This is a genomic window from Streptomyces sp. BB1-1-1 (genome assembly GCF_031597775.1).
Classification (GTDB): Bacteria; Actinomycetota; Actinomycetes; order Streptomycetales; family Streptomycetaceae; genus Streptomyces; species Streptomyces thinghirensis.
This window is the reverse complement of the sequence record NZ_CP134203.1, coordinates 114147-171608: the sequence shown is the minus strand read 5'-3', so window position 1 is coordinate 171608 and position 57462 is coordinate 114147. Positions and strand designations below refer to the sequence as shown.

50 protein-coding genes and 10 pseudogenes (1 of these 60 cut by a window edge) are annotated in these 57462 nt (G+C 68.7%); 35 read left to right on the top strand and 25 right to left on the bottom strand.

Going from position 1 to position 57462, the window contains the following annotated elements; genetic code table 11:
- Positions 1-491 precede the first annotated feature (491 nt).
- Complete coding sequence (locus tag RI578_RS00745) at positions 492-812, top strand: MerR family transcriptional regulator (RefSeq protein WP_310869185.1); 321 nt, start codon at positions 492-494, stop codon at positions 810-812.
- 542 nt (positions 813-1354) lie between these two features.
- Complete coding sequence (locus tag RI578_RS00740; RefSeq protein ID WP_310869184.1) at positions 1355-1798, top strand: nuclear transport factor 2 family protein; 444 nt, start codon at positions 1355-1357, stop codon at positions 1796-1798.
- Between the two features lie 912 nt (positions 1799-2710).
- Here RI578_RS00740 and RI578_RS00730 read toward each other — a convergent pair.
- Both RI578_RS00730 and RI578_RS00725 read right to left on the bottom strand, forming a co-directional pair.
- On the bottom strand, positions 2711-3466 hold the full coding sequence (locus RI578_RS00730; protein WP_310875627.1) for a class I SAM-dependent methyltransferase: 756 nt from the start codon (positions 3464-3466) through the stop codon (positions 2711-2713).
- 251 nt (positions 3467-3717) lie between these two features.
- Positions 3718-4677: an IS481 family transposase gene (locus tag RI578_RS00725; RefSeq protein WP_310869183.1), complete on the bottom strand. Its 960-nt coding sequence runs from the start codon at positions 4675-4677 to the stop codon at positions 3718-3720.
- A 180-nt stretch (positions 4678-4857) separates the two neighbouring features.
- Here RI578_RS00725 and RI578_RS00720 point away from each other — a divergent pair, with 180 nt between their 5' ends.
- Both RI578_RS00720 and RI578_RS00715 read left to right on the top strand, forming a co-directional pair.
- Entirely contained in the window at positions 4858-5442 is a 585-nt protein-coding gene (locus tag RI578_RS00720) for a hypothetical protein (protein ID WP_310869182.1), read from the top strand.
- Between the two features lie 74 nt (positions 5443-5516).
- Positions 5517-6167 carry a pentapeptide repeat-containing protein gene (locus tag RI578_RS00715; RefSeq protein WP_310869181.1) on the top strand — a complete coding sequence of 217 codons (651 nt, stop codon included), beginning with the start codon at positions 5517-5519 and terminating at the stop codon, positions 6165-6167.
- Positions 6168-6391: 224 nt separating this feature from the next.
- Here the strand turns inward: RI578_RS00715 and RI578_RS00710 are convergent, their stop codons facing one another.
- Positions 6392-7618 (bottom strand): hypothetical protein, encoded by a 1227-nt coding sequence (locus RI578_RS00710; RefSeq protein WP_310869180.1) that lies wholly within the window; start codon positions 7616-7618, stop codon positions 6392-6394.
- Between the two features lie 526 nt (positions 7619-8144).
- On the opposite strand from RI578_RS00710, the pseudogene RI578_RS00705 reads away from it, so the two are divergent.
- Positions 8145-8990, top strand: a pseudogene (locus tag RI578_RS00705) (IS5 family transposase).
- Between the two features lie 173 nt (positions 8991-9163).
- On the opposite strand, the gene RI578_RS00700 reads toward RI578_RS00705, so the two are convergent.
- On the bottom strand, positions 9164-9328 hold the full coding sequence (locus RI578_RS00700; RefSeq protein ID WP_310869179.1) for a hypothetical protein: 165 nt from the start codon (positions 9326-9328) through the stop codon (positions 9164-9166).
- A gap of 543 nt (positions 9329-9871) precedes the next feature.
- Between RI578_RS00700 and RI578_RS00695 the strand changes: the two genes are divergently transcribed.
- On the top strand, positions 9872-10075 hold the full coding sequence (locus RI578_RS00695) for a hypothetical protein (protein ID WP_310869178.1): 204 nt from the start codon (positions 9872-9874) through the stop codon (positions 10073-10075).
- Between the two features lie 10 nt (positions 10076-10085).
- On the opposite strand, the gene RI578_RS00690 is transcribed toward RI578_RS00695, so the two are convergent.
- Positions 10086-11177, bottom strand: a complete 1092-nt coding sequence (locus RI578_RS00690) for a hypothetical protein (RefSeq protein WP_310869177.1) — start codon at positions 11175-11177, stop codon at positions 10086-10088.
- A gap of 458 nt (positions 11178-11635) precedes the next feature.
- The gene (locus RI578_RS00685; RefSeq protein ID WP_310869176.1) at positions 11636-11905 is read right to left on the bottom strand and encodes a DUF6207 family protein; all 270 of its coding nucleotides are present in this window, start codon (positions 11903-11905) and stop codon (positions 11636-11638) included.
- 208 nt (positions 11906-12113) lie between these two features.
- On the opposite strand from RI578_RS00685, the gene RI578_RS00680 reads away from it, so the two are divergent.
- A complete protein-coding gene (locus RI578_RS00680) occupies positions 12114-12617 on the top strand; it encodes a lamin tail domain-containing protein (RefSeq protein ID WP_310869175.1) in 504 nt (167 codons plus the stop codon).
- A gap of 91 nt (positions 12618-12708) precedes the next feature.
- On the opposite strand, the gene RI578_RS00675 is transcribed toward RI578_RS00680, so the two are convergent.
- A complete protein-coding gene (locus RI578_RS00675) occupies positions 12709-13368 on the bottom strand; it encodes an HNH endonuclease family protein (RefSeq protein ID WP_310869174.1) in 660 nt (219 codons plus the stop codon).
- Positions 13369-14805: 1437 nt separating this feature from the next.
- On the opposite strand from RI578_RS00675, the gene RI578_RS00670 reads away from it, so the two are divergent.
- Positions 14806-15042: a DUF397 domain-containing protein gene (locus tag RI578_RS00670; protein WP_310869173.1), complete on the top strand. Its 237-nt coding sequence runs from the start codon at positions 14806-14808 to the stop codon at positions 15040-15042.
- Positions 15043-15126: 84 nt separating this feature from the next.
- Positions 15127-16065 (top strand): helix-turn-helix transcriptional regulator, encoded by a 939-nt coding sequence (locus RI578_RS00665; protein ID WP_310869172.1) that lies wholly within the window; start codon positions 15127-15129, stop codon positions 16063-16065.
- A 109-nt stretch (positions 16066-16174) separates the two neighbouring features.
- Here the strand turns inward: RI578_RS00665 and RI578_RS00660 are convergent, their stop codons facing one another.
- From RI578_RS00660 to RI578_RS00650, 3 genes are all read right to left on the bottom strand, one after another.
- Complete coding sequence (locus tag RI578_RS00660) at positions 16175-16978, bottom strand: SAM-dependent methyltransferase (protein WP_310869171.1); 804 nt, start codon at positions 16976-16978, stop codon at positions 16175-16177.
- Positions 16979-17211: 233 nt separating this feature from the next.
- On the bottom strand, positions 17212-18000 hold the full coding sequence (locus RI578_RS00655; RefSeq protein ID WP_310869170.1) for a hypothetical protein: 789 nt from the start codon (positions 17998-18000) through the stop codon (positions 17212-17214).
- A 313-nt stretch (positions 18001-18313) separates the two neighbouring features.
- Entirely contained in the window at positions 18314-18529 is a 216-nt protein-coding gene (locus RI578_RS00650; protein WP_310869169.1) for a hypothetical protein, read from the bottom strand.
- A 729-nt stretch (positions 18530-19258) separates the two neighbouring features.
- Here RI578_RS00650 and RI578_RS00645 point away from each other — a divergent pair.
- The 4 genes from RI578_RS00645 to RI578_RS00630 all read left to right on the top strand — a co-directional run bounded on the left by RI578_RS00645 (position 19259) and on the right by RI578_RS00630 (position 23994).
- A complete protein-coding gene (locus RI578_RS00645; RefSeq protein WP_310869168.1) occupies positions 19259-20368 on the top strand; it encodes a hypothetical protein in 1110 nt (369 codons plus the stop codon).
- A gap of 180 nt (positions 20369-20548) precedes the next feature.
- Positions 20549-21145 carry a helix-turn-helix domain-containing protein gene (locus tag RI578_RS00640; protein WP_310869167.1) on the top strand — a complete coding sequence of 199 codons (597 nt, stop codon included), beginning with the start codon at positions 20549-20551 and terminating at the stop codon, positions 21143-21145.
- 24 nt (positions 21146-21169) lie between these two features.
- Entirely contained in the window at positions 21170-23272 is a 2103-nt protein-coding gene (locus RI578_RS00635) for a hypothetical protein (RefSeq protein WP_310869166.1), read from the top strand.
- A complete protein-coding gene (locus tag RI578_RS00630; RefSeq protein WP_310869165.1) occupies positions 23272-23994 on the top strand; it encodes a helix-turn-helix domain containing protein in 723 nt (240 codons plus the stop codon). The genes RI578_RS00635 and RI578_RS00630 overlap by 1 nt, the downstream gene beginning before the upstream one ends.
- A 982-nt stretch (positions 23995-24976) precedes the next feature.
- Here the strand turns inward: RI578_RS00630 and RI578_RS00625 are convergent.
- Complete coding sequence (locus RI578_RS00625; protein ID WP_310869164.1) at positions 24977-25630, bottom strand: hypothetical protein; 654 nt, start codon at positions 25628-25630, stop codon at positions 24977-24979.
- Between the two features lie 170 nt (positions 25631-25800).
- Positions 25801-26604, bottom strand: a complete 804-nt coding sequence (locus RI578_RS00620) for a hypothetical protein (RefSeq protein ID WP_310869163.1) — start codon at positions 26602-26604, stop codon at positions 25801-25803.
- A 434-nt stretch (positions 26605-27038) separates the two neighbouring features.
- Between RI578_RS00620 and RI578_RS00615 the strand changes: the two genes are divergently transcribed.
- The gene (locus RI578_RS00615; protein ID WP_310869162.1) at positions 27039-27302 is read left to right on the top strand and encodes a helix-turn-helix transcriptional regulator; all 264 of its coding nucleotides are present in this window, start codon (positions 27039-27041) and stop codon (positions 27300-27302) included.
- Positions 27303-27472: 170 nt separating this feature from the next.
- Positions 27473-27805, top strand: a pseudogene (locus RI578_RS00610) (DUF6083 domain-containing protein); the annotation flags it as partial.
- Positions 27806-27970: 165 nt separating this feature from the next.
- Here the strand turns inward: RI578_RS00610 and RI578_RS00605 are convergent.
- Entirely contained in the window at positions 27971-28261 is a 291-nt protein-coding gene (locus RI578_RS00605; protein WP_310875991.1) for a hypothetical protein, read from the bottom strand.
- Between the two features lie 47 nt (positions 28262-28308).
- On the opposite strand from RI578_RS00605, the gene RI578_RS00600 reads away from it, so the two are divergent.
- The 3 genes and pseudogenes from RI578_RS00600 to RI578_RS00590 form a co-directional block, all read left to right on the top strand.
- A complete protein-coding gene (locus tag RI578_RS00600; RefSeq protein WP_310869161.1) occupies positions 28309-28785 on the top strand; it encodes a hypothetical protein in 477 nt (158 codons plus the stop codon).
- The gene (locus RI578_RS00595) at positions 28782-30266 is read left to right on the top strand and encodes a UvrD-helicase domain-containing protein (protein ID WP_310875626.1); all 1485 of its coding nucleotides are present in this window, start codon (positions 28782-28784) and stop codon (positions 30264-30266) included. The genes RI578_RS00600 and RI578_RS00595 overlap by 4 nt, the downstream gene beginning before the upstream one ends.
- Positions 30267-30327: 61 nt before the next feature.
- A pseudogene (locus RI578_RS00590) lies at positions 30328-30554 on the top strand (IS5/IS1182 family transposase); the annotation flags it as partial.
- On the opposite strand, the pseudogene RI578_RS00585 reads toward RI578_RS00590, so the two are convergent.
- Positions 30526-30860 (bottom strand): annotated as a pseudogene (locus RI578_RS00585) (ankyrin repeat domain-containing protein). The pseudogenes RI578_RS00590 and RI578_RS00585 sit on opposite strands and share 29 nt — an antisense overlap.
- A gap of 73 nt (positions 30861-30933) precedes the next feature.
- Here RI578_RS00585 and RI578_RS00580 point away from each other — a divergent pair.
- Positions 30934-31293, top strand: a pseudogene (locus RI578_RS00580) (IS5/IS1182 family transposase); the annotation flags it as partial.
- Positions 31294-31329: 36 nt separating this feature from the next.
- On the opposite strand, the gene RI578_RS00575 reads toward RI578_RS00580, so the two are convergent.
- Positions 31330-31782 carry a TspO/MBR family protein gene (locus tag RI578_RS00575; RefSeq protein ID WP_310869160.1) on the bottom strand — a complete coding sequence of 151 codons (453 nt, stop codon included), beginning with the start codon at positions 31780-31782 and terminating at the stop codon, positions 31330-31332.
- A 194-nt stretch (positions 31783-31976) separates the two neighbouring features.
- On the opposite strand from RI578_RS00575, the gene RI578_RS00570 reads away from it, so the two are divergent.
- Both RI578_RS00570 and RI578_RS00565 read left to right on the top strand, forming a co-directional pair.
- Positions 31977-32300: a hypothetical protein gene (locus tag RI578_RS00570; RefSeq protein WP_310869159.1), complete on the top strand. Its 324-nt coding sequence runs from the start codon at positions 31977-31979 to the stop codon at positions 32298-32300.
- Positions 32301-32443: 143 nt separating this feature from the next.
- A pseudogene (locus RI578_RS00565) lies at positions 32444-32669 on the top strand (transposase); the annotation flags it as partial.
- A 30-nt stretch (positions 32670-32699) separates the two neighbouring features.
- Here RI578_RS00565 and RI578_RS00560 read toward each other — a convergent pair.
- The 4 genes and pseudogenes from RI578_RS00560 to RI578_RS00545 form a co-directional block, all read right to left on the bottom strand.
- Positions 32700-33209 (bottom strand): SMI1/KNR4 family protein, encoded by a 510-nt coding sequence (locus RI578_RS00560; RefSeq protein ID WP_310869158.1) that lies wholly within the window; start codon positions 33207-33209, stop codon positions 32700-32702.
- 357 nt (positions 33210-33566) lie between these two features.
- Positions 33567-35466 (bottom strand): annotated as a pseudogene (locus tag RI578_RS00555) (SMI1/KNR4 family protein).
- Positions 35467-35596: 130 nt separating this feature from the next.
- On the bottom strand, positions 35597-36136 hold the full coding sequence (locus RI578_RS00550) for a GNAT family N-acetyltransferase (protein WP_310869157.1): 540 nt from the start codon (positions 36134-36136) through the stop codon (positions 35597-35599).
- Positions 36133-36702: pseudogene (locus RI578_RS00545) on the bottom strand (hypothetical protein); the annotation flags it as partial. The pseudogene RI578_RS00545 and the gene RI578_RS00550, both read right to left, overlap by 4 nt.
- Positions 36703-36744: 42 nt before the next feature.
- Between RI578_RS00545 and RI578_RS00540 the strand changes: the two are divergent.
- Together RI578_RS00540 and RI578_RS00535 are read left to right on the top strand one after the other, a co-directional pair.
- A complete protein-coding gene (locus RI578_RS00540; RefSeq protein WP_310869156.1) occupies positions 36745-37017 on the top strand; it encodes a hypothetical protein in 273 nt (90 codons plus the stop codon).
- Between the two features lie 54 nt (positions 37018-37071).
- Positions 37072-37372 (top strand): annotated as a pseudogene (locus RI578_RS00535) (transposase); the annotation flags it as partial.
- On the opposite strand, the pseudogene RI578_RS42635 reads toward RI578_RS00535, so the two are convergent.
- From RI578_RS42635 to RI578_RS00510, 6 genes and pseudogenes are all read right to left on the bottom strand, one after another.
- Positions 37344-37911: pseudogene (locus RI578_RS42635) on the bottom strand (formylglycine-generating enzyme family protein). The pseudogenes RI578_RS00535 and RI578_RS42635 overlap by 29 nt on opposite strands.
- Positions 37912-38001: 90 nt before the next feature.
- Complete coding sequence (locus tag RI578_RS00530; RefSeq protein ID WP_310869155.1) at positions 38002-38127, bottom strand: hypothetical protein; 126 nt, start codon at positions 38125-38127, stop codon at positions 38002-38004.
- 32 nt (positions 38128-38159) lie between these two features.
- Positions 38160-39848 carry a WD40 repeat domain-containing protein gene (locus RI578_RS00525; protein ID WP_310869154.1) on the bottom strand — a complete coding sequence of 563 codons (1689 nt, stop codon included), beginning with the start codon at positions 39846-39848 and terminating at the stop codon, positions 38160-38162.
- Positions 39845-40153: a hypothetical protein gene (locus RI578_RS00520; RefSeq protein WP_310869153.1), complete on the bottom strand. Its 309-nt coding sequence runs from the start codon at positions 40151-40153 to the stop codon at positions 39845-39847. The genes RI578_RS00525 and RI578_RS00520 overlap by 4 nt, the downstream gene beginning before the upstream one ends.
- 70 nt (positions 40154-40223) lie before the next feature.
- The gene (locus RI578_RS00515; protein ID WP_310869152.1) at positions 40224-40643 is read right to left on the bottom strand and encodes a peptidase inhibitor family I36 protein; all 420 of its coding nucleotides are present in this window, start codon (positions 40641-40643) and stop codon (positions 40224-40226) included.
- A 591-nt stretch (positions 40644-41234) separates the two neighbouring features.
- Complete coding sequence (locus RI578_RS00510) at positions 41235-42383, bottom strand: dihydrofolate reductase family protein (protein ID WP_310869151.1); 1149 nt, start codon at positions 42381-42383, stop codon at positions 41235-41237.
- Between the two features lie 226 nt (positions 42384-42609).
- Here RI578_RS00510 and RI578_RS00505 point away from each other — a divergent pair, with 226 nt between their 5' ends.
- The 12 genes from RI578_RS00505 to RI578_RS00450 all read left to right on the top strand — a co-directional run.
- Positions 42610-43293 carry a histidine phosphatase family protein gene (locus tag RI578_RS00505; protein ID WP_399059184.1) on the top strand — a complete coding sequence of 228 codons (684 nt, stop codon included), beginning with the start codon at positions 42610-42612 and terminating at the stop codon, positions 43291-43293.
- Between the two features lie 838 nt (positions 43294-44131).
- A complete protein-coding gene (gene ribA, locus RI578_RS00500; protein ID WP_310869150.1) occupies positions 44132-44728 on the top strand; it encodes a GTP cyclohydrolase II in 597 nt (198 codons plus the stop codon).
- Positions 44725-46104 carry an FAD-dependent oxidoreductase gene (locus RI578_RS00495; RefSeq protein WP_310869149.1) on the top strand — a complete coding sequence of 460 codons (1380 nt, stop codon included), beginning with the start codon at positions 44725-44727 and terminating at the stop codon, positions 46102-46104. Before ribA ends, RI578_RS00495 begins: the two co-directional genes overlap by 4 nt.
- Before the next feature lie 64 nt (positions 46105-46168).
- Positions 46169-47407 carry a glycosyltransferase gene (locus RI578_RS00490; protein ID WP_399059182.1) on the top strand — a complete coding sequence of 413 codons (1239 nt, stop codon included), beginning with the start codon at positions 46169-46171 and terminating at the stop codon, positions 47405-47407.
- 11 nt (positions 47408-47418) lie between these two features.
- Positions 47419-48684: an MFS transporter gene (locus RI578_RS00485; protein ID WP_310869147.1), complete on the top strand. Its 1266-nt coding sequence runs from the start codon at positions 47419-47421 to the stop codon at positions 48682-48684.
- Entirely contained in the window at positions 48681-49988 is a 1308-nt protein-coding gene (locus RI578_RS00480) for a glycosyltransferase (RefSeq protein ID WP_310869146.1), read from the top strand. The genes RI578_RS00485 and RI578_RS00480 overlap by 4 nt, the downstream gene beginning before the upstream one ends.
- 55 nt (positions 49989-50043) lie before the next feature.
- Positions 50044-50619, top strand: coding sequence for a disulfide bond formation protein DsbA (locus RI578_RS00475; RefSeq protein WP_310869145.1), 576 nt, complete (start codon positions 50044-50046; stop codon positions 50617-50619).
- A gap of 51 nt (positions 50620-50670) precedes the next feature.
- A complete protein-coding gene (locus tag RI578_RS00470) occupies positions 50671-51822 on the top strand; it encodes a Gfo/Idh/MocA family oxidoreductase (RefSeq protein WP_310869144.1) in 1152 nt (383 codons plus the stop codon).
- Positions 51728-53005, top strand: a complete 1278-nt coding sequence (locus RI578_RS00465) for a DegT/DnrJ/EryC1/StrS family aminotransferase (RefSeq protein WP_310869143.1) — start codon at positions 51728-51730, stop codon at positions 53003-53005. The genes RI578_RS00470 and RI578_RS00465 overlap by 95 nt, the downstream gene beginning before the upstream one ends.
- Positions 53002-54360: a thymidine phosphorylase gene (locus RI578_RS00460; protein WP_310869142.1), complete on the top strand. Its 1359-nt coding sequence runs from the start codon at positions 53002-53004 to the stop codon at positions 54358-54360. Before RI578_RS00465 ends, RI578_RS00460 begins: the two co-directional genes overlap by 4 nt.
- An 18-nt stretch (positions 54361-54378) precedes the next feature.
- Positions 54379-56280, top strand: coding sequence for an ATP-binding cassette domain-containing protein (locus RI578_RS00455; protein WP_310869141.1), 1902 nt, complete (start codon positions 54379-54381; stop codon positions 56278-56280).
- Positions 56280-57462 carry the 5' portion of an ABC transporter ATP-binding protein gene (locus RI578_RS00450; RefSeq protein ID WP_310869140.1) on the top strand. It continues 611 nt past the right edge of the window, so 1183 of the gene's 1794 nt are visible here — the first part of the coding sequence; its start codon is at positions 56280-56282; the stop codon falls past the right edge of the window. Before RI578_RS00455 ends, RI578_RS00450 begins: the two co-directional genes overlap by 1 nt.

Genomic DNA, 57462 nt, shown 5'->3' with positions numbered 1-57462 from the left:
TGGAGTAAACCTGTTGTGTCCGCTGTAGACATTGGCGTCGCCTCCGGCTAACGTTTTCGTCGTAGCCCAGAAGTCGACGGGCGCGGCAGAGACGAACTGCCGCGCGGCAGGTCAAAGGAGATGGCACGGCAGCGGAGTGGCGGAGCCGGAAGTGGCGGGTTCCTCCACTGGCTGCCGGGCCGAGCGGCCCCAGGGGCCGCACAGCAGTACCGCGCAACCCAGCAGTACAGACGGATCAACCGAAACAGGTAAGGAGCCGAACGCCATCAGGATCGCCCGGGCCAGGCAAGACCGCCCGGGTACCGCAGGCCCCGGATTGGAAGGTGGTCCCCGGTCACGCATCCGCGATCCCCGCAGCCCCGCCCTCCCAGGCGGACCGCAGCGGACAAAGAAAACCGGCTGACGTCAGCCGGCAGATGGTGTTGAAAGCTCGGGGCCCGGGCGCCAGTCGGCGCCCGGGCCCCCCGACGCGTCCACGGAAGAAGAGGTCTATGCCCCCTCGCAGTACCCGCCCCGCCACCCCTCTCGATGACGACGACTACCCCGCCTACACCATGGGCCGAGCCGCCGACATGCTCGGCACCACCCCCGCCTTCCTCCGCGCCCTCGGCGAACACCGCCTCATCACCCCACTGCGCTCCGAAGGCGGCCACCGCCGCTACTCCCGCTACCAACTACGCATCGCCGCCCGCGCCCGCGAACTCGTCGACGCCGGCACCGCCGTCGAAGCCGCCTGCCGGATCATCGTCCTCGAAGACCAACTCGAAGAAGCCCAGCGCATCAACGAGCAACTACGCACCCAAACAAACTGATCAGCTTGAGCGCGCCGGGCATACACGAACCTGCCGACCGGCCGTGTTCGGACGCACCGCCCACCACCATCCAACACCGGCTCATCCAGTCCGTTCGCTAGGACGCTCGCGGGGCTGCCGACCGGGGCAGGGAGATGGCGCGGAAGCTGTCCCAGATGGTGATTCCCGCCATGCGGCCGCGTTTCCAGAACCTCTACCTCCAGGAGTCTGGGGGCGGGAGCTGCCGTGCGGCGTTGATGAACAGTCCGCTGACCATGAACCGGACACCGTTGGCGATGGGTGTCGGCTACCGTTCGTGCTCCGGCGACCGCGGGCGGGGTGCCGCTCCAGGTGGTATGAGGTCCATGACTCTGTGCCGTCCACATGTGAACAGTGCAGGGTCCGAATATCTATTCTTCAAAGCGGGTGCAGGACTGTATCGAAAGTGGATCTTGCCGATCCGCTCGCCTTACTTCCGAGGTAATCGTCTAGGCGTGCCCACGCTGGCAGGGTTGGTGATCTCTCCGCGTCGGAGGATGCGGACCGGGACGGAGAGGTCGGCCATGTCCATAGCCCAGCCTACGAACACGCGCACTGTGGTTGAGGAGTTGTTGCGTAGAATTGGCGAGGGCGACCCCGAGCGCATCGCCGAGCTGTATGCCGAACAGGGCGATTGGAAGCTGGACTGGCCAGAGGCCGAGCATGGCCGTACTGCCACGCCGTGGATCCGTCACCGGTCCACCCGGGCCGACGCGGCCGCCCACTGTCGCGAGCTTGCCGAGTACCACGTGCCGGAGTATGTGGCGACTGAGGTCGAGCGTATCCTCATCGACGGAAGCGACGCGGTCGTGCTGGGCGAGATCCGTCAGACCGCCCGGCCCACTGGACGCGCCTACCAGGCGCGGTTCGCTCTGCACCTCACCGTCGAAGACGGCCTCGTCACCCGGCACCATGTCTACGAGGACAGCCTGGCCATCGCCCAGGCATTCGAAGCGGAGAAATGGTGAAGGCCACCGGGTCAATCGCGAAGACGGCGCTCACAGACGCTCGTTGATAGCCGCGACGAGGCCGGTCGCCACTTAGCGGACCGCCGGCTTGTCGAATCGGGTGGCGACAGCGCGGTGCTTCTTGAGGCGGTTGATCCCGCACTCGGCCGCGTGACGCTCACGGTAGTCGGCCGGGTCAAAACGACTGCCGTGTTCCCGGTGAGCGGCCGAGCCTGATACCTCGACGCGTACCTGTCCCGGCGACCAGGTCGGGTGCTGCCGCAAACGCCAGCGGCCGACCCACCGATACCAAGCCGGGGCCCGCAGCTCACTGTGCCAGTGGTGCGACGCTGACGCCGTGGCGAGGTGGTGAGCGAACCTTGGAGCCACTGGCCGACGCTGACCTGTACCGGCCCGACTGCCCTGCCTGGCCGAGCCGTGCCCGGCCGGAGTGGCCGACCTCTTCTCCCGGCCGGGCGCGCGACATCCTGGGGGCCGTCCTCGCAGACCTGGCATGATCGGATCGGTCGCGGGTATGCGCGGATCGTGGTGTACTTGCCTGTTGAACTCGTGCGACAGGTGACGTCTGCCCTCGTTCGCGCGGGTTTTCAGGTACTCGGGGACGGTGAGGCCGACCGGCCGGGTTTGCGGGTGGTCGAGATTCCGGCAGGCGCGGTGGTCACGCACGACAACCGCTTCGGCGCGGCCGTCGAAGCTGGATCCGTTCACGCTGCTGATCGACGAGATCCTGCTCATTGATCTGGACGCGACCAGGAAACAGCGCCACACCGTCACCCCGGATCTACCGCCGTCTGATCGACGAGCACTCCTCGTCCGAGGCGTTGCGTTGACCACTTGAACCCGAACCGAGGAGAGGGCGCAAGCGTCCTGCGAGCAACCGCGCGGTCCGGCCAGGGACTGAGAGTCCGGTGTTTATACCTTGCTCGCGACCACCATGTAGTTCTCGGCCTCAAGATCGAACGTGCTCAGTTCCGTTTGGAGTCCGACCCGGTGCAGCTCGGCTTCGAGTTCCTCGTTCCGGTAGGGCCAGCAGGACAGCAGTTCCGAGCGGACAAGAACCAACCCGGTCGCATCAACTTGCGCGATCGCAATCTCGATGTGGTGCTCCTCCTCCCAATGCGGCGCAATCTCCCAGCGGTAGACCACGACGGCATCGCGACCGTTCCGGCGGACGAGTCGGTCACTGATCTCCAGCCGGGAACCTCTGGCCCTCACGAGTTCCCAAGTGCGGGATGTGAGTACCAAGCGCCCGCCGGGGCGCAGAAGCCGTGACATCGACTCCAGAGCAGCACCCCTACCTGTCGCGCCCGCGGCATGGTGAAGCGAGTTGCCAACGCAGAACACCATGTCGAATGTGTTGTCCTGGAAATGGTCGGGCAACTCTTCCCAGTTCGCCCGTACGGCCCGGACGGATGCCCCGAACTCCTTGGACAACTCTGCAGTCCGACGAACCATCGCCTCGCTGGCGTCAGTTGCGACCACCTGCATGCCACGACCGGCGAGACCAACCGCCAACTGTCCGGTTCCGCACGAACAGTCGAGGACGTGAGCGTTCGACGGCAGGAGATCGAGGACGTCGTCGAACGACGCAGCGAACTCGGCTGGAGGCAACTTTGCATCCGAGATGAGCCATTCGTACACCTCGGCAAGCACGTCATAGCCTGTCACAATCACTACCTCCGTCACGCGGCAGACTCACGGTAGGACGTCAGCTCATCAGCGGAGCAAGCCGGGCACCAATGGTTTTCGCAAGGATGGCTCTGACGGTGTTTGTGGGTTGTCAGTTGTCCGTCTGAGTGGATGTCACCGGCTGGTTAGCTGGGAAGTTGTTCGTGAGAAGTAGTGTCACTCGCGGGGTTGCGGTGGCAAGGTGAATGTGCTCAGTGAAGGAGTGTCGGTGTGCCACTGACGATCACCGATTACGCCTGGGCCGTGGTTTTCTGCTTGAGGCGTTCGTAGGGCGTCTGGCCGCCCAGGCCGCCGTGGGGGCGATGGTAGTTGTAGTAGTCCTCCCACTCGCGCAGTTTGTCGCTGAAGACCTCGGCGTCGTCGATGACGACGCCGTCGAGGAGCCGGTAGAACTCCTCGGCGTCAATGCGGTGGGATCGTTCGACCTTGCCGTTCAGCCGCGGTGTGCGGGGCTTGATGTAGGTGTGGGCGATGCCCTTGTCGAGGACGTGCCAGTGGAAGGCGGACTGGAACTCGGCGCCGTTGTCGGTCTGGATGACCTCGACCTGGAACGGTAGGCGTTGGAGGACGTAGTCGAGGAACTGGATGGCTGTGTTCTGGTTCAGCGTCGGGAAGATGCGCAGGACGCGCAGGCGGGTGCAGTCGTCGATGGCGTTGAACTGGTAATACTTGTTGCGGCCGCCGCGGCGCCCCTGGGGCATCGAGGCGAGCGGCTCGATGAACTTCACGTCGATCTGCACGCGGTGGCCGGGCAGCTGCTTCTCGTACCGCTTCCATCTGCGGTCGTGGCGCTTGTAGCGGTGGGAGGTCGGCAGGCGGCCCATGTCGAGGCGGTTGAGGATGCGCCAGACGCCGGACTTGCTGATGGTGACGTCGTGGTACCGCTTGAGGTACATGGCGATCTTCTCGGGCCCGAAGTGGTAGTTCTGCCGCAGGTAGATGATCTTCCCGACCACCTCGACGTGGGTCGCGTTAGGAGAGGTCTTCGGAGCCTTGGAGCGCGTGCGCAGGCCGTCGACGCCCTCATCCTGGTAGCGGCGGTACCAGGTGTAGTACGCCTGCCGGCTGATTCCGAAGTAGCGGCAGGAGATCGCGACGTTCCCGGTGACTTCTTCGACGTCGCGTATGACGGCCAGGCGCCGCTTGGCCTCACGGTCAAGCGGCGGGGTGGTGGGGATGGGCTTCGGCATGTGGATCTCCGTAGTGATCGGAGACCCAGGTGTCAACGATGATCGTCAGTTTTAGACCGACAGGCGGGATTGCTCCGAGAGGTCCCCCGCAGCCCGGGTGCATCGACGTGATGCTCAACGCCGCCTCAGAAGATTCGTGTTCACGAGTGCGGGGTTGCGTCCTCGGCCATCATTCACTGCATGAAGCCGCAGACCCGACGCTTGGGCCTCGCCGTAGTGGGCGTGGTCGCAGCGCTCGCCTATGCCCTTCTCATGTGGCGCGGACCGTGGTGGGCCGACGGCCCTCACCTCCGAAAGGAGGATCTCCAGCCCGCCGACGGCGTCATCATCACCGGCTTCCGGCCCATGCTCGTCGCGCTTGGGGCCGGGGCGGTCGCCGCGCTCGGGCTTTACTACACCCATCGCACCCACCGGCATGCCGAGAAGCTGTACGAGCACAGCCAGGAGCAGTTCGCCCATGTGCGCGAGAAGGACCGGGAGCAGGCGACACTGACGCGTGAGGGGCAGGTCACCGAGCGGTACGTCGAAGCGATCAAGCTGCTCGGGTCCGGCAACCTCCACGAGAGGCTCGGTGGCATCTACAGTCTCAAGCGGATCATGAACGACAGCGAGAGGGACCACAGGGCAGTCGTCGAGGTGCTCTCGGCCTTCGTGCGCACGTTGGCACGCAGTGGCAGCAGACCGGCAGGGGAAGCGCAAGAGCCGCAGACCGGGAGCCTGCGGAATCGGTTGAGGTCCTGGTCCCTGACGTCCTGGCGGCCCTGACCGTCCTCGGGCGCCAGCCGACGGGGCGCGGCCATCTTGTGACTGACCTGCGTGGGGCCCGTCTCACCGGGGCCATGATCCGCGACGCCGACCTGAGCGACGCGAACCTGCGGCAGGCCGAGCTCACGGGCGCCCGACTGGACGACGCCGTGCTCACCGGCGCCCACCTGGCAGCGACCACGCTGAACGGAGCTGTTTTCTGGGATGGAGACCTGTCCAACGTGATCGCCCCGACGGCCGACTTCACCGGAGCGAGTGTCGTGGGCACCAAATTCACGAACGCTGTTCTCACAGACGCCGTCCTGGTAGGGGCGGACGTCGCCCAAGTCGACTTCGGCTACGCGTCCATGACCGGCGCCGACCTGACGGGTGCGCTCCTCATGAAGGCCGTTCTGAGGCATACGCAGCTTGAGCACGCCGTATTGAGAGGAGCGAACCTGGAAGGCGCAGACCTAACGGACGCCGACCTCGTCGGCGCGACTCTCGCGGAAGCAGACCTCACCGGTGCCCGACTCGGCGGCTCCAACCTGGCCCACGCCGACCTCACGGATGCCGACCTCGCTCCCGCCGACCTTACTTCCGCCCGCGGTCTGGTCGTCGGCCAGCTCCTCAAGGCGCACCTCACCAAGGACACAAGGATCCCCGCGAGGCTGGCCAGCGAGCAACAGGTCAAGGACCGGATAGACAAGTGCGAGGCAGCCGATGAAAAAGCGGGCCCGGATTAGGACAACTTGAGGCCGTGCCGATGCTCACGCTGCTTCCCAGCCCAGCAATCGGGACAAGTGAGGCGAGTTCGTGGGGCGCAGGGCAGAACGGGATGTAGGCGCCGACCATGTGACGCACCAGCACACAAGAGGTACCTGAGTTCCAATCCCTCCCCGCAGCACGGCCCCCAGCTTGCCAGTGAGACGGAGTGCTCAGCCACTGGGTAGGCTGGCTCCGCAGGGTGTCAGCGGCGCGCGGGCGCGGCCAGACGCGCTGGGCGCATGCGGTCGAGCTCGTCGTAGATCCGGGCGCGCAGATGGGATCGCGGCTCGGTGAGTTGCAGGCGTCCGTAGCGCGTCTCGTACCGGGCCAGGTGTGCGCGGATGTGCCGGTAGAGGTCGGGGTGGCGGCGGACAAGTTCGTCGTAGGCCTGGTCCCCGGCCTTCTTCAGCAGCTCGTAGCTGGGATCCTGGTGCTCGGCCATGGACATGCCGTCGTTGAGCGCGGTGATCAGCCGGACGGACTCGGAGCGGCGTTGCAGCAGTGCGGCGAACAGGCGTCGCCGGTCGTGGAGTTGTCCGAGTTGTGTGGCGCTTCGCGGCGGGCTCGTGAGCGTGAGGTCGTGCAGGTGCTTGGTGTGGGGGTTGGCCGCGCTCGGGGCGGTCTCGGCGAGGGCCTCGGTGAGCTGGTCGCGCCACCGGTTGAGCACCAGAGGGTGGCACAGTGCGTCGTCGCGGGCGTCCTGCTGTGCGGCGTCGGCGATGAGACGCCGCCGGAAGGCCAGCCCGTCGAGCTCGATCAGCTCGCGCACCGCGCCGGTGAGAGGGGCGATGAGCCATCCGTTGTCGATGCAGCGTGTGATCTTCTCCGGGATGGAGCGGATATGGACGGCGGCCGAGGGCGCGACCCCCGCGTCCGCAGCGAGTCGGCGCACCAGCGCCTCCTTCTCGTCCGGGAGATACCGGCCCAGCCACGCCCGCGCCAGACGCCGGGAGTCGTCGGTCGCCGCGGGGAAAGGAAGGACCCCCGCGGCGGTCAGCTCCGCGACACGCTGCCCCTTGAGGCGCCGCTCCGCATCACGCAGCCTGTCCCGCACGGCCCGCTCCTGCACGGCCAGATCCTCCACTTCCTCGCGACGCCTGCCGGACAGGACGCAGACCTCGCGCCGGATCTGCCGGTCGTGCATCGCGTAGGTAAGGGCATCGATACTCTGCTCGATGCGGTCCGGACCGAAGAGCAACTCGTCCAGACCGGTGCGCTGAAGCCCGCACGCGTGCGCCGTGACCACCTTTGCCAGGTCAAAGAAGCTCACGTTGACCAGATCCGCCAGCTCATGCAGGGGGAGCCGCCACGGCTGCTGGTGCGGCACACGGGTGGCCTTGAGACCCACTCCGGAGAGCACGGGACCGGCCCGGTAGCGGACAGGCCGCTCGTGCGGCTCGGCCAGGTCGAGGGCGAAGCGCATCTTCACATAGCGGACGGTGCGGCCGCGATGCAGGGCGGCCGTGGGACGGTCCCGCAGAGTGCGGCACGGGGCGCGCCTGGCCGCCCCGCAGGTCGGGCACACGATCGTTGCGACCTCGCACGAACGCACATTCCACAAGACCCGTAGCGCCGGGGAGGTATAGAGCGCACCGTCGGCCCGCACGGCGACATCAATGCTGGAGCACATGGGCCGGAGGCTGCCAGGCGCGACCTGCTTCCTGACCGGGCCGCGCCGCGCAGGCGCTGTGAACAACCCGGAAGAGGACGCTCACGTTCCAATCCCGAACTCACGTTCGTATTGTCGCCGCACCATGGGGTGAACTTCGCCGACAGGCCTCCAGGACGGGCGCCGGAGCGCACCCTGACATGCATGCCCTTCGTGGTCGGCGCCCTTCGCCGGTGTGCCGGTGGGCGAGTCCGGTCACCGGCACAGCCCTCGCTGGCCTCCTCCGTGCGCGGCTTGGAGTCCGGCTAAGCCATTTGGTTTGGATCAGCCGGTCGTTGGTCCGGGTGTGCCGTTGACTGATGCGCAGTGGGCGCGGATCGAGCCGTTGCTCCCGGACCGGACGCCGAAGCGGGGTGGCCGCTGGCGGGACCATCGGGAGGTGATCGACGCGATCGCCTTCAAGTTCCAGACCGGTACCCAGAGGGTGCACCTGCCAGAGAAGTACGGCAACTGGCGGGGCGTCTACAACCGGCTGCGGATGTGGGCCGTCGACGGCACGTGGGAGCGGGTGTTCACCGCCCTGGTGGCCAAGGCCGACGCGAATGAAGACGTCAGCTGGGCCGTGTCCGTGGACTCCACCATCGTGCGCGCTCACCAGCACGCGGCCGGGGCCCGCAAGAAGGGGCGCCAGCCGACGAGCCGAACGATCACGCCATCGGCCGGTCTCGCGGCGGACTGACCACGAAGATCCACCTCGCGGCCGACGGCCGGTGCCGGCCGCTGGCGTTCGTCCTCACCGCCGGCCAGGCCGGCGACGCACCCGCCTTCACGGACGTCACGGCCCGCCTGCGGCGTTCCCCGCCCTTTTGGACGGCCCCGCACCAGGCCGGGCCTGCTCCTGGCCGGCAAGGCGTACTCCTCCCGCGCGATCCGCGACCACCTGCGCAGGCGCGGCATCCGCACGGTGATACTGGAACGGGCCGACCAGCAGGCCAACCGGCGACAGCGCGGACAGGCCGGCGGCAGACCGCCGGCCTTCGACCGCGAGGCATACAAGCAACGCAACGCCGTTGAGCGGTGCATCAACCGCCTGAAGCAGTGGCGCGGCATCGCCACCCGCTACGAGGAGACCGCCACCATCTACCTCGCCGGACCTCATATTGCGGGTATCTTCCTCTGGTCCGCCCGCTGATCCAAACGAGGCCTAGACCCTCTAGAGGCCGCGGCGCTAGGCACAGTGCTGTGACTAGGCATCTAGCAGCGGCACTCATTCGCGGTTCCCTCCCCATGGGCGAGGTGTGCTGACGGTGTGGCAGTGACACCTGCCCAGTGAGCGCAGCGGGCCCAGCTGGCGAGAGTTCCAGGTCATCGACCAAGCAGGCTGCTAAGCACCTCCTTCGAGGCCGCGCGCCGTTCGGGGTTGCGGGACCAGACGGCTGGCACGGCGACCAAGAGAAGCAGGACGAGGATGAGGATTTCGATGGTGAGGGCGGGGACCAGGCCACTGCTTGCGCCTGTCAGGAGCGCCATGATTCCGCCACCACCTGCGACTGTGAGAGGACCTGGGAGGCTGATGCGGTTCGTCGCGCTGGCTGCAGGCGGCTGAGCGGATTCTCGCCGCGTAGGCTCGATGTTGATGATTCCTCCTCGATCGGGACGGTCATCGATCAGCGGCCCTCCGTCGTGAGCGGGGGGCCGCTCCCTGATGATGCAGCGAGTTGACATCGTCCTGTTGAGGTGTGGATTACATCTACTTGTTGCACATGGCAGCTCGGGCGATACATTCGCCCGCTACCAGCGCACCCTCCAGCATCGTCCTGTTCCTCACTTGGGTCCGCTGTGCGGGTTGCTCTTCGAGGGCAGCCGAAGAGTGCTCAGCCTTGAGGCCCCACATCATTACGGTTGGCACTCACGAACGACGGGTGCCGACATCAGGCAATATCAGGTTGGCTGAAAATCGAATGCCTCGTTCAGGTCCTGGACCGAGAACCCTCCTTCTTCCTCCCGCTGTGGCAAGCCGTGGACGTAGTACTACGCGCCCTGCCCATGGTCATGGTGGAAGGACCAGACTAGGTGGTCGCGGCAGCCGAGGAACTGCGGGACGCATCGTGCGAAATAGCAATGGTTCTTATGGACATCCTTGAGGCACGCGGCAACGGTCTCGACGTAAGCAGCCTGCGGGAAGACCTGGTTGAACAGCAGAACTGGCTCGACACGCTCATCTCGGCTTTCGCTGTCGCCGTCCGTAAGGTCCTGGACCTGCAGACGGACGGGTAGAGGCCCGCCGTCATCGGCCACCATCCGGGCGCTCCGTATCGGAGAGGTCTGCCGCCTCCTTTAGGGTGCCGGCCCCCCCCTCACAGCCGGACCGGGTCCGGCGCTCAAACGCTCCGCGGCCCTCCCCGACGGAATCGGTCGAGCACAGGGACCACAGGCTGCGCAGACTGTCCACAAGCACCTGGGCAGGGCGTGATCCCGGCGGGTGAGCCCGGCGCGCGGTCGTCCATTCCACGAGCATGCGGCCCGCCATGCGAGCCATCCCGGCGGATTCCACCTCGACATGGCGAAGGCGTCCCTCCGACGCCATGCGTCCCACAGCGTCCAAAGACTCACACACCTGCTCCCGCAGGAAGCCCAGTTCCTTGTCGGTCACGGCCAGGAAGGTGCTAAGCCGCTCTGCCCCCGATGTCTCGCCGCGGTCCGCGAGCTGTTCGCTGTGGTAGTGCGCGGCGAGCAGCCACGCTGCACGCGACTGCTCGGGTGGTCCGTCGAAGGCCATGGCCGACCGCAAGTCGGCCATGAACACGCCGTCGTGCGTCGGCAGGGCCGGCGCATTCAGCCAGGTGAGCACGCCGCAGACCCGCCCATCGAGCTCGGTGCGTGATGCAGTCACCAGATCCCGGCGGCGCCGGAGATTGGCCCTCATCTGCTGGACAGCCGATCTGTTGTCCATGTCCACGGAGGCTGCCGCCTCTGCCCAGTCGTACCACGGCCCCTCCTGCCCGCGGTGCTCGGCCGGGATCCGTTGCAATGCCTCGTTCTCCCTCTCACGGGCCTTGCTGTAGTAAGGAAAGTAGGCCTTGAGCAGGGCTGCACGTACAGGATCCAAGGGCACCGGGACCTGGTTGAACCACGCCAGCAGTGCCAGATCATCATTGCTCCGGCACCGCGGAGCGCAAACCAGAAGGCCCGCAACGAGAGCGACTGTCTGCGGCGCGTGAACCGTGCGTCCACCGATCGTCACCTGCGTCTCTGAACGCCGGGGTACCAGCCCGGCCGTACGCCATCGCTCCAGCTGGTACGGGCTCAGCTTCAGTCCGGACACGGCGACGATCCGGATCAAGTGGCTGTCGGCCGCGCCAGGTTGTGTTCTCACCATGTGCTCAAGGTACGAAAGGGCATAGCCGAATCCGCGGGCGTCAGCGCGGGGCACTGGACGCCATGGACGGTCTACCCGACGGCCTTGTGCCAGCTGGCGGTACCGCGCCCGCATCGGCGGTGCTCTCGGTCGTCGATGGACATCCTCGGCGTCAGGCTCGTCCGCCCAACTGTCGTGAAGGTCGTTTGGACGCTCAGAGGCCTGTGGTTCAACCCGAGACTCCACCGCCGGCGCCAGGGCGGCGTCCCTGGTGGAATATCTCGTTCTCTCGGCTCCACTGGGCAGTATGTGGTTGCAAGCGGGCATCGGTGGGGTCAGGGCAGCCCACAGCTGCTGCGGGACAAGTTGAGGTATGCCCAGGGCGCAGCCAGAGAGTGAGATGTGTGGTCGGTGGTGAGGACCCGGCGCCAATCACCGCGGTCACGCCGTAGCCGCCTCAATAGCAGCTGTGGGCGGCTTCAGGGCGGATCGAGGGGCGACTGGCGCAGGTCGAGGTAACAACGCAGTCGCACACCCGGCTGCCCGGCCTCGCGAGTTGTGCATTCCACGGATGTTGTGGCCCATCGGGAGGCCAGGGCCGTGTGAAAGGCGAATGCAGTCGCGTCGTCGGCTGCGGCGACATCGACCACGATCAGCCCGGGTTCGGACACGTGTACTTCGTTGATCGCTTCCATGCCCGGGACGACGCCTCGCTCAACACGGCGGTTCTGGATGCTGTCTGTATTCACCCTCACGAGCGTGCCTGGGCCGGATCGGCCGCATCAGTTTACGAGCGGGATACGTCGTGCATCGCCGTTTATCCGGGGACGCGTCGCAGGAGGAATCCGCCTCGTCCGGGCAATGAGTAGTCACGTTTTCTCCACTCGACCTCCACTACCTGATCACGTCCGGTAGGCTCCGGGCGCTCCATTCGCACCACTGAAGGGGGGATTCCTCATGCGCATCAGGCGCACTCTGACCGCTGCCGCGACCACGGCGGCCATCACCGCTCTCGGCCTGGCCATGGCCGTTCCGGCGCAGGCCGCCGAGTATTCCTCGGCCCTGAAGATCAAGGGCGTGCAGTACGACGCCCCGGGCCGGGACTCCAACAAGTGCTCTGGCGGCAACACCGCTGCCGAGTACCTGACGATCAAGAACTACTCGAAGACGGCGACCGTGAACCTGAAGGGCTACAAGGTCAAGGACGCCGCCGGCAACTCCTTCACCTTCAAGAACAGCCACACGCTGCATCCCGGCGACCAGGTGAGCCTGCGCGGGGGCCGCGGCACCGACTCGGACGCCAAGAACGTCGTCTACCGCCAGAACTGCAACTTCATCTGGAACAACGACAAGGACACCATCTACTTCTACAAGCCCACCGGGGCCCGCGCCGACGTCCACGCCTACACCCAGAAGGCCAACGACAAGGACCGCAACGGCTACATCACCTACCACGGCTGAATCGGCCCCCCACGGGAAAAGCGGCCGCCGGGCACACGCCCGGCGGCCGATCCGCTTGCGTATCACCGCCCGCCCTGCGGCGAGCTGGGAACTATGCGACGGGCTCGTAGGCCACGCTCTGCTCCGGGCAGCCGATCGCAGCCTCCTGCAGGGCTGCCACCTCGGTCTCGTCCGCGCTCAGGTTCCAGCGCAGCTTTGTGCCCACCCACTCGGCGATGTACCGGCAGTGCACCTCGGTGGCCGGCGGCAGCCACTGGGCCGGGTCCTGGTCGGCCTTGGACCGGTTCGAGCGGGCCGTGACCGCAACCAGACTGGTGGCCGAGCCCTGGTCGTTGGCGTACGCCTCACGCCGCTCGGATGTCCATGCGGAGGCGCCGCTGTCCCAGCTCTCCGCCAGGGGCACCATGTGGTCGATGTCGAGTCCGGAGGCCGAGGTCACCCACACCTGGTCGTAGTAGGACCACCATTGTCCCCCCGACAGCCGGCACCGGGGCCCGACCGTAGGCGGCTCGACGGCCTCGTCGAGCAGGACCTCGTTGCGGGTGGAGCAGCCGTCGGCCGGATCGTCGCCGGTGTTCCAGTGGCGGAAGGCGTCACGGTCGTAGCCCTCACGGGACTCGGCCGCGACCGGCAGGCGGCTGACCGCTTCAGCGAGCGGCAGCGTCTCCGCCGCGTGGACCGGCGTGGAAGCGGCGACGGACAGAAGGGCGAGGGACGCGGCGGCCAGGCCGCGCAGCACAGAGATGACCATGGACCGTTGATAGCGGCCAACGCCGGGGCGCGATCAGCCATTTGCCGAGTGCGCCGCCCGTGTGAGTGGAAATGTCATACCGGCTCCAGCCTCGATCCAGCCGCAGCTGATCACTGAATGAATGGAGCTGCTTCCTCCATGAGTGCCCGCAGCTGCTCGAGCGACGGCCGTAGCAGGCCCTGGCCACGGTGTACTCGGCGTGGCAGAAGCGCCTGTGCCCTGCGAAGTGCGCCGGCGCCCGGCGCGGGAATGATCTCCTGGGGCCTGCTGTGCATAGGGCTGCCGCGGACGGATTTGGATGCCGCAACGTCGGCAACTCCGTTCTTGGAACTATCGGTCGTCCTCGATGTCCCGTGGGGACGGTTGTCTTCCCATGCCAGGTCGAGGACGTAGCGCTCGGTGTGTGCGGTGTGCCGCCAGCTGTCCGACAGGGGGGCCGCCGTCCAGACGCGGCCAGATCTCGCAGTGCCGCTTCGCGAAGGCTGCCCATGGCCTGGCGGCAGGTCCATCAGGCAGCTCCCCGACGCACACCTGGGCGGGGCAAGTCCGTCTCTCTGCGGGGCCAAGGCCGAGCTGATTGACGACCAGGGTTCCGGTCTCGGACTGAGAGGGTGATTAAGAGGCGGCCTTCGACCTCGCCCGGAGCGGAGGGAGGGTCTCCCGGATACGGATGCCGACCTGGCCGGAGTGTTCGCCTGAAAGCTGTAGAGCTACTGATGGTAGCCGTTCCCGGCCACTACCAGCTGGCGTGCGAAGCCCATGGCGGCTGCGTCGTCGAGGTAGGCGTCGGCATCCTCTGCCTCGATGAAGCGAAGGCCATGGAGGGCTCCCATACTGTTCGACCAGGAGTCTCATGTGCGAGCCTCCCTCTCAGCGGGTGATCTTGACCTAGGACGGGTGGCCGCCCAGCATCCGGTGGAGGTCTACATCGAGTGGAGCCGGCGCAGTCGGCCCGTACGAGTGCAGCCGCACGTCAGAGCCGTTGTCAGTGCCGGCCGCTAGCGTTGCCGCATGCCTGAGAACGCTCAACTGGACACGCACTCAAGCGCCAGCGCGCTGCGGGAGCCTCATCGCGCCGCAGAGACCCGAAAGTCAGCGTGTTCATCGAACATCGGTACGTCTTCTGCTGCCTGAGTGCTCGGCCCTGCCTGAACGAACAGCCCGCGCCTGCTCATGTACAGGCGCAGGGCGCGGTCGTTGCCCTGGCATGCCTTCAGTCGCATCACGCCTGGTCGGCGCGGTGATATCTGTTCACCGTGTGCCTCTTTCGGGGGACACCGCGTCGCCGCTGAGGCGGCTACGATCCTGGCAACCCACCCTCCGTGCAATTGCATATGGGATCCCATGTCCCGCGAAGCAATGCAGAGGTCCGTGTGCGGAGCCCTCGAGGGACTCGTTCGGTGGGGCATCGTCGAGCGACCAGAGAAGGTGACGGCTGTGCAGTACCGCAACGGGCTTCCGGCGCAGAACATCAGCGGAGCGCTGTGGATCAAGAGCAGTCACAGCAACGCTACGGGCGGCAACTGTGTTGAAGTGGCGGCCTTGCCCGGCGGGGGAGTGGCCCTGCGCAACTCCCGTGACCCCCATGGTCCGGCACTGGTGTACTCCCCGGCGGAGATCACCGCGTTCCTGGCCGGGGCCAAGGCCGGCGAGTTCGACCACCTGACCGGCTGACGGGCCGACCGCAACCGTCGGACACGCAGTATGCGAGTCTGCGAAACTGGCGCGGATCCAAGGCCGTTTCGCAGGGGGGCTGGCATGTCCGACGGTTCCGGTTCCGGGTTGCATGAGGCCGCCGCGGCACCGGTGCCCGGGAGCACCGGGCAGAACGCCAGGCCGGAGGTGGCGGCCCGCCTGCTGGGGGAGGCGCTGCGCCAGGCCCGCAAGGAGCGCAATCTCGCTCTGCGGGACGTGGCCCCGGTCATCCGCGGCTCGGTCTCCAAGCTCAGCCGTCTGGAGCGGGGTGAAAGCCCGCCCAAGGACCGCGACGTGCGGGACCTGGTAGCGCACTACCGGCTGGCCGGCGACCGGGTGCACGAGATCGAAGCCCTCCTGCAACAGGCCAAGGACAACGCCTGGTGGCAGCAGTACAGCGACGTGACGCCCAACTGGCTCAAACGGCTGATCGGTCTCGAGGCCGGCGCAACCCGCATCTACTGCTATGAGAACCACGTCGTCCCGGGCTTGCTGCAGACCATGGAATACACGCGGGCCCTGGTCACCAACGGTCTGCCCGGAGCGGGGCCGGAAGAGGTGGAGCGCCGGGTCCGGCTCCGCCTGGAACGCCAGCGCATCATCCGCAGCCCTCAGCGGCCCGACATCATCGCCATGCTGGACGAAGGGATCCTCCTGCGGCCCGTAGGCGGGCCTGCTGTGATGAGCCGCCAACTCGACCATCTCATCCAGCTGTCGGACCAAGGCCGGATCAACATCCGCGTCGTGCCCTTCGACCGCAGCGCCAGCGCAGCACCCAGCTACCCCATCACCCACCTGACTTTCGGTGACGGCGGGCCCTCGGAGCTCGTCTATGTGGAGTTGATCGACAGCGCGATGTACCTCAGCAGGACCGCCGAGATTGAGCAGTACCGGCTGGTCCTGCTCAATCTGGCGAAGGCCTCGGCCCGAAGGAAAGACAGCCGGGCCATGCTGGAGCAGGCACGGGACCGCTATGCGGCCCACGCCGAGGAGCCAGTCTGACCCCGCCTTGAAGATCCGCCTTGCAGGCGGGTATCCAGCTGCTCCCCAGCGCCGGCCTGCCCGATCGGCCACTTGTTCACAGGATTTGGATGCGGCTGGCGCGAGACCGTCACAGCTGGGCTACCCCGCCCCACTCCACCCACTCGTCGCTGTGAGCGCGGGGCGGGAGACTGTCGTCCGGCCGCCAGTCGGTCACGTCCACCAGGCCCGGCTCCAGGACCTGCATCCCCTCGAAGAAGGCACGGACCTCCTCTTCCTCCCGCACCCTGCCCCAGTGACCATGGGTCGCCCCGTCCATCAGCGAGGTCACTCTCTCCCGCACCCCGGCGTCAGCACTGACGAGTTGGCAGACCACCAGGAAACTCCCCGGGGCGAGCCGCTGGGCCACATCGCGCACCAGTTCCCCGGGACGGTCGCGGTCGGGCAGGCAGTGCAGCACGGAGATGAACAGGGCGGCAACGGGCTGGGTGAAGTCGATCAGGTGCCGCACTTCGGGGTGAGTGAAGATCGCTTCCGTGTCGCGCATGTCGGCATCGATGACGACGGTGCTGTCGTTCTCCTCCAGCGCCGCGTGCCCGTGAGCCAGCACGCTGGGATCGTTGTCGATGTAGACGACCCGGGAGCTGGAGTCGATGCGCTGGGCGATCTGATGGACGTTGTCCTGCGTAGGCAGGCCGGATCCATGGTCGATGAACTGGCGGATCCCGTAGTCCTTCGCCAGTACGCGGACGACCCGCTGGAGGAACTCGCGGTTGTTGCGCGCCAGTACCTTGGTGCCTGGCGCAATCTGCATGAGCTTCTCGCACTCCTGGCGGTCGGAGGCGTAGTTCTCGATCCCTCCGAGCAGCCAGTCGTACATCCGCGCCACGCTTGGCACGCTCACGTCAATACCAGTTGTGTTGTTTTCCGCCATGTACGTCAAGAAGGGCCCCCAACCGTCCGCATCGGTGAATCGCCCATGCTAGAACCGCACAAGACGGCATCCAAGCTGACCGGCGGAAAAAGACCCCATCGTGAAATGAGCCCTTTCTGGCGCGAAAAAAGGCGCCCCGGAGCATTCCGGGGCGCACGCCGCCTGCTGACGGTCACGGAGGACCCGCTGAGGCTGGCCCGACCGCTGCCCAGGCGCCACAAGCCGCAGTGATCTCAGTCGCGCTCCGGCACGGTCTGCGCCCGGCAACGGCCGCAGACCGACTCCGCAGGACGGGAACCGTGCAGACTCACAGCAGCCTGACGGACCGCCTGCCACAGCGGCTCGACGTCATCAATGCGCCCGCCCAGAGCACGCACCAGGCGGGCAGTCGCCGGCCAGGGCAGAGCGTGCCGGCCGGCCAGGACCTGACGCAGACACTCCACAGGCAGCAGCGCCTGCTCACCGAGCCTGTGCAAAGCAGGGGAACCGGCTGACAGATGCAGACCGCGCAGTGCAGCCGCCAGGCAGCCGACAGCTCCCTGAGCAGGCAACCGAGACGTCATCAGCGTGCCGGCGGCACTCTCCCACAACAGTCGCAGATCCTCCGCCGTGCCACCGAACACACCGGCTAATGTGTACACCTCAGGCCACGACGGCACGGCGTCACCGTTCAATGCCTGGAGCACGTACTCCGGCTGGAGCCCCGCCCGCTCGGCCGCCTCGTCCACCACCACGCCTGAGCTGATCTGCAGACAAGCCAGGGCGTCCGCCAGGCGCTGGACGGCGCCGCGCCGATCCGCGGCCTGCCGGGGCGGGAAGAGGGCCCGCAGCGCAGGCGTACTCCAGCGGGCGCTGGCCTGCGCCGCGGTGATGCCCGCGGCCGCGCCCACCTCCTCCCAGCTCGCGCCTGCCTGCTGTGCCTCATGCACCACTGCCGCCGTACAGCGCTCCGCCTGACGGTAGACACTGTCGATGATCTCCAGCTGAGCCCGCAGCGGAAGCTGCAGCCTCTGGGAGGCCATCAGCCGTCCGGTGAGAGCCGCCAGGTGACGTGCGCTGCGCGCGGCACTGGGAACCGCCAGCGGCTGACCGCGCTGCGCGTTGCGCGCCCGCTGCGCGCGCCTGCGGCACAGCTCGTCACAGTAGTCCCGGCGCCGTCCGCGCCCTTCCCGCAGACGCAGCGGCTGCCCGCAGTGTCCGCACTTCTTCCGCTGAACCGGAGCTCGCACTGCCCTCTTCCGCCCCTCCGTGTGAAGTCGATGCACGGCGGTGCCTGCGCGGCGCACCGCGCAGGCACCGCCGCCGGAGCGCTTGGCTCCGGCAGGCAGCAGATCCCTACAGCCGAACGCGCAGGTAGCGGAAGGAGGACTGGGCCGCCAGGCCGGCGGCCGGCAGCAGCAGCCAGGCGTCCCGGCCGCCGGATCCCAGCACCCACACGACGATGATCACCACCAGGACGAAGCTCAGCCGCAGGCGGACGTCCAGGGCATCCAGGCAGGCGTTTTGTGGAATGACGGAGCGCGAAATGGTATTTTCGCGTCCGCGGGGCATGCAAGGCATACCCCGGAAGAAGCGGGCGTTCATATGGTTAGCAGCCTTTCTGACTGAGCGTCCGCAACAGGGTCCCGGTGGTGTGGCGACACCCCCGGGGCCCGCCCGCGTTTGGGGGCGTACGGCACTTTCTGGGGAGGAAGTTACCCCCTCCCGTGCGTCGTCGTCACGTTAACCCGGAGATCCAGAAGGCAACCGTCACGCAAAAATGCACGTGCAAGTCTCGCTCCGTTCGGCCCAGTTCTCCGGTCTGGTGAAAATCTGTCCACGCGACACATCTGACGCCCCTGGAACGGACAGATCTCGACCCTTCCGTTCAATAAGGCGAGAGAACCGGCCAACCCTTGACGGACAGTCAATGCGGGGCCGAAGGGTGCTCGTCAGCAGCAGATCTCCGCATTCACCCGTGGGAGGGATGCAAAGTCCAGCGGAGGACGATCTTCCATTCATCTGCACGTGCAGATGCAAAAAACAGAGGCTCCGTGACACGTTCCGAGGCCTGCCCCTTCGCATTGTTGCCTCAGGTAACCCCCTGCTCCAAACGGTGGACGCGCAGAGTCCGTCCGGCCGCCGCCCGTCCACGCAAAACAAGAGCGCCACCGGCACGTCGTGATGCACCTTCGGCCGATCGCGCTCGCCGCCCGCCCGGCACCGCCACAATGGGGCGACGCGGCACGGAGGGCGATCGAGCAGGTCGCCGTGCGGCGGCAGTCCGAATCGGGGGAGCGCATGGCACCACGCAGAATCACAGAAGCCCAAGCCGTCCAGGCGCTGATGGAACGCGGCGCGCGGCCCCTGGAGGCATTCCCGGGAACCCAGCACCCCTGGCGGTGCCAGTGCCTGACCTGCGGCGAGGTCCACACCCCCCGCTACAGCGACGTCGTCAACAAGGGCAGCGGCGTCTGCCGCGGAACCTGCCGCTCCCGGAAGATCTCCAACAGGCTCAGGCGTGACGGCACGCAGGCCGCCGCCACCATGCAGCGCTGGGGCTGGCTGCCCCTCGAGCCGTACCCGGGCGCAGCCAAGCCGTGGCGCAGCCGGTGCGCACAATGCGCCGCCGTCAAGATCAAACGCCTCTCCCACGTACGCAACGGACACGCCCGATGCAACCACTGCGCCGGGCGCGCCCTCGGCGCAGTGGCGGCAGCGGAGATCATGACGTCCGCCGAACTGGCCCCTCTTACCGCCTATCCGGGGCAGCAGATGAGACCCTGGCTCTCAAGATGCCTGCGCTGCGGCCACCTCGGGACTCCCACCCTCGCGTCGGTACGCCTGCGAGGCCACCAGTGCTGGGCCTGCAAGGCCGCCGCCTTCCCCGTTCGTCACCCCCTGGACGAGCAGCAGGCGGTGGCCTGCATGATCACGCACGGACTGGAGCCGCTGGAGCCGTACTCCGGAGACGTCAACGCCCCCTGGAGGTCACGCTGCACCACCTGTGACAGCGACTCGGCACCCGTGCCGGGGAGCATCCCCGGTCACCACCGTGCCTGCCCTGTCTGCGCGCGGCTCGACATCAGCCCGGTGGAGCCGGGCTACCTCTATCTCGCCGTCCACGATGACCTCCGGGCCCTGGGGTGGGCGGTGGCCCAGGGCCGGCACCGTCTGCACTCCATCGGCCGTTCCTGGCGGCCCCTGGCCCGCTGGCACCTGGCCGCAGCCCAGGACGCCTGGGCTTTCGGACGTCACCTGAAACAGCAACTGCGTGGCAACGGCTGCCCTCCTGTGCCGAAGGCGGACGCGGCACCCGATATGGCCTGGGCCCAGACGGTCTCCCTCGAGCACGTGTCCACCGGAGGCGTGGTGCGCATCGTCGAGGACGTGGCGGGACCCGCTTGCTGACACCGCAGCAGGCCGTAGTCCACCCGATGAGGCCCACTCGCCGCTGGCGCCCTGCGGGGACGCCAGCGGCGTAAGCGGGGGCAGACGCTGCATGCACGGCTCATCTTTGACTCCTCTTCGGACGCCCACTAGCATCCTCAATCAGATAAGTGATTAGGCATGCAGGAGAGGGCGGGAAAGGTGCTACTGACAACGGGACAGGCCGCGGAAGAGCTCGGATGCGCCATCACGACCTTCCGGCGACTCGTCAACGCCGGACTCCTGCCCGGACTGTCCCGTCGCGGCGTCCGTGTCATGGTCCCGCTCGAAACCGTCCAGGCACTCAGCACCCGCCACCACGCCCCCCTGGATCAGCTGTCTTCCCCGGAGGTCGCCGTCCTGCGCGTCGACACTGCGCGGCCCGCCGACGACCCGGACCGCGCCTGGAGAGGCTTCGCCTCCTCCCTCACCCCCGACGACCTCGTCAGAGCCCTGCGCGGCTGGTGGCGCTGCGACCCCGCCGGGGTAGCAGCCGGACAGGTGCTGCCGGTCACCCTGTCCGGCTACGTCGTGGCCGTCCTGACCGGTCTCCAGCGGTGGGAGAAGAACGCCAAGGGACGGCACGCCTTCCCCGACGCCCGCCTGGCCGGGTACGTCACCGACCTGGCCACTCCCCACACCACCATCACGGCAGAGTCGGCAGCCGACCGGTGGCTCGCCGAGCTCCTGCTCGGCACGCGGCTCGTCTCCCACTCAGGCGGAGCCGTCGCCTACGTTCCCACCCGCACAGCCGCGTGACTTGCCGGTCAAGGAGGCCTGCTGATGGACGCTCAGAGCTACAACGCCGCGCTCGCCGAACTGCGCGCTGTGCGGGACAGGATCAAGAAGTCGCGGGCGGAACTGACAAAGCTGGAAGCCGACCGCGACCAGCGGATCACCCGCCTTGCCGCCTACAGCAAAGCCAAGGCCGAGCGAATCGCCCCGGCAGCAGGGATGAGCGTCGCCGACATCGTCGCCCTCGCTCCGGAGCTGGCCCCGGACGACCTCGCCGCACCCGGCCAGGCCCCGGAGCCCGCCACGCCCCCCGAGGCCGCCGCCGCTGAGGCCGACGCCCGGCCGGCTGGCTCCCCGCAGGCAGTAGCGCCCGCAATCAACGATGCACAGAGCACCCCACCAACCCCGCGGCCCTCCGCAGAACCAGCGGACGCCTCGGCCAAGCCCATCACGGACGCGCCGCGGGCCCTGCCGGCCCTTCCCACAGGGGAGGCGGGCGATGCCTGGTTCACCCACACCTCAAGCCTTGCCTCCACTCGCCCGAACTTCACGCAGCAGGCCCGCTCCACCGTCTTCCTCGACACCGCCACCGGCGTCCTCGCCCACCGTCAGCACATTCACCACCTGGACCTCGCAGGCCGCACTGCTGCAGATATCCTCACCGCCGTTTTCCACGCCGTCCCCGACGGCGTGGAGCGGATCTACATCACCGCTGGCGACCCCTGGCACCGCGACGCCGACCGCTACCCCTACCTCCGCGACGCCGTCACCGCCTGGCTGAACGCCCCCACTCCCGGCTGGCGCACCGACACCGGCCGCGGCCGCGACCGCATGGCCGGACACTTCGTCCACGCCCGCAACCCCGTCGGCCGATACCAGCGCGACGACGGCAAGGCCCACGTCGAGATCCGCTCGGTGGGGGAGTGGTTCGACCTCGACGACCACGACACCCCGGCCACCGTCCGCGACGCCTTCGTCCTGCTGTGGCAGGCCCTGCGCCGCCACTGGAGCGACGCCGTCCTGATGGGCTCGCCCTCCCAGACAGGCCGGGACCTGTGGACCCGCACGATCCCCATCCGCGGCCAGCACGCCGACGGCTTTCCCGTCCTGTCCGAAGAATTGCGCGGCCTGCTCCACGCCACCGCCGGCCAGGGCCGCAACGAACTGATCACCCCGCCCCGCGTCCCCGAAAAACTGCCCGCCCTTGTCGAGTACGACCGAACCTTCGCCTACGCCAAGCACACCTGGAAGTCCCCGGTCGGCGCCCCCCGCCGCATCACCGCCGCCACCTTCGCCTCCTGGAGCGAGAAGGAACAGATCCGCGCCCTGTACGGCTGCGGCCACTGGCACGTCCGCGTCACCGTGCCCGACGGCTGGAACCACGTCGGCCTCCTCCCGGCGCCTGCCCCGGGCGACCGGGCCTGGCACTACCCCGCCACTGCCGGCACCACCTTCACCACCTGGGCCGGAGGCCCCGAACTCCACACCGCCCTGACCAACCCCCTTCAGCCGTGGAAGATCGAAATCCTCGACGGCATCCTCTGGGAAGACGGCAAGCCCCTCGACGACTGGGCCAAGAAACTCAAAGACACCTGGACCAACCTCACCGCCCAGGCCCAGATCCACGGCGACCCCCAGCAGGCCCGCGCCGCCCACCTCGCCTCCCGCGCCGTACGCGCCATCCTCCTGTACGGCATCGGCTCCTTCGCCCAGCGTCCCCGCATGGTCACCGGCACCACTCCCCGCACCATGGAACGCGACCTGCCCCCGGACGCTGAGATCATCGGCTTCGACGACGAGCAGATCACCTGGCAGCGCCCCACCGGCTTCAGCCGCGACCCCAACGCCCACCCAGAATGGGCCGCCGCCATCTGGTCCGGTGCCCGCGCTGCCCTCCTCAGCCAGCGCCACCGCGACGACAACGCCTACGCCGGAGCCCTGCACACCCCGCCCGGCACCGTCGTCGCCTTCCGTACCGATGCCCTCTACCTCACCCAGCACCAGAACTGGCCCTATCACCACCAGCCCGGCGACTACCTTCTGCGCGGCCACCTCACCGGCCCCGTCACCGCTCCCACCACCGAGGAGGAACTCCTCACCCTTCGGGACGCTGGAAGGGCCACCCACGCCATCACCCGGCAGGAGGCCTGATGCCGTCCCGCACTCGTCGCCGACGCTCCTCGCAGGACACAGGGAGGAACGAAGCCGCTCAGCTCGCCGACCGGCTCCAGCAGGCTGGCTACACCAAACGTGACATCGCCCGCATCATCGACCGCGACCCCTCCCTGGTCTCGCAGTTCTACTCCAGGAACAAGGGCGCAGCCTTCGTCCCCGCCCTGCGCCAGGTCCTCACCGCCGTCGAAACCGGCGGGGTCACCGACCTGCCCGAACTTGCCGCCATCGCGGCCCGCCACACCACCCGCCGTACCACCGCCTCCGGCACCCGCGCCCGCGTCCGCACCAAAGCCCTGCTGATCACCCCGACCGGCTCCGGCACCGGCCGCGTCGCCTCCCAGGCCATCGCCTCCGGGTCCGCCCGCCTGCGCCCCCTTATCGCCGAAGCGGCACGCCGCGGCCTGCGTCTGGCCTTCACGGTCCGCCTCGCCAAGACCGCCTATGTGCATCCCTCCGGCAGCCGCACCGACTCACCCGGGATCCGCCGCGATGTCACCCAGCGCGCTGACCACACCGAAGAACGCTCCTACGGCTCCGCCCAGACCGGCGGCTTCGATGCGACCGATTTCGCCCGCCGCGTGGACGCCGCCGGCGGTGACGTTACCGCCGCCGTGCACCAGTGGCTCTCGGAGACCGGCCGTATCCGCCCCGAAGCCCAGATTCTCCATCTTGAAGTACGCACTTGGCGTTCTCGCTGACGGCGGCCCTGTGTACTCGTGCGGCCAACGGCTCCCCACCGTGTGCGAGGCGTAGAGCGAAGGTTCCTCCCGTCTGAACTGGAAGGGAATCGGTCGGTCACGGGGCGGTCCGTTCCACCTCTGGCGGATGCAGAACCAAGTGAGCCTCTCGTATGAACGCACCCAGAGCCTCGTTCATGGGCTGAAGCTGCTGCCGACCCCGTTCCAGCGGCTCATCATCGGGCCAGTGGACCGAGTACGACGCGATCCGTTCAGCATCCCTCGGGGACAGAAGGCCAAGCTGGACGGCCTCCTTCAGCGCATTCGGGTGCACGCCGTCTCTGAGCAGAGCGACCAGCGCGGCCAAATCCTCAAGCTCAGAAGCTCCGCGCGGGAACCGGCTTCGTTCCTCTTCCCAGCGGCGCGCCGGATCCGTTCAACCTGCTGGTCCACGTGCAGGACCGCCTCGGACCGCGCCTCGGGCGAACTCTGCATACACAGTGCGGCGGGCTGTGAGTGCCTGCTGGTCGGCGGCGCTTCGGGTCTGTTCGTCGGACGGCTTGCACAGTGGCCTTCGCGTCGGCCCGGGCACCGAAGTAGCCCAGTGGCGCAGTCGCAAGTGCGATGACGGCCGCCACCGCATCAGGTGAGAAGACGGCCGCCACCAGAATGGTGGCATGATCCCCTCACGAGGAGGACAGGGAACCCAACCGGCCAGGGCCCTTGGGACTTTGGCGGAACGACGGCTGCCGCCATGCGGAAGCGCAAGCGATGGACGTCATGACGCAGTGCATCGGGCGCGATCCAGCCGTGGCCGGCCTGCTTGACCCAGGTGGGTGGCTCAGCCGTGATATCAAGCAGGGCCACAAGCCGGAGAGGGCGGACGTCCTTGGCTCCCCGCCGCCCGCTCCGGGCCAGGCCCGTCGTGCCAACGCTATGTCGCCGGTGATGTGACAACGACACAGCCCGGTCTGCGGGCGGTGAGCGCAGCGGGCTTGGGCTTCTACTTGATCTTCTCGGCTTGTGCAGCGCCCTCGGAACCAGCAACGGGCTCGGGCCCACCGGTGGCGGTGTAGTAGACCGAGGAGCCCTGCTTGGTGCGCTGGGCACGCTGCTTGGCAACGAGACCTTCGAGCGTGTTGCGAACCACGGTGGTCTGGACAGCACGTTCGGGATGGGCCTGGTTCAGCCCGGCAGAGACCTCTGCGGCGGACCGCGGTTCACTCTGCGCGGCAAGGTGACGGCGGACGAGTTCGACGAGGGTGGGCGCGTCGCTCTTCGCCGCTTTTGCCTTGGCCGGAGCCTTGGCGGCACGTGCCTTCTTGGCGGCGACGGGCTCCTTGGCCGCTGTGCGACCCCGCGAGGCCGTGGTCCTCGCGGTCTGCGAGCGCCTGCTGCCGGTAGGCTCAACGGCCGTCTTCTTGCGGGGTGAGGGCACGGTGGTGCTCTCAGCAGCCGGCGCGGGCACAGTGCCGGCCAGTGCCTGCTGGATGTTCACCAGAACATTGTGGTCCTGCTGCAGGGCGGTGAGCTTCTCCTGCAGCGTGGCGATGTCCGCGCCGATGCGCTCCTGCTCCTTGGCATTGCGCTCGAGGTCGCTGGCCACCTGGACGGCATACTGCGAGGCCACTTCGGTTGTGTTCGATGTCTCCAACATGGTGCTGTTCTCCTTGGCTGCGTGAGGGACGTGGAGAGGGAAGGTGACTGCCGGACGCGGATGCGCTGGCTGCTCCTGAGAGGAAAGCCGCAGCACCAGTCGTGCATACCCCCGTGCGGAGATAGTACGGATGAGAGATGAGGATTGGCCCTCTCGGACCGCATCCATGCTCACCGCCGTTCTGGACGCCGCGGGTTGCAGTATTCAGCTGTCCGGTCTGCCGAGCACTGTGGTAGCTGTTGCGGGAACTGCCAGAGCACTTCACCGGTGTCATGGTGGTGATGCCAAGATGCGAGGGTGCGAGCCGACACCAGCCGGTCGAGCAACTCCATGGTCTGCTGCGGGGAGTGCCCGCACAGGCGGGACACAGCGTCCAAATCCTCCGTGCGTAAGGTATGTGACGCGAGCGCGAGAGCGGTCAGCTGCAACACAGCGGGAGCCGCAGCCGGCACCACCAGGGGCGTCGGGTGCAGCGCCCAGTGAGCGGCGCGGCGCCGCGCGCCGCGGCCTGGCGCCTGGTCGAGCACGGTGGCGTCCAGTAGCCGTACGGCCACGGATCCGGGCCGGGGACTGGCCGTCTCCAGCCATCCGGCCTGAGCCAGCTCCAGCCACAGTTCCCGGCGCCCGCGCAGCCGCATGCTGCGCAGCATCCCGTCCGCGACAGTGACATGTCCCCGGGTGTCCGAGCGCAGGGCGCATTGCAGGGCGAGCAGCCGGGCAGCGGGGGAGGTGAACTGGGGGAGCGTGGCGGACAGGTAGGTGAGCATCTCCCGCACACGGGCCCGTTCGTCGGGCCCCGGAGACAGTCCGTGGCGGGCGCGCCGCAAGATGCCTCCCGCCGGCTTGGGCCGGCGTGCGCCGAGCAGCGTATCCGGCACGACGGCGGTCTCGCTGGTTGCTGCGGCGCAGGCGGCGCAGGCGTCGGCCAGGCGCCAGGAGCGCCCGCCGGCCTGGCGGGTGAGCGCCAGGAGCACCGGCCCCCCGCAGCCTCGGCTGCGGGAATGCCACGTACAGCCCAGGGCGCGGCACTGGCACGTGCGCAGGTGCCCGGGCAACGCCTCGGCGCGAGCGTGGCTGGCCAGATGTGTCAGGGCCGCCGAACGGGCCGAGGACACATCCACCGGGGGTGTGTGGGCCTTGCACTGGATGCAGAACAGTCTCGGCCCTCCCGCTCGCGGGCGTAGCTCGACTGTCCAGACGCGCCGCACCGCGGCCTGTGTACCGGCCAGCCTCATCGGCTCGTCGTCCTCCCGTGAACACAACTGGTGTGACAGGCGTCTTGGCAGCAGGCGCCAGGACGGCCAGAACGCTAGTGCAGATTTCCGCACCGTGAATGTCACCCTCATCAGCGCAGATAGTGCAGAAACCCGCACTGACAGGGCAGGGTTCTGCACCGTCGGATGGTGGAGTGACGATCTTGCCCCCCGATCCCGACTTCAGCGCACTACGCGTGGAATTCGCACGCCTGCGGGGCGAACGCGGCTGGACCTTCGACGAACTCGCCAACCGCAGTGGCCTGGCCCGCCGCACCCTCATCGACCTCGAACACGGCCGAACCCCCGGCAACCTCACCACCTGGCACGCCCTCGCCCACGTCTTCGACGTACCCATCGAGCACCTGCTTGCGGCGCTCTGCAGCAACCACACCCCGCCGGGCGGCAACGACACCTGACCAACCGGCCACGCCCTGAAATTCGCGCCGCAGCGAATCACCCGAAGAGGCGAGAGAGAGTCGCACCCGCATACGTACCTTCGCTCATACGTTCGCGAGTGTTGGGCCGTTCGCGGGGTCCTCGGCTGTCGTTGCGCCGATTACAGTGTGTCGCCTGACACGGTCCGCGCATGCGTTCCCACCTCACTCGCCTGCACGGCATCCCTCACACCGTGCGCCCCCGCAGGCGACCGCTACGAACAACCGCCACTAGCCCAGGCCGCTTTCCGACTGCCGGGCAAACCCGCCGCTGCTCCGCCTGCGGCAACCCGATCGAGCTCTTTCCGCGCGCGGATCACCGACTCATTGCCCTGCACCCCGCAGAACTGGCCTCTGCCGTAATCCCCGAGGACTGCCGCTGGCACCTCAGCGCAGGCATCGCCCACCCCAGCGGTGACGGCAGCCCGTGGTGCCGTATCCCACACCGGCTCGTCTGCCCCCGCCGAACGGACGCGTCGCAGTCCCGGCCCCATCTGGACGCCCTCCGCCTCCGGCTCGCCCTGCGAACCCGCCGCCTGATCGACACCGGCCTGCTCACCCCCGCACCGCACCGCTCAGAGCAACCGTCCACCACCCCTGCCCGCCCGGTCGTACGAGCCCTACTGACCCTCTACCTGGCCAGCGCACCACTAGACAACATCCGCTGCATCACACAGCGTCCTCACCGTCCCCTGTGTGGCCAGCGCGTCCTGGACGCCGGCTTCCCGGCAGGCACCTGGCGGCTCCTGCCCGTCGGTCCTCAGTACAGCCGAGGCCAGTCTCCGCCCCCGATGGCCGTCTACGACCTCGACCGACTTGACCCGGTCGAGCAACTGCGCTGGCGCGCTCAACACTGCCCGGACCACGTAGCCGTCCCCGTCGAACTCGACCAGACCGAATGGCAGGTCTTCGACCCCCTCCTGCACGCCGATCACATCCACACCCATCTTCCACGCCCGTCCCGCCGACCCTGCCAAGGAACGTGACGATGCCCCACCACGCCCTGGAAGTCGTGCTCACCCGTTCCGCGCGTCCGGCCGAACTCCGCGCAGCCACCCGCTCCATCCCACTCGCAGCCAACCACGACGCCACACGCCTGATGGCACTCTGCCCCGGAAAGACCGCCCGGCGAGCCGCCCACCGCCTGCGCCAGCGAATCGGCACACACCTGCCCATCGACGTCATCACCACCCGCTACCCCGACACGCATGGACAGGTTCTGCTCAACGTCTCTCTGCCGCCTGCCACTCGAGCCATCCTCGGCCGAACAGCAGAGGAGGCCGGTCAAACCCCCGAACAGACGCTGGAACGGATGCTGCACCACAAGCTGACCCAGTACGACAGGGAGGAAACCGACCGTCTCAATCGCGCTGTGAAACACCTCCTCACCGGTACAACCCCCGCCCACTTTCTGACAGCTGTCGGCCACGCGCTGACCCGTTCCCCCGGAGCAGCACCATGGTGACCGCCACACACGAGCAGACCGCCGCAGCCGACACTTTCCGCAACGGCGACCACCTGTCCCTGCAGGCCGGCGCCGGGACCGGCAAAACCACCACCCTCAACCTGCTCGCCCGCACCACCAGCCGCCAAGGCCGCTACCTCGCCTACAACCGGGCCATCGCCCAGGACGCCGCCGCCCGCTTCCCCTCCAACGTCCGGTGCAAGACCGCCCACTCCCTGGCCTACGCCGCCCTCGGCCACCGCTACACCCGCCGCCTCAACGCCCCTCGCCGTCCCGCCTGGCAGACCGGGCAGGCCCTCGGCATCACTAAAGTTGTCCGCATCGCGGACCGCGAGATCACCCAGAGAGCCCTCTCCAACGCCGCCCTTCGCACCGTCAGCCGCTTCTGCCACACAGCCGACGAGACCATCACCCACTGCCACGTACCCCACCTGCGCGGCCTGGAAGACACAGACCACCACACCCAGCTTGCCGAGCACATCGTGCTTTTCGCTCACAAAGCCTGGGCTGACCTCCAACACCCCGACGACGGCGCTGTCCGCTTCGACCACGACCACTACCTGAAGATCTGGGCGCTCACCCGCCCCCGGCTCGACGCCGACTTCCTCCTCCTGGACGAAGCCCAGGACACCAACCCCGTAGTCGAACAGATCTTCCTCAACCAGCGCGACCACGCCCAGCTGGTCATGGTCGGCGACTCCGCACAGGCCATTTACCACTGGCGCGGCGCCAAAGACGTCATGACCGGCTTCCACGGCACCCAACTCGCCCTGTCCCAGTCCTTCCGGTTCGGCCCTCACCTCGCCGAGGAAGCCAACCGCTGGCTACGACTGGCAGACGCCCCGATCCGCCTCACCGGCACCCCCTCGGTCCCCACCGACCTCGGCCCCGTCACCGACCCGGACGCCATCCTGTGCCGCACCAACGTCGGAGCCATGGCCGAAGTCATGACACACATGGATTCCGGGCTCAGGGTTGCCCTCGCCGGTGGCGGGGACAGCCTCCAGGCTCTGGCCCTCGCCGCCCGCGACCTGAAGGAGGGACGTCGTACCAACCATCCCGAACTCGTCCTCTTTCCCTGCTGGGGGGATCTGCAGGACTACGCCACCCACGACCCGGCAGGCCGCGACCTTCTGCCTCTGGTCAATCTCGTCGACACTCACGGCGCCGACGCCATCCTCACCGCCGTCGCACACCTCGTCCCGGAACGCCAGGCCCAGGTCACCGTCTCCACGGCACACAAGGCCAAGGGCCGCGAGTGGCAGCGAGTCCTCGTCGCCAGCGACTTCGACCGCACCGAGGTCACCCACTCCGACCCCGCCTGTGCCCCATCTCCTGCCGCCGACCCCGTCGACGACGCCGAAGCCCGCCTGGCGTACGTGGCGGTCACCCGCGCACGCCAGCGTCTCGATCTGGGAGGCCTGTCATGGATTCACAACCATCCTGACGGCACCGGGCCATACCCCGATCAGCGCTCATAGAGGGGCGCGACCGGCCAGTGGACTGCGCACTCCTGTCCGCTGGCGCATCGACGCAAGCCAGCACCTGCGGAAATGGCTGTCCCAGCGCGGCATCCGACACCGCATCGCGCGCAAGGGCGTCGAGAACTCAGAGCGACTCGGGCGACACCGCTGGAGCGTTGAACGCACCATGGCCTGGCTGGCCGGCTGCTGACGACTCCACGGCGCTACGAACGCGAGGCCGACCACTTCCTCGCATTCACGAGCATCGCCTGCACCCTCATCTGCTACCGGCGTTTGGCCCGCTGACGTGGGCCCGCAGCAGCTGCACCGCCAGGTCGTGGCCGTAATGATCGGCCATGTCCATGGGAGTGCGACCATCAGGACCTGCAAGTTCCGGGTCAGCCCGAAGGACAGCAGCACCGCAGTGGTATGCACGGCCAACGGCTGGCCGCTCTGGAGCGAGCCATCGCCCTCGACGTCGATCGCATGCGTCAGCAGCGTCCTGTTGCTGAAGACCTCATTGGGATCGGCACCATTGGCCAGCAACCGGGCCAAGGTCTCCGCATCCTCGTGCTCCACCGCGTGATGGGCAGGCGTCCAGTAGGCGCTCACCAAGGCATTCAACCGCCACCGCAATGCGTCTGCCAGCGACTATCCACACCGGAAACCACCAATTGAGATGACGTCTAAAGAAGTCCTCTTCCGGCTGCGGCTGACGCGCCTTGAAATCACCATCGTCTGGGCCGACTCCGCCAATGCCGGACAGCTCGTGACCTAGGCGAAAATTCACCTGAACCTGACGATCAAGACCGTCAGCAGCCCGAAGGACGCCTCCGGATTCGTCGTTCTGCCCCGGCGCCGGGTTGTCGAACGCTCACACGTCTGGGTCATGCACGCACGCGACTACGAACGCGACTACGAACGGCTCATCCAGCATCCTGAATTGTTGATCACCTGGGCTGCGATCACGCTCATGACCAGGCGAATCACCCGCCGAAGCTCCCGCAGAAGCGGGCAATCGAACTCTCGCGAAGCGCAACGGGACTGATCAATCCGGCGGTGACGGTCACCACCGCCAGCGTCAGGAATTAAGCCGCCACAGAGCGCGGGTCCACGCAACGTCGTAGAGCACCCACGCGAAATAGACGCTGACGAGAACCAGGGACAGTGGGTCTTCGGCGACGGCTGCCAGTAGAGCGAGCACCGGGACTGCGAACGCGATCATGCCGATGAAGGCTGCCCGCGCGCTGCGGCGGCCGAAGAAGAGCCAGTTCCAAGCCTCGTTGCCGACCAATACCACGAACGACAGCACGATCGCAGCCACGTCACTTCGGTCGAACGCCCGGTACAACACCACGCCCATCAGGACGTAATAGATCAAGCCCACCACCAGGAATCCCTGGAACGGAATCATCCACCCAGGGCGACGCAGTTCCCGAAACCAGCGCAGAGCGTCCTTCGGCACCCAAAGGTTCCCCAGTACGGCCGACAGCACCACGCTGCTGATCGTCACCAACGCCGCGATCCAATCCACGAACCGCAGTCTAACCGTGCAGCAACCTTCCAGCCTCCGATCTGGAGTGGTAGCCAATCCCTCCGCTCATCGGCACCAGCCGAAGGACATCACTGTCTGCTACGAGGTTGAGAAACAGGTACTGACCTTGTCGTCTAACCTGCGTCCTATCTTGGCCGTTGCCGGTCGCGGTAGCGGTCGGCAGGATGACGGGCATGGCTGTGTCACCAGCAACACGTCAGCTTTGCAATGCCACGTTTCCGGATGCCGAAGCAGCGAGCGTTCTGGCGCTCCTCGATCTCTATGCGGGCACGGAGCGTGAACGTGTGCATCAGGCTGTTGTCCGGCTGAGCGGAGGACGACTCGGCAGGCTTCGCATGTGGCTGGATGAGGCCAAGCGCAACCCGGAGACCGTTCTGTGGTTCGGTGAGTCGCCCTCCGATGTCTCGCAGGACACACACGCCTTCGGAGTGGAGTTCATCAACGGCTTTCTCGACAGGCACCTCGACACTCCCGCGGAGCGTACGGACGACGAGTGACAGATGCCTGCCTCCATGCCGCGCCGGGTCATCGAACGATGCCTCGAACTTGGTCGGTATTTTCGCAGTTCAGCGGACGTGAAGGCGGCCTTCGTCTGATCCTGTGCTCCGTCACAGAGTGGATCAGCGCGAAGGCCGTGGTCGTGAGTTTGGTGCATCGGGGTGTCCTGCGGGATGCGTTCGCGGAAGTGTCACACTTCCGGTCGGAGCTGTACGCGTGCATGACCGCGCGGGGGCGACGCCTTGTTCGAGTTGTGCGACGCGTTGCTGTGCACGGACGGGCCGGTCCGCACGCTGGTCCATCTCGCGCTCGCGCCGGAACACCGCCGTGGGCACGGGGCTCTTTACGGCGGGCTCAACCAGGGCCGGTACCGCCGGCTGGACCGTTAGGGCAGTCCTTCAGCAACTGGGGCAGTCCACGACGGGTGGCGGATGTGGGAAGGTGCGGTTGCCCTCCAGCCAGTCCGCCAACCACTCCGCCAGGGTGAACCGCTCGACGAAGAAGCGGTGCTGTTCACAGCGCGCATTCGGGTCCCACCCCCACATGCGGCCCTCTGGCGTGCTGAAGTCGACATGCCACCATATCGCGCAGCCCAGTGTCACCAACGGTGGTACATGACGCGGCTGGAGCGGAGCTTCCGGCTCGGACACGGAATCGCGGTCACGTACAAGCTGGAGGAGCGACTCCTCATCGCTGTACCACTCGCCCGCGTCGGTAAGGGACAGAATGCTCCCGTCAGGGCCGAAGCCGCCGTTGGCGACCTCCAGGTACAAACGCCGCAGCAACTCCGGCATGGGATACCCCACGACGGCCTCAACCTCAGCGACTGCCTGGGGAGGCACAGGCGGCGGTAGCTCATGGGCTCTTGCATAGGCCCGAACTCGTTCCACGATCTCGTCGTCGGTCACCCACCGATGATCAAGGCCAAGATCCCGGCTGTCTACTGCCGTTCCCTGGACTGCCACCGCACCCAAGGAAACCTGTGTGAGTCATGGGCAACCAGTACAGCGTTTACGTTGGGACAGGAAGGCTCGCATCCGGGTTTTGACCTGGCCGCAGGTGCGGTCAAGGACGGATCGAAGTCGGCCCCTATGGCTTCGACGTCGCATCCGGCAGTGTTGCCCTCGCCGTGGACGTGGCCGACCCGCTCAGCTCAGCGAAGTGATCGGCCTCAAAGAGCGTCGTGCGCGATCCGCGATCAGCCTGAGTCGTGGGCCACGGTCGGGGCGTCGTCGGCGCCGGTGGACCCGTGTCCCACACCGCGTTCAGGAGGGGTGCCATCCGACCCTGATGTAGGCGTAGCCCTCGCCCGCGCGTGGCGCCCTCGTCCATGACCGGGTGGTGAAGGTGCGCAGCCTTCCCCGGGTCAGCGCGAAGCGGGGGAGGGAGAGCCCGAGTTCGGTGTGCAGGGCCTCCAGCACGCGCAGTTCGCCGTCCAGCTCGGTGCCCTCCGGGCGGAACAGGTGTGCGGGTTCCAGGGCCTCCGGTATCGCGCCGGAGCGCTGGATCTGCGTACCCCGTACGGTGAAGGCGTAGAGCTCCTCGCCGTGTTCGGCCACCGACAGGTGGAACGCGGCGGGCTGGTCAGGCAGGGAAGAAGGCGCCGGCTCGCGCCACACCACGACCGCGCGGCCGGAGAGGGACGCGGCCGCTGCGGGGGACACGAACCGTTCGTTCAGGTGGTGGTGGGAGTGGCCGTCGAATGCGAAGGCCCATCCTTCACCCGTGCGGCCGACAGCGACGACGGCCCGGTCCTCCCAGAGCTCCACACCCTCGCGTTCATGGGGCTTGGGCGCCCGCCAGGAAGCCCTTCGCGGATCCACCGGTGCGCTCAGTTCGGCGCCCTCCTCGCCGATCAGGGAAGGCAGGCGGGTCGGGTCGATCCCGTCGGCCCAGACACAGCGGTAGCCGTCGAACGGCTGCCGGTTCGCGTCCGGGCCGGTCAGCCAGGCGAGGCCCGGCGGGTCGAGATCGGGCACCGGCTCGGGAGCGGGTCCCGTCTGTCCGGCTCGCGGTGTTCCGAGGAGCTCGCGCCCCCGTTCGGGCGTGACCAGCGGACCCAGGACCGGATCGGCCAGCAGCCCGATCGGGGCGATCAGCAAGGGGCCCGGTGCCTCCCACGCAGGGAGTGCGTTCCGCAGCAGCCGCCACGCCGTGTCGCCCGCGCCCCACAGGGCCTGCTCCCGGGCCTCGGCGACGGCTTCGCCCCAGGTGCCGGGCGGCGCGTAGCGGTGAGTGCCCTCGCGCATCGCCCTCAGTACGGCCTCCGCGGTCTCCCGGGCCACCCCACGGGCGGCCATCATCCCCAGCCAGTGGTCGTCCCCACCCAGCCGCCATGCGCCGCTCGCCGGACTCATGGCCTCAACGGGCAGGACCTCCGGCAGGTAGCAAGGGTCCGACGACAGGCTGTCGTAGCCGAAGGAGCCGAGCGGATCCAGGAGGTGCCGGATCTGGTGGAGCAGGACGGCGCTTCGCGGCCGTCCGAAGGACAGCGCCTCCTCGAGCCGGGGCAGGGCATCCTCGTACCGTCCACGCAGGGCCAGCCGACGGGCCTCCTCCACGTTGGCGTCCTGAGCGCGCGTGGTGGCGTTCACGAAGTCGGGTCTGTCCAACCCGGGCGGAGTGGAAGCCGCGGTACATGGCCTCCATGTACGCGCGGAACGACGGGTAGCGGTTCGGCAACTCACCATCCCAGCCGTGGTAGACGTAGAGCGCCCACTCGCCGTCCTCATCGGTGTCGCCAGGGTCGAGCAGGGCGTACGACATGTCGGAATCCGTCTCGAGCCGCAGCGCCCGTTTCCACATCCCGGCCAGCAGGGCCTCCTCCTCGCTCGGATCGGGGCCCAGCATCTCCTCGTAGAGCGAAGTCATGTCGTACGGATCCTGGAACCAGTCGACGTCCGAGGTTCCGCCGAGCTGGTAGATCCCGGCCGTCTGGTCGACGTGCCACCCGTCACTCGCGGCCAGAAAGGCCCGGTAGGAGGGTGGCAGGCGCCGCCCCAGTCGCCGTTCGGCTGTGGCTATCGCCACTTCGTCCGCGCCGGGTCCGCCCAGGGGAACGAGGGCCTCTTCATTTCCCTTGTCTTGGTCGGCGTCCGTGCGCGGAACCCACTCCTCCTGCCACCGGCCGAGGAAAGCGTGCCAGTTGAAACCGTCGCTGCTCATGGCCGGATGGTGCCATCGGGCACCGACAACGGCGGCACCGTGGCCGCGCCGCCCGGCCTGCGGGCGTGGCGATGACGTGCTCGGCCTCCGAAGCCGTAGCGCGTGCAGACTTCAGCCCCCCTCGCCGCGATCAGCGAACGGCGCGAATCATCACGGTGAGGACGGGCGACGCCGGTGACGGCTGGCTTCGCCCGATGTCCTCGTACCCCCACGACCGGTAGAGCGCGTGGACCTTTCCGTCCCCAGCGGCCGGGTTGACCATGAGCGTGACGAACGGCTCGTCGCGCGTGGCGAGGAGGGCGTCGTGGATGCGCCGGGCGGCGCCGGTCTTCCGCCACGCCGGCCGGACTCCGATCTCCTTGAGGGCCACGGCCGGACGCTCGGTGTACTCGTCCGCCGGCGCTGGACTGGTGCGCTGCCAGTAGCGGTCGCCGTGTCCGATGGCGTTGCCGTAGGCGTAACCGACCGGGTGTCCGTCCGCGTAGGCGAGGACGGCCGTGAAACCCGGCTCGCCGCCGTGTCGGTCCAGGCGCTCGCCGAAGGCGGTGACCGCGTAGTTCGGCAGGTGGAGGAGTGGGGCGCGCACATCGGCGTAGACGTCGAGGAGGTCGCCGCGGGCGGTGTCGAGGGTGGTGAACGTGCGCAGTTCGATGGCGGGAGCCGTGGTCATGCGGCCATCCTCCAGGTGGCGGTGTGCTCGGTCCAGGCCTGCACGGTGGAGCTGCGGGGCGCGGTGGCACGCAGCGCGGCTCCGAACTCCTGCAACATGCGCGTTACCCGGGCGTGCTGGGTAGCCGCGTCGGCGGGGACCTTCATCGCGGTGGTCGCGGCGGCGTCGGCGGCGCCTTGCGCGAGTTGGGCGTGTGCGAGACGGGTGGTGGTGATGGCCCGGGACCGGACCATGTGGGGGCGCAGAGCGGCCAGGCAGCGGTGGGCGTGGTACTCGGCGGTCGGGTGGTCGCCGAGTGCCAAGTGGGCGGACAGGGCCAGGGAGTGCAGCTCGGCCTGGTCGTAGAAGGCGAGCATCCATACAGGCCGGTAGTCGCCCGGGTCGGCACGCAGCATGGCGTCCTGCGCCTGGTCGAACGCACGACGAGTGCCGGTGCGGTCGTGCGCCGCGCCGTGGATCGCCGCCTGCCGGGCCATGCCGAGGGAAGCGAACATCGGGTCGCGGCGCGTGATGTCCAGGTTGCGAGCGACGTCATTGGCGGCGAACGCGTCGGCGGGTCGGCCCATTGTCAACGGCCTTGTAGTTCTCCCCAGTCACCCTGGAAAGAGGTGTTGCCCTGCTGGATTCCGTTCCTCGGAGGACGCCCGGTCGACCGAGGGCTCGCGGTCCTCGCCGCTTCGCTGGGAGCCCTCGCGGTCACCGTCCTGTGGTGGGTCCTCTTCTTCGGAGGACTGCTGACCTCGCCCAGCCCGGACCCCAGCATCTCGGCCGGTGAAGTGCTCTTCGCCGCCGCCCACGCCCCACTGCTGCTGTGGGGCCCGCTCCTGGCGGCGGTGACCTGGTCGTACCACCGACGGCACAAGGCTTGTTCGAGGGTGTGAACCAAACTCCGGTTCCGTCCCTGTCGGGGGATGGGGCCTGGTAGGACGCTGGGTGTGACGCGGAGGCAACTGAGCCACGTGCAGTGGGAGTTCATCGAGCCTTACCTGCCGATCGGTGAGTACGGTCCATACCCCGGCTGCGGGACCAGTTCGAGGGGGTGGTCTGGCGGTTTCGGTCCAGTGCCCAGTGGCGGGAGATGCCTGGTGAGTTCGGCCCCTGGCCCACCGTCTACGGACGCTTCCGGGTCTGGAGGGACGCCGGAGTGTGCTGCTGGAAGGCCTGATCGCCGAAGCCGCCCATCGGGGTGCGACGGACCTGTCCCTGGTCAGCGTGTCCGGCAGCGGCACATCCGGGGCGAGCTGGACGCGACAGCGCGATCGGGGGGGCAACCGAACGGCGCACGGCTGTCGGGGTAGATCCCGACGGGGGCCTCCAGTGGGTCCCGCCTCGGCGGTGTTGGCACATTCCGGGCGAAACTCTTCTCCCCCGGATACTCCCGGCCGTCTCCACCGGAGGCGGCGTACTCCCATTCTGCCTCCGTGGAAAGCCGGAAGGCCCGGCCGGCGCGTTCGGCCAGCCACCGGGTGTAGGCGTCGGCCTCCTCCGGCGGCATCGTCCACACCGGGCGGTTGGAGAGGTGAGCCGGGTACACCCCCGAAGCGCCACGACGTCGGCAGCCACTGCGCGTCCGTGTTCTCCAGGAACTCCCGGTACTCGGCATTGGTCGCTGGGTACCGCCCGATCCTGAACTGCGCCACGTCAACGACGTGTTCGGGGTCTCCTTGCGGATCCACTCGGGCAGCACGCCCACATGGCGCCACCTCTCGGCCACCGCTGCCACCCGCGCGGGATCCCAGCCCCACACGGAACGTACCGGCCGGCACCTCAACCATCGCCGGGTCCGTCGCGGAGATCCTGGGGTCCCCGAGCAAACCGAGGAGGGAGCCGGCTGAGAGCCGCTCGACGAACGGCAGTGAGCGGTCCTAGGCCGCGGCCGCCAGGTGTTCCGGCTCCCGGTCGGCGAGCTTGCGGTGGGCCTCGGCCAAGAGGAGGCCGTCCGTGCGCGAGACGAAGGACCAGGGCAGTCCCATCGCCTCGCGGTCGGTCACGTCATTGGGATTGGCCGGGAGCCCCGCCTGCGTCATCCCTGCCCCAGAGGGATCTCGTAGACGTTGCTGTCGTAGGAGCCGGCGAGGAAGGTCCTCGCCTCGCCGTCGTAGTGCAGCGAGGAGATACCGGCCGTGGTGGGGCGGGTGACCGTCGGCCAGGTTCCGTCGGCGCGGTCGTGGACGGCAACCAGCCCGTTGTAAGAGCCGGTGGCGATGTAGCGGCCGTCCGCCGAGGCGCTGACGCACTTGATCGAGTGGTCGTGCGGGGTGTCAAGCGTAACGGCGTCCCTGCCGGTCCATATCCGCAGCTTCAGGTCGCGGCTCACACTGGCGAAGGCTCCGTCACCGAGGCCGACGCAGCCGTTGGCGATCTTGTCGTGGGCCTCCGGTGCGCGTCCCGTCTCGGTGAGGGAGGAGATGGAGAACCACGCCGCCTCGGCGTCCGCCGAGACCGAGAAGATCGAGTCGCCGCTCACCGCGATGCCCTTGACCGCGTTCCCGTGCAGGTTCAGCGTCGTCTCCAGCCGGAACTCTCCGTCGGGCTGCAGGGAGAAGACCAGGCCCTCCCCCGTGTACGTGCCGATCACCACGTGCGGCAGCCCGTCGCGAACCCATGCAGCTCCGCAGTTGAGGGGCGAGCGGTGCTGGTGCAGCACCTTGCCGCTGAAGGCGTCGAAGATCGCCCCCATCTGGCCGCCGGTGACCACGCGGCCCCCGACCTCGGTCAGGAAGTTGCAGAGACTGCCGGTCCTGGCCCGCTCCGTGCCGTCCTCCCGGAGGGTGCCGGCGTCGCCGATGGTGAGGCGGGCTCCTCGGCGGGCGATGACGGCGTTGACACCGGGCGTGTCGTCCACCCCGTCCAGATCCCAGGAGGCGTCGTCGATGCGGTAGGTAGCGTATGAGGTGCCGAACGTCGCGAACACCAGCGTGTTGCCGTCAAGGAACGCGCACGAGCGGGGCCACACGTCACTCGGCAGCGACGAGGAGGCGACGGGGGCCAGCCCGTCGGAGGTGTCCCAGACCCGCAGTGTCCGGTCGTAGCTGAGGCTGACCAGCAGGTCCCGGGCCGAGTTGTAGACCAACCGCTTGATGCCCGCCTCGTGCGCCGGGTGCATGGTCGTGCCCTCGTCCCGGACCAGGACGATCTCACCGTCGTCGTTACCCGCGTAGACAATGCCGTTGGAGGCCAGGGCAACTGTGTCCGTCTCGACTCCGCCCAGGTCGACGTCCGCCACCTTCGCGCCTGTGCTCAGCGACCAGCGCTTGATCGTGCCGTCGTCACTGGACGAGATCAGCTCGTCCCCAGCACCGGCCCACTCGACGGAGATGACGTCCGCGGTGTGCCCCTCGAAGACGGCCCGCAGCTCCCCGTCGAAGGCGTACACCCGCACCCGGTGGTCGCGCGAGGCCGTGGCGATCAGTGGCTCGGTCGGGTGGAAGACCGACATCTCCACGTCGTCGTCATGTTTCGAGAAGACCGTGAGAAGCTTCAGGTCTGGGAGCAACCACAGCCGCGCCGTGTAGTCGCTGGAGGAGGTCAGCAGGTACTTGCCGTCGGGGCTGAAGGACACTTGGTTGGCCAGGTGGTCGTGGACCCCGCGGGCCAGAGGTTGCCGGTCGGCGGCGTTCCAGAGCACGACTTGGTTGTCGTATCCGGCGGTGGCCACATAGGTGCTGTCGTATGCGGCGATGCCGCTGATGGGGCCGCGGTGGCGTATCACGGGAGTATCCCTTCGAGAGCAATAGTGTGACAGGTCTTGGCTGCCTTGGCCTTCAGATCCCAGTAGTTGTCGGGGTTCACGTGCGGCGACGGTGGACAGCACCTTGCGCAGGCGGATGCCGTGCCGACGCGGAGACCGGGTTCGCGCACCACCAGATCACTCGCACGCTCTCGAAGGGCGATCAAGGACAGCCGCGGCGACAGGGCCTCCTGGATCTCGGTCGGTTTCACCACCCCGAGCTGCGGTTTCACCACCCCGAGCTGCCAGGAAGCCCTGTCTCCCTGCCCGCGGCCGGCAGTGATCACCCGGTCGAGCCTCCCGGCTGCCGCCCGTCCCTCGGGACCAGGACGACGGGGCAGCTACTCAGGGCGCCGGTCAGTTCGTCCGGCCGGGTACCCAGGCACTCAGCGGGACGAAGGAGCCGAGGTCCCCGATGCTCGCCCCCGCGTCGATGCGGCTCGGGCCGCCCAGGCAGTCGTCGCTCGGGAAGAGGGCCGCACTGGTGGTGTGGGTGTTGGTCACGGACTCGACCCGTCCGGCCCATCCGTGGTCGACGAGGCTGACGCAGGTGCCGCTGCTGGTCAGCGAGGAGAACGTCAGGAGTTCGCCTCCGAAGTTCTGCCCGGAGTACAGGCACAGAGCACTGGAGGGGCAGTCGGCCGACTGGGCGGCGTGGGCCGTGGCAGGGGGGAGGGCGAGCATGCCCAGCGCGGCCACCGACACGATTCCGGTGGCTGCCAGGCGCGTTCGGGAGGGGCGAGCGGACGTGCGGTTGCCTGCGGCGAGCTTGTTCATCTCGTGAAGTCCTTCGTCGTTAGGCGATCAATGGTCGTTGTTGCCAGTGATGACGGCCATGGCTCCGTGGCAGCCGTGACCGTTGAACCGATGGGTTTGGAGAGACTCGTGTCCGCAGAGCGGGACACGGCGGGTGACGGGTGAGCTCCTCGTGCTCACTTCCGCGGGAAGGTGAGCGGTGCGGCAGCGAGGTGTCTTTCACCCCGGCACGACCGCAAACGTAGATCGCGGAGGCGGGCCGGGAACAGCGACTTTCCCGCCTTGGCGCCTGGGGGCAGGATTTCCCGTTTCTTCGCTATGGGGTGGCTTCCGGCGGGCTCGGTGGCCAGGTGGTCGCGCCCTGCGGACCGAGGAAGTCCGGCCGCGTCGTCGCAGCTCAGGCCAGACACGGCGACCCGCATGTTTCGCTTGTGGGTTAAGAAAAGGCGTGTGCTTACGTGGTTGGCTGATTGACGACTCCGAGCACTGCGTCGGCGGCGCGGCCCGCACCGGGTTCGGCCCCGGCCCCGAGGCTCACCTCCGGAAAACACCGACGACGGATACGGCCGGTGTCCGCGAACCGGTGGGTGCGGCATGGCCGGGGTTCCGCGGTCAGCCAGTGCCGAGTAGATGCGTGTTGGCCGCCTTCGCGTCCACGGCGAGTTCGGGCAGCTCCACCACCGTCACCCCGGCCGCCCGGAGTCGCTCGACGCCCACGCAGTCGTCCACGAACAGTGAGGGTTCGCGCCAGGCGATCACGACCCGCAGGAGACCGGAGGTGAGCACGAGCTGAGCGCACGGATGCGGGCGCGACCGGCGCTGGGAGCAGGGTTCCAGGGTGGTGTAGATCGTCGCCGTCCGCAGCCGCGGATCACCGGCCGGCAGCTTCGCGAGCGCTGACTCCTCCGCATGGACGTGCGGATCGCCCTCGCGACTGTATCCGTGGGACAGTTCGGTGCCGTCGGCACCGACGATCACCGCGCCGACGGAGTACGCGCCCTCGGAAGGAGGGCACTTCCCGGCCAGTTCGATCGCCTTGCGCATCCAATGGAGGTCACGCTCACGGGTGGGGCCGGCTGCCGGGACCCGTTCCTTCGGCGCGTAGCGGAGCAGCACGACATCGCCGGTCGCCCTCGTCTCCAGCAGCCGCATCCGCGCGGTGGGGCCGCCGGGGTAGTCGGCCGGGCCGAGGAATCTCGGCGCCCCTGGCTGTCCCACGAGCAGCGGGGCGACGGCCAGGTGCAGCTCGTCGGCCAGGTCCTGTGCCATCAACTGGGTGTGCACAGTGCCCCCGCCCTCCACGACGAGCCGCTTGACGTGCCGGCGGCCGAGTTCGTCGAGGACCCGGCCCCAGTCGAGCTCGGCGCCGGTGCTCACCACGTCGGCCAGTCCGTCCAGATCCGTCCGGACCCTCTCGAGCGCGGAATCGACGGTGAGGACGAGCTTCTTGTCCCCGTGCCGCCAGAACATGAGGCCGGGGTCGAGCCGGCCGGAAGCCGTGACGGTGACCTTCAGCGGATGCGCGGGCAGGCCGCGTGCCAGCCGGGCGGCTCGGCGTTCCTCGCTGTTCACCAGGAGACGTGGATTGTCGCGGCGCAGGGTCGTGGCGCCGACCAGGATCGCGTCGGCGCCCGCCCGCACTTCGTCCACACGGTCGAAGTCCTCAGCGTTGGACAGCAGCAGTCGCTGGTCGGTGGGGTCGTCCAGATAGCCGTCGACGCTGCTCGCGGCGGACAGCACGACGTACGGGCGGCTGGTCATCGGATCATCCGTTCTGTTCTGTGAGGATTCACGCTGGAGCCCGGTCCGCCGCGGCGGACGTACGGGCGGTGTCCGGGTACGGCCGGGGATCCCGGGCTCTGAGAAGGTAACAAGCCTGCACCATAAGGGAGTTGGTGAAACGGTCTGCGTCGCCTTGATGGCTGGAACCCAGGGCTAGCCTGTGCGGATGACCTCGACAACGAATCCGTATCCGGACGCTGGACCCGTGACGCCGACGCACGTCCTTTCGGGCGGCAGCGGGTGGGCCTCCCCGGGGGAGAGCGCGGAGCCCCGTACGACCCTGCTGATGCTGCGTCACGGCGAGACCGCCCTGACTCCGGAGAAGCGCTTCTCCGGGAGCGGCGGCACTGACCCCGAGCTGTCCGACGTGGGGCGGTGGCAAGCGGACCGCGCCGCCGGGGCCACGCTCCTGGCGGGCGCCGGCGTCGAGGCGGTGGTCTGCTCCCCGCTCCGGCGCTGCCGTGAGACCGCCGCGGTCGTCGCCCGCCGGCTCGGCCTGGACCTGGTGGTCGAGGATGGACTCCGGGAGGCCGACTTCGGAGACTGGGAAGGGCTGACCTACGACGCGGTGCGGTCCCGTTTCCCCGAGGACCTGGCGGCGTGGCACGCGTCGACCGGGACGGCGCCCACCGGGAGCACGGAGAGTTTCGCCGATGTGGCACGGCGGATGGCCGGGGTCAGGGACGACCTGATCTCCCGGTACCGGGGCCGGACGATCCTGGTCGTCAGCCACGTCACGCCGATCAAGGTGCTGATACAGCTGGCGCTCGGAGCACCCGGCGCATCGCTGTTCGCCATGGAGCTGGCCCCGGCGTCCTTCTCGGGTGTTTCTTGCGTCGGATTGAAGGCATCCATGCGCGTTTTCAACGACACGTCGCATCTGCGCTGAAAGCGCCGCTACGGGAAGTCGGTGCCCCGGCGGGCCGCGGCCTGTCGCCGTGCTCCGCCGGTGCTCGCGTGAAGCCGTGCGAACGCCTCCGACCCGGGGTGTTCCGGGTCCGCGGGTCCGGCCTGCCGGGGCGGCCGAACAGAGGCCGGGACAAGGTCTGTTGACGCGGGCAAAACCTCCGTGCAAGGCTCGTGGGAGCGCTCCCGAGTGGCAGGCTGCGGGAGCGCGTGTTCTATGTCCGTATCGGGGCCCATGCATTGACGTAGCGTCACTTTGGTTGTCGACGGGGGAATCGAACGCTGTCATGGCTGCACCAGAACATCATGATCATCTCAGCACCGTAGGTTTCCGTACGCGTCGGACACGGGGACACCTGCCCCTGGCCGGCTTTTCCCACGGTCCCTGACGGCCGTTGTCAGCAGAGTGACGCCACGCCTCAGAGGCGCGTCCGCCTGCTGTCTTTGACCCTCACCATCACGCGTCGGTACTGGCCCGGCCCGCACCGGACGAACTCTCGGAAGTCCTGGTGAGCACTGGTGTGCGCACCGATCAAGGCCGGCCGATGACGCAGTTCGCCTCCAGGCCGTGCACGCCCGTGGCATCGGCGCATGCCCAGCACGGCCACCCATGCCGTCCCGCGGTCACCTTCGCTTCCATGCGGTGACCGCCGGGACGGGCCGGTCGCGGTGCCGCTGCCGCCCGCCCGGCATGAACTCACTCACGCACGAGATGCACACAACGCCGTTCTGTGAGAAAGGAACCACGGATGACCCAGGTCACGCATGCGGTGAAAGGCGATCAGGACAGGTTTTCGTTAACCATCCGCACCACGGTGAAGATGCCGATCGCCCTTCCGGACGGATCGGAGGCCATTCCCACCGTCCGTTCCTTCCGGGGGCTGCCGCCCGACTGGCCCGTCGACAAGGAACCCCTCGCCCTCGTGTTCGGCGACCCCGGCCCCGTGCCGCTGGTCCGCCTGCACTCGGAGTGCCTCACGGGTGATGTCTTCGGATCGCTGCGCTGCGACTGCGGTCCGCAACTCGCCGAGTCCTTAGCGATGTTCGCGGCTCAGGGCGGAATTCTTCTCTACCTCCGTCAGGAGGGCCGGGGCATAGGCCTCTACAACAAGCTGGACGCCTACGTCCTCCAGGACTCGGGCGTCGACACCTTCGAGGCCAACCGGAAGCTGAACCTGCCGGACGATGCGCGGGACTACGGGGTCGCGGCCGCGGTCCTGTCCGCCCTGGGCCACGACGAGATCCGGCTGGTGACGAACAACCCCGACAAACAACGGCAACTGTCGGAGCACGGCATCAGAGTGGCCGAGTCCGTGCCGACGGGTTGCCACGTCAACCCCTTCAACGACCACTACCTCCGGACGAAGGTGGACTTCGCGGGGCACCGGATCGCCTTCGAACCGAGGACCGCTTCGTGAACCCCTCGCTGGCCGAACGCCTCGAGGAACTGTGTCCCCGACGGGTCGTCACCACCGGACACCCCCGCTACGACGAACTGCGGGGCATGTTCAACGGCATGCACGACCGACAGCCGGCCGTGATCTGTCTGCCGGTCGACAGCCGCGAGATCGCGGCTGTCGTCCTGGCCGCGCGTGAAGCGGGTACGACCGTCACCGTCCGGGGAGGCGGACACAACGTCGCGGGATCGGGCTCCAACGACGGCGGCCTCGTGATGGACCTCAAGCTGATGCGCGGTGTGACGGTCGACCCGGTACGGGCCCTCGCCTGTGTACAGGGCGGTGCCACCTGGGACGACATCGACGCCGCCGCCGCGCGGTACGGGCTCGCCACCACGGGAGGCACGGTGGGGTCCACGGGCGTCGCTGGGCTCACCCTGGGCGGCGGGCTCGGCTACCTCACCCGCAGCCTGGGCCTGGCCTGCGATCGGGTGGAGTCGTACCGGATGGTCACGGGCGACGGACGACGACGGTGGATCGACGCCGAGCACGACGCCGAGCTGAACCGGCTGCTGCGAGGCGCGGGACACGGCCTCGGGGTCGTCGACGAGTTCACCTTCCGGCTCGCGCCCGTGCCGCGTGTGTACGGAGGCCGGTTCGCCTATCCGCTGCGGTACGCGACCCCGGTCATGGCGGCGTTCACCGAGCTGATGGCGGACGCGCCCGCGGACATGACCTGCCTGCTGATGCTCGAACCCTGGGGTGACCCGGCCGTCCGGTCCGTCGTCGCCAACGTCTTCTACTCCGGCGGAGACGAGGCGGTCGTACGACGGATCGAGCGCATGATGGCCTGTGCGCCTCTGACCGGCAAGGACTTCGGTCCCCGCTCCTACCTGTCCATGCAGGCCTCACTGGGCGAGACCGACTTCGGCCTACGGCACTACTGGTCCACGTCCTCGCTCACCGCGCTGCCCGGAGAACTGGCCGAAGGGCTCGTCGACCAGTACGCGAGCGGCGGCTGCGGAGACGGCGTCGAGGACACGGTCATCATCACACCGCTCGGCGGGGCCGTGCCCGACGCCGAGGAACCGGGGGCCATCACCTTCCGCGACGCGGCGTACACCGTGCTGGCGATGGCGATCTGGCGTGATCCGGCCCAGGACGACGCCCGGCGGGACTGGGCACGCGGCATCAGCCGGCTGACCCGTCCCTGGTCCCTCCACGGTGAGGGGCACGCCGACTACGTCAATTACGCCAGCGATCCGGTCGACCTGGACCGTCCCGGCCGGATGGCCGACGACACGAGCCGGTCCATCCAGGACGTCAGACGACGCGTGGATCCCGACGGCGTCTTCGGACCGGCGCATCCCGCCCTGTCGGTACCCGCTCCCGCCTGAGCGCGGCTCTGACCCACAGCGAAGGACAGCGATGACGCAACCACCCGATGCGCAGGTTTCCGTGGTGATACCGACCTACAATCGGGCCGAACTTCTCCGGCAGCAACTTCACGGGCTCGCGCGGCAGCGGTTCGCGCCGGAACGGTTCGAGGTGGTTGTCGCCGACGACGGGTCGTCCGACCACACCGCCGAGGTGGTCGAATCGTTCGCCACCAGACTGAGGATCGTCTCCTATAGGCAGGAGGACCTGGGTTTCCGGGCCGCCGCCGTACGCAACGGCGGCGCCCGGCTGGCTGGCGCCCCCCTGCTCGTCTTCCTCGACACCGGCGCCCTGGTCGGACCCGACTTCATCGCCGAGCACGTCTCGGCACACGAACACGGCGAGGCCGTCGGCCGGTTGGTGCTGGGCTACACCTACGGCTACAACCCGTACCGGCCGTTCCCGGGGCTCACGGAGGCCATCGCCGGCAACGAACCCGAGGAGGTGGTACGTACCTACGCCGACCAGGCCGAGTTCCGGGACCTGCGCCACGACGACCTGGAGAAGGTGGGCTTCGACCTGAGGCGTCTTGCCGCCCCCTGGATGAACGTGTGGGCGCTCAACATGTCCCTGCCCGCAGCCGACTTCCACGCGGTCGGCGGCTTCGACGAGGACTTCCGTTCCTGGGGCGGGGAGGACCTGGAGTTCGGGTTCCGCGTCCACCGGCGGGAAATGCCGATCGTCCTGTCGCACCGGGCGTGGGCCCTGGAGAGCCCGCACGAACGGGACTTGGACGGCAATCGCAGCAGCAACTGCGCCAACTCCTGGACCTTGTGGGAGAAGCATCCCTCTCCGGTCATGGAGCTGTACGGGGCGATGTATTCCCGCAACCACTACGACCCGCCGCTGGAGTACGAGTACCGGCGACTGCTCGACTGGACCGAGCAGGCCCGCGACATCGACGTACGCCAGGAGGTGACGCGTCTGGTGGCCGAACCGCTGCCGGACGGCAGCCGGCCGACCCGGGTGGTGGTCATGGGCGCGGGAGGCCTGCGGACCCTCGGCGCTTCCGGCAGCGGCGTGGCGTGCACGTTCGTCGACTTCGACGAGTGGCCGGAGGACGACGTGGCGGCGGACGGCGCGACGGCCCTGCACGCGGTCGGCCTGCGCACCGTGCTCGAACCGGGCTCCGCCGACCTCGTGGTGATCACGTCCCGGCTGCGCGGACTGTGGGAACGCTGGTCCGGCGACCTCCTCACCGAGGCCCGCCGGATCGGCGGCGCGGTGCGGGTCGCCTTCCTTGACGGGAACGGCCCACGGTGACCGGAAAGGCCATGCGGAGACCACTGGCCGACACCCCCCAGCGGAAGATCATGCTCGGTGTCCTGCTCGTGGACACGCTCGCCGCCGGGGCCTTCTACCCCCTCACATTCCTCTACCTCACGCTCAGCACCGATCTGCCGGTCGCACAGATCGGCCTGATCCTGACCGGGGGCGGTCTCGTCGCCCTGGTGCTGAATCCCGTGGCCGGCAGTGCGGCCGACCGCTGGGGTGCCCAGCGAACCCTCGTGCTGGCCAACGCGTGCTGCGGGCTCGGCTACCTGGGACTCGTCGACATCCACGGCTGGTTCCAGCTGGTCGCGGCGGTCGCGTTCATCTCCTTCTCGCAGCGCCTGTACTGGGTCGGCTGGCCGGTGTTCATCGCGGAACAGGTCGCCGAGGGGGAGACGCTGGACCGCTGGTTCGCGGTCGTCAACGCCTTCAAGAGCGCCGCCCTCGGCCTCGGCGCGGCGACCGCCGCCGTCGCTCTCGCCGCCGGTGACGTAGGCACGCTCCGGGCGATCCTGATCGTCGCCGTGGCCGCCTCCTTCCTGTCGGCCGTGGTGTTCTTCCGGCTGCGCATGAACCCGCAGGACGCCGTGGGGGACGCGGACGGCCCCGGGGGCCCGGACGCGGAACCGGCGGCCGGGTCCGGAGGATGGCGGATGGTTCTGGGAGACCGCCCGTACGTCGCGATGACCGTGGCGCACACCGCGCTGACCGTGGCGTGGCTGCTGCCCAGCGTCGTGCTGCCGTTCTACTTCGTCGACACGCTGGGCCTGCCTCCGTGGGTGCCCTCCGTGGCGTTCGCGGTGAACACGGCCATGACCGTGCTGTTCCAGACGGTCGTCTCGCGTTCCCTGGCAGGCTTGCGGCGCACCCGGGCGGTGCTCGTCGGGGCCTGTGCCTTCCTGCTCGCCTTCGCCGTGTTCGCGGGCGCGGGCAGCGGCTCCCGGGCGGTCGCGACGGGGCTCGCGCTGGTCGGCATCATGCTCTTCTCCGTCGGCGAGATGTCCGCCGGTCCGCCGGCCCAGTCGCTGTCGATGGAGGCCGCGCCGGTGCCGCTGCGCGGCAGGTACTCGTCGGTCTTCCAGATGTCGTGGACCGTCTCCAGCGTCGGCGGTCCCGCCGTCGTCGGCGCGCTCCTGCAGTGGAACAGCCTGGCCCTGTGGCTGGTACTGGGCGCACTCGTCGCGCTCGGCGGACTGGGCTTCGTCGCCTGCGAGAGGGCGTTTCCCGCACGTGTCCTGTATCCCGAATCGAAGAGGAGCAACACATGACCTCGGACGGACCGCGCATCCTTCACGTCAGCACCACCGACAAGCTGGGTGGGGTCAGTGAGGTCGTCCGCAGCGAGCTGCCCTACCTCGTCGAGTCCGGATGGCAGCCCCGATGGGTCACGGCGAACGATCTGGACGAGGCCCACGACGCCGCGTTCGTCCTGCACAACGCCCTGTACGGCGTGCCGGTGGGCGACTTCCCGGAGGACCGGGTGCGTTCGGGCGTCGAACGGTTCCTCGGCGCGAACGCCGAAGCCGTGGTGGCGGCGGCCCGGGACGCCGACGTGGTCGTCCTGCACGACCCCATGGTGCTCAACCTGGCGGCCGCGATCCGCCCCGTGACGCCGAGGATCGCCTGGCGCTGTCACGTCGGCTCCGAGCACCTGGACATGATCGACCAGGACGCCGTCTCCTTCCTCCGGCCTCAACTGGACGTCGTGGACCACCTATTGTTCCCGCATCGCGGCCTGATCTGGCCGGGCTGGGAGGACGACGAGCGGATCCTCGTCGTCCCGCCGGGAATCGACCCGCGATCGTGGAAGAACCGGGACCTGCCGGAGGAGACCTACGCCGCGCTGTGGTCCGACGTCCACGCGGCCCGCGGCACCGCCGGGCCGGCGGACATCGGCGGGGAAGACACCCATATCTTCCTGGACGATCACGGCACCGGTGGCCTGCGCGCCCCCGAGTCGCCCTTCGTGCTCCAGGTGTCCCGCTGGGACCCGCTGAAGGGACAACTCGGCGTGGTCCGGGCCTTCGCGGACCTGGCGCGGCAGGAGCCGGACGTGGAGCTCGTACTCGTCGGCCCGCACATCGACGACCGGGAGAACTACCCGGTGAACCGGAAGGTGTGGGGAGAACTCATGCGGGCCCGCGAGGAACTGGCGGGACCAGTGCGTGAACGGGTCCACGTCTGGCGGTTCGGCCCGCTGCGGCGCACCGGCGAGGACCTCGCGCTGAACGTACTGCGGCGGTACGCCCGGACGGTGGTGCAGAACAGTGTCCGGGAGAGCTTCGGACTGACCGTGGCCGAAGCGATGTGGCGGGGCGCCGTGGTCGTCGGATCCGACATCGACGGCATCAGCGAGCAGATGGAGCACGACGTCAACGGTCTCCTCACGCCCTACACCGACGGCGGTGGACCGTGGGCGGAGACGGTCCGTAGATCGCTGACGGACGAGGCCGGCCGGCTCCGCTGGAGCAAGGCCGCGCGGGCCACGGTCGAGGAGCGTTTCCTGTCCCGCGCCGGAACGCTGCGTCAAACGGCCGCGTTCACCGGTGCTTCCCGAGGCGCCGGCCGTTGACCGGCCCACAGCCGAGAACGACAACTCCGAACTGGAAGGGCGCACAATGGGCGCGATGATGTGGTTCGATCCCACCTGTCCCTTTACCTGGCGCACCTCGCGCTGGCTGCGGTCCGAGGCGGCCGTCCGGGGCGAGAAGGTGACCTGGCGGCTGATGAGCCTCGCCGTCCTCAACGAGGACCGGGACGACGTCCCGAGCCAGTACCGGGAAGGGCACCGGCGCGGGGCGCGCGTGCTGCGCGTGCTGGCAGCGGCCGCCGAGCACGGTGGGAACGAGGTGGTGGACGCCCTTTACACCGAACTGGGAACCCGCGTGCACGACAAGGCCGGAGAGTGGGACGACGGGACCATCGGCCGGGCGGTGACCGCGGCCGGCCTGCCCCTTGGACTGGCGGACGCGGCCGATGACCCGGCGTGGGACGCGGCCGTGAGGGCGTCCCACGAGGAGGGGCAGGGCCGGGTGGGCCAGGAGTCGGGCACCCCCATCGTGGCGTTCGGTGACACCCCCGGCTTCTTCGGCCCGATCCTCACCGCCGTACCGGCGGGGGAGGAGTCCGCCCGTCTCTACGACAGCATCGCCGCCCTCTCCGCCGTCACCGCCTTCAGCGAACTGAAGCGGGCCCGGGCCTGACCGCCCGCGCCCTCTCCTGCTCACCGGCTGAGGTTTCTCCATGAATGTCACATGATTCGCTGGAAGGGGTCGGTCAACTTGCCAGGCTCACCTGTCATTCGCTGTGCCGTCATCGGCGCCGGCCACAGGACCGTGGACGACTACGTACCCGCCCTCGTCGGCCTGTCCTCACGCATCGAACTGGTCGCGGCGTGTGATGTGGATCCGGCCGCGGAAACGCGTCTGACGCAGGCACTCGCCAGGAACGGACACGCCGCCCGTCCGAGGTTCTTCTCCGATCACGCGTCCCTGCTGGATGCTGTGGACCCCGGCCTCGTCATCGTCGCCACACCGCACCACACCCACCACGAGATCACTCTGGAGCTGTGCCGCCGCGGTATCCCCGTGCTGAAGGAGAAGCCCTTCGCCCTGTCGCTGGCGGAGGCCCGGGATCTCGCTGCGGCCGTCCGGGAACACGACGGCCACCTGAGGCTTTGCGTCCAGCGGCGCCATCACCCGCTGTACCTGGGGGCGAAGGAAGCGCTGGGACGGATCGGTGCCGTCAGGCACTTCGACGCCACCTACCAGCTCAGTACCGACGCCTACCAGTCCGGTTGGCGGGCCGAGGCGAAGACCTCCGGCGGCGGGGCCATCATCGATATGGGGTACCACATCATCGATCTGCTCCACTGGTTCTTCGGCATGCCGTCACTCGTCTACGCGAGCGCGGCGCCCAAGCTGGTTCCGGACGCCGCCTACGACATCGAAGAGACCACCCTGTCGACACTGACCTATCCGAACGGTGTCACCGGGGTGCTCCGTCTCTCGCTCTGTGAGTCCAGGAAGAGCGAGTTGATACGCGTCTACGGTTCCGACGGGCACATCGAGCTCACCCGGGACCGTCTCGAGCGGTTCGACCGCTCGCATCACCTGGTCGAGCGGCTGACCGGTGAACGTTCCTGGGATCCGGCGTCCGGCGTGCTGGTGAGCACGCTCGACCACCTCTCCGACCCGGACTTCACCGAACGCGAAGTGCAGGACGGTGTACGCGTCACTGCCACCATCGAGTCGCTCTACCGCTCCATTTCCCTACAGACCTCCGTACGACCGCTGCACGAGGAGACTCAGGATGCCCGTTTCGGATCTGGCCATCGACGGGGGACAGCCGGTACTGAGCCGGTCGACGGAGTATCCATGGCCGAAGCGGCGATCGGAGTGGTCTGAGCGCGTTCTGAAGCAACTGGAGAGCGGCAAGCTGTCGCTGTACGACCGCTCCGGTGTGGTGGCGGAGTTCGAGGACGCCTGGTCGACCGCGCATGACCTTCCGTACAGCCTGGTGACCAACTCCGGTACCGCGGCGTTGCATTCGGCGTTCTATGGCATCGGCCTCGGCCCCGGCGACGAGGTTCTCTGCCCGTCGTACACCTTCTTCGCCACTTCCGCCTCGCTGTTCCAGCTGGGCGCGCTGCCGGTGCTGGCCGACTGCCGGCCCGACGGCTCATTCGACCCGGAGGCCGCGGCGGGGCTGGTCACCGAGCGCACGAAAGCGGTCGTCATCACGCACATGTGGGGTCTGCCGTGTGACATGGACGCTGTCGTGGCCTTCGCCGAGGAGCACGGGCTGGCACTGGTCGAGGACTGCTCCCACGCGCACGGCGCGACCTACCGGGGGCGCCCGGTCGGCACCTTCGGCGCGGCCGCGGCCTGGAGTCTGCAGACCCAGAAGCTCGTCGCCGCCGGCGAGGGCGGCGTGCTGGCCACCCGCAGCCGGGAAGTGTACGACCGGGCGCAGTTGCTGGGGCACTTCAACAAACGGGCGATGAAGGAGATGGATCCGCAGGGGCCGCTCTATCCGTACTCCGTGACCGGTCTGGGCCTGAAGTACCGGGCGCATCCCCTGGGCGTCGCCTTCGCGGTGGGCCAGATCGCCGAACTGCCGTCCTGGATCAAGGGGAAGCAGGTGTTCGCGGAGGAGATCGCGGGACTCTTCGGGCGGATCGATGGGGTCATGCCGCTGACGCTGTCGACGCCGGAGCGGACCTCGGCCCACTACGCGCTGCTCTTCGACGTCGATCCCGACCGGGTTCCGGGCGGCCGGGACCGGCTGGTGGCGGCGTGCAACGCCGAGGGGCTGGACGACGTCGACATCCCGAAGGCGACGTCGCCGCTGCACACGCTGCATCTGTTCCGGCATCCGATGTCGCCGGTGACCACCTACGACCGGGCCTGTGTGCGGACGGAGTTCCCGGTGGCCGAGCGTCTCGCGGCGCGCACCTTCAAGATCTCGGTGCCCTGTGCCCCGGCGGGCTTCGAGGAGGAGGACGAGCGGTACCTGGCCGCCGTACGGGCCGTCACCGACAAGGTCGCCGCCCATCTGGCGTCCGGAGCGCGGAAGGAGCCCGCATGAGTCCCGTCCCGTCGGCCGGTGACCTCAAGGACGCCGCGGCGTCCGCCCGGGTCATCGGCTCGACCAACCGCAAACGCGCCGGAGCGGTCCTGGACGCCGGGGAGATCGAGGGCGTCGTCACGGACTACGTCCACGGCCGGATTCCGGATTACCAGATGGCGGCCTGGCTCGCGACGATCGCCTGCCAGGGGTTGTCCACGGCGGAACTGGCGGCCCTGACGCGGGCCCACACCATCGGCGGTGGCCGGCTGGACCTGAGCCGGGTGGACGGCCCGGTCGTGGACAAGCACAGCACGGGCGGCGTGGGGGACACCACCACACTGATCGTGGTGCCGGTGGTCGCGGCGTGCGGTGTCCCGGTGGCGAAGATGACCGGCCGGGCCCTCGGCTTCACCGGGGGCACGCTCGACAAACTGGAGTCGATCAAAGGACTCCGGACCACGATCCCGATCGAAGAGATCGTGCCGATGCTCACCTCCGTCGGCATGGTCCTCACCGGCCAGAGCGCCGATCTGACACCGGGTGACGGCGCCACCTACGCGCTGCGCGACGTCACCGGCACCGTGGAGAGCATCCCGCTGATCGCGGCCAGCATCATCAGCAAGAAGTTCGCCGTACGGGCCGACGGGCTGGTCCTCGACGTCAAGACGGGCGCCGGAGCGCTGATCCAGGAACGGGACCGCGCGACCGAGCTGGTCCGCACGATGCTCGACCTGGCCGCCGAGTTCGGGCTGAGCGCGCGGGCCGTGCTGAGCGACATGAGCCAGCCGCTCGGACCCGCGGTGGGCAACGCGCTGGAGATCCGCCAGGCGCTGGCCGTACTCCGCGGGGAGCGCGTCCCCGGACTGTGGGACCTGTGCGCGACGGTCTGCCGGCTGATGCTGCGGAGCGTCGACGCCGCGCTCACCGACGAGCAGGCCATGGACAGGATCGACCGGGTCCTCGACGACGGGTCGGCGTACGAGATGTTCGTGCGGTGGGCGGTCGCGCAGGGGGCGGACGCCGCCGCGCTGGAGGCCGAGCGGCTGCCGTCCGCCGGGCGGCGGATGACGGTCACGGCGCCCGGATCGGGCTGGGTCACCGGGATCGAGCCCCGCTCCGTGGGCCATGCGAGCCTGCTGCTCGGGGCGGGGCGGCTGACGTACGACGCGCCCCTGGACCACGGCGCCGGTGTGCTGCTGCGGCGCCGGGTCGGGGACCGCGTCGACAAGGGCGATGTCCTCGCGGAGCTGTGCTACGACGGCGGTGACGTCGCCGCCGCTCGGTCGCTGGTGGAGTCGGCGTTCCGGCTCGGTGACACGAGGGTCGTCGCGCCGGCGACCGTGCAACGGGTCTTCGAGCCGGGAGCGGCCTGAGATGCGCGGAGGTGCCCGATGGGGCGCCGCCTGACCGGTTCCGGCCGGGCAGCGCCGGGCGCGCGGCGGGCCGGGCTGCGGCGGATCGCGGGGCTGCTGCCTGCGGCCGGACGCGGTCCGGTGGCGGCGACGGTGGCCTGCGACGTGTTACTGGGCGTACTGCCCGTGGTGTTCGTGGTCAGCAGCAGTGTGATGGTGGGCCGGGTGCCCGCCGCACTGGAGGCGGGCACCGGCTCGGCACGGTGGTCGGGGGTGCTGACGGCGTTCGTGGTGGCGTCCGCCGCGTTCACCGCGCAGCAAGTGCTCGCCACGGTGCAGGGGATGCTCGGTGAGCTCGTCGCCAGACGGGTGGACGGGGCGCTCTTCGACCGGATCATCGCGGCCTCGCTGCGCGGACCGGGCATCGGTCCGCTGGAGGACCCCCGGCTGCTGGAGCGGCTCAGCGAGGCGCGGCGGGAGCTGGAGACCGGCGCGGACAGCCCCGGGAAGGCGTGCGCCGGCCTGCTGCATCTGCTGGCACGGGGAATGCAGCTGGCGGGCTGTGTGGGGGTCATCGGGTTCTGCTTCTCCTGGATCGCCGGGCTCGCGGTCTGCGTCGCCGTGCTGGCGATGCGCCACTCGCTCCGCCACGGACTGCGGGGTCACATGGCGAGCTGGGCGTCGCTCGTGGGGCGCCGGCGGGAGGAACGCTATCTGCGGGATCTGGCCACGCGCGCCGCGGCGGGCAAGGAGATCCGGATTTTCGGGTTGGCCGGCTGGCTGCGCGACCGGCACCGCGCGGTGGCCCTGGAGTGGATGGCACCGGCCTGGGCGGAGCGCCGTCGCCTGCTGCTGTGGCCCCATCTGCGGTACACCGCCTTCGGCCTGGTGGTCACGGCGACGGTGCTGGCGGCGGTCGCGGCGGCCGGAGCGGGCGGGGCCACGCTCACCGGGCTGGCGCTGGCGACGCAGGCCGTGCTGATCGGCGTCCGGCTCGGTGAGTTCTACCCCGAGTCCGACATGCAGACGATCCTCGGGACGAACGCCCATGACGCGTTGACGGCGTTCGAGGAGGGCGTGGCCAGTCACCCGGCACGGCCGGACAACCCGGAGACCCCGCAGGCGCCGCCGCTCGACCTCCGGCGGGAGATCGCCTTCTCCGGGGTCTCCTTCGGTTACCCCGGCCGGGAGCGGCGCGTCTTCGAGGGCCTCGACATGAGGATCGAAGCCGGGAAGTGCACGGCGATCGTCGGCGCCAACGGCGCCGGGAAGACCACGCTGATCAAGTTGCTCACCCGGTTGTACGAGCCCGACGAGGGCCGGATCACCATAGACGGCACACCGCTCGGGGACTGTCCGGCGGAGGTCTGGCGGTCCCAGCTCGCGGTCGTCTTCCAGGACTTCAACCGGTACGAGACCAGCGCCTTCGACAACGTGGGCTACGGCAGCGTCCACCGCAAGGACACCACCGGGGCGCGGCGGGAGATCCGTACCGCGGCGGACGAAGCCGGTGTGGCGGATGTGCTGGACGCGCTGCCCGGCGGCTTCGGCACCCCGCTGGCAGGGCACCTGACCGGCGGCACCGAGCTGTCCGGCGGGCAGTGGCAGCGGGTGGCGCTGGCCCGCGCCCTGTTCCGGCTGCGGCACGGCGCCGGGGTCCTCATCCTCGACGAGCCCACGGCCAGTCTGGACGTACGTGCCGAGGCCCGCTTCTACCAGGAGTTCGTCCGCCCCGGAGTGACCACCGTGCTGATCTCCCACCGCTTCGCCACCGTGCGGCACGCCGACCACATCGTCGTCCTGTCGGGCGGCAGGGTGAGCGAGCAGGGTTCGCACGGCGAACTGATGCGCGCGGGCGGCGAGTACGCCCGGATGTTCCGGCTCCAGGCGTACCGTTTCACCGAGATGCGCCCCCCGTCGACCCTGCCGGGAGCACGGTGATGAGCGGCGGTCTGCACCGGGCTTCCGCGGACCTGCTGAGGACGTGCTGGCGGCACAGCCGCGCCAGGACGCTGACAGCGCTCGGACTGATGCTGGCCGGCGGCGTCGCGATGCCCCTGGCGGGGCTGGGGCTGCGTGGGCTGTTCGACGCGGCCCAGCAGGGCGCGGCGGGGCGGGCGGTGGCGCTGGGGGTGCTGGTCGCCGTGCTGCTCGTCGCCGCGCTCACCTGCGGACACTTCGCGCACATCGCGTACTTCGAGCTCGCCGAGCTGAACATGCTGCACTACGGCGACGAACTGATCGTCCTCGCCAACGGGACCGCCGGCCTGGACAGCCACGAGGACCCGCGCCGCGCCGACCTGCTCGGGGTGCTGGAACGAGAGGTCGCGCAGACCCGCAACACGCTGCAGGCGCTGCTGTCCCTGGCCGGACTCGGCTGCGGGCTGCTGCTCACGGTTGTCGTGCTGGCCCTGCTGCATCCGTTGCTGCTCCTGCTCCCGCTGGCCGCCGTACCGCCGCTGCTGGCGGGGCGGCACGCCGAACGGCTCATGGACGACGCCAGAGGCACGGCCGCCGAACCGACCCGTCGTGCCCTCAACCTGGTCCGCCTGGCGACCGACGCCTCCTCCGCCAAGGAACTTCTCGCCTACCGGCTGGAGCAGGAGGCGCGTGGCAGCCACGCGGAGCTGTGGGAGCGGGCCGGTGACATCCTGTGGCGGGCGGAGCGCCGGGCCGCCGTACTGCGGGGCCTGAGCCAGCTGGTGTTCGCCGCCTGTTATGTGGGCGCGGTGCTGCTGATGCTGCGTCAGGCGGTCGCCGGACGACAGTCGGTGGGCGACGTGGTGCTGGTCGTCGTGCTCGCCGCGCAGGCCAACACGCAGGTCGCGCAGACCGTGGCGCTGGTGCCCGATCTGCAGCGCCTGACCGGGGTGGACCGGCGGATGCGGGAGCTGCGGCAGGCATGCGAACCGGAACAGCCGCCGCCCGCCGCGGCCCGTGCGGCGGCGGTGCCGCGACGGCTGCGGCACGGCATCACGTTGAGCGGGCTGTCGTTCGCGTATCCGGGTGCCGCGAGGCCGTCACTGCGGGACGTGGACCTGCACCTGCCGGCCGGCTCCGTGGTCGCGGTCGTCGGCGAGAACGGGGCGGGCAAGTCGACGCTCGTCAAGCTGCTGTGCGGGC

Coding starts and splice junctions, on each gene's coding strand:
- RI578_RS00550 (WP_310869157.1), bottom strand. CDS start 36,136: ATGACCACGGCTCCCGCCATCGAACTGCGCACGTTCACCACCCTCGAC.
- RI578_RS00745 (WP_310869185.1), top strand. CDS start 492: ATGCCCCCTCGCAGTACCCGCCCCGCCACCCCTCTCGATGACGACGAC.
- RI578_RS00600 (WP_310869161.1), top strand. CDS start 28,309: ATGCCCCACCACGCCCTGGAAGTCGTGCTCACCCGTTCCGCGCGTCCG.
- RI578_RS00660 (WP_310869171.1), bottom strand. CDS start 16,978: ATGGCGGAAAACAACACAACTGGTATTGACGTGAGCGTGCCAAGCGTG.
- RI578_RS00740 (WP_310869184.1), top strand. CDS start 1,355: ATGTCCATAGCCCAGCCTACGAACACGCGCACTGTGGTTGAGGAGTTG.
- RI578_RS00465 (WP_310869143.1), top strand. CDS start 51,728: ATGCCCGTTTCGGATCTGGCCATCGACGGGGGACAGCCGGTACTGAGC.
- RI578_RS00480 (WP_310869146.1), top strand. CDS start 48,681: ATGACCTCGGACGGACCGCGCATCCTTCACGTCAGCACCACCGACAAG.
- RI578_RS00700 (WP_310869179.1), bottom strand. CDS start 9,328: ATGGCGCTCCTGACAGGCGCAAGCAGTGGCCTGGTCCCCGCCCTCACC.
- RI578_RS00630 (WP_310869165.1), top strand. CDS start 23,272: ATGCCGTCCCGCACTCGTCGCCGACGCTCCTCGCAGGACACAGGGAGG.
- RI578_RS00645 (WP_310869168.1), top strand. CDS start 19,259: ATGGCACCACGCAGAATCACAGAAGCCCAAGCCGTCCAGGCGCTGATG.
- RI578_RS00455 (WP_310869141.1), top strand. CDS start 54,379: ATGGGGCGCCGCCTGACCGGTTCCGGCCGGGCAGCGCCGGGCGCGCGG.
- RI578_RS00570 (WP_310869159.1), top strand. CDS start 31,977: ATGGCTGTGTCACCAGCAACACGTCAGCTTTGCAATGCCACGTTTCCG.
- RI578_RS00485 (WP_310869147.1), top strand. CDS start 47,419: ATGCGGAGACCACTGGCCGACACCCCCCAGCGGAAGATCATGCTCGGT.
- RI578_RS00725 (WP_310869183.1), bottom strand. CDS start 4,677: ATGCCGAAGCCCATCCCCACCACCCCGCCGCTTGACCGTGAGGCCAAG.
- RI578_RS00460 (WP_310869142.1), top strand. CDS start 53,002: ATGAGTCCCGTCCCGTCGGCCGGTGACCTCAAGGACGCCGCGGCGTCC.
- RI578_RS00470 (WP_310869144.1), top strand. CDS start 50,671: ATGATTCGCTGGAAGGGGTCGGTCAACTTGCCAGGCTCACCTGTCATT.
- RI578_RS00635 (WP_310869166.1), top strand. CDS start 21,170: ATGGACGCTCAGAGCTACAACGCCGCGCTCGCCGAACTGCGCGCTGTG.
- RI578_RS00650 (WP_310869169.1), bottom strand. CDS start 18,529: ATGCCCCGCGGACGCGAAAATACCATTTCGCGCTCCGTCATTCCACAA.
- RI578_RS00680 (WP_310869175.1), top strand. CDS start 12,114: ATGCGCATCAGGCGCACTCTGACCGCTGCCGCGACCACGGCGGCCATC.
- RI578_RS00655 (WP_310869170.1), bottom strand. CDS start 18,000: ATGGCCTCCCAGAGGCTGCAGCTTCCGCTGCGGGCTCAGCTGGAGATC.
- RI578_RS00625 (WP_310869164.1), bottom strand. CDS start 25,630: ATGTTGGAGACATCGAACACAACCGAAGTGGCCTCGCAGTATGCCGTC.
- RI578_RS00515 (WP_310869152.1), bottom strand. CDS start 40,643: ATGAACAAGCTCGCCGCAGGCAACCGCACGTCCGCTCGCCCCTCCCGA.
- RI578_RS00690 (WP_310869177.1), bottom strand. CDS start 11,177: ATGGTGAGAACACAACCTGGCGCGGCCGACAGCCACTTGATCCGGATC.
- RI578_RS00675 (WP_310869174.1), bottom strand. CDS start 13,368: ATGGTCATCTCTGTGCTGCGCGGCCTGGCCGCCGCGTCCCTCGCCCTT.
- RI578_RS00510 (WP_310869151.1), bottom strand. CDS start 42,383: ATGACCAGCCGCCCGTACGTCGTGCTGTCCGCCGCGAGCAGCGTCGAC.
- ribA (WP_310869150.1), top strand. CDS start 44,132: ATGCCGATCGCCCTTCCGGACGGATCGGAGGCCATTCCCACCGTCCGT.
- RI578_RS00475 (WP_310869145.1), top strand. CDS start 50,044: ATGATGTGGTTCGATCCCACCTGTCCCTTTACCTGGCGCACCTCGCGC.
- RI578_RS00720 (WP_310869182.1), top strand. CDS start 4,858: ATGAAGCCGCAGACCCGACGCTTGGGCCTCGCCGTAGTGGGCGTGGTC.
- RI578_RS00715 (WP_310869181.1), top strand. CDS start 5,517: ATGATCCGCGACGCCGACCTGAGCGACGCGAACCTGCGGCAGGCCGAG.
- RI578_RS00665 (WP_310869172.1), top strand. CDS start 15,127: ATGTCCGACGGTTCCGGTTCCGGGTTGCATGAGGCCGCCGCGGCACCG.